Here is a 45,349-nt window from a genome sequence, read left to right as displayed (position 1 = left end):
GTTCGTCCCCCGGTTCCCCCCCCCCCCTCCCCCCCCCCCCGCCCCCCCCCGCCCCGCCCCCCCCCCCCCCCCCCCCCCCCCCCCCCCCGTCGGGTGGTACGCGTCAGTTCTGTCGTGCCGGTGGAGTGCTCGGTAGCAGCCCGCCGCCGCCACCGCCGCCGCCGGGACGTCCACCGCCGCCGGGGAGCCCGCCGCCGGGGTTGTTGCCACCGCCCGGGTTGCCGCCGCCGGGCGTGCCCCCGGGGCAGAACAGGCCCAGCGGGTCGCAGTTCTGGCCAGGCTGGCCGGGCTCGTTCGGGGGCGGCGCCGGGGCCTCGCCGTTGCCGGTGTCGTCTTCGCCGACGTTGGCCGCGGGCGGGAACTCTTCCTTGTCCTTGCCCTTGAGCGCGTCGTTCATGAAGCGCTGGAAGATGTCACCCGGCATCCGGGCACCGCTGATGTCCCGGCCGTCCTTGTATTTGATCGCCTTGCGGTCGGCCTTGTTGCCGACCCAGACGGCGGTGGCGAGCTGCGGTGTGTAGCCGATCATCCAGGCGTCGCCGTTGCTTGACGTCTTGTCGTTGAGTTCCCAGGTACCGGTCTTCTCGGCGACCTGCCGGCCCTCTTCGAGGCGCTTGTTGATCTGGCCCGGGTACTGCTTCAGCACGGACGTCACGTCGGCGACGACGTCCTTGTCGATCCGCTGTTGCCCCTTGAGCTTCTCCCCGCCGACCGTGTCCCACTTGCCGGTGACCGGATTCTGCTTCTCCACCTTGCGAATGAAGTGCGCCTTGTGGTAAACGCCCTGGTTGGCGAAGGTGGCCACGCCGTTGGCGTGGTCGAGCACGGTGATCGGGTACTGGCCGTAGCCGATAACGTGGAAGAACGGCGACGGCGCCAGGTCCTTCGGGTCCGCCTTGGTCAGGTCGTGCGCCTTGGCCGGGTTGGTGTCGGTCTGCCACATGGTGGTGACGCCGGCCTGCTTGGCCATGTCGAGCACCTTGTCCGGGCCGATCTTCTCGGTGATGTAGTAGAACGGCACGTTCAGCGACTTGAGCGTCGACAGTTCGAGCGTGCAGGAGTCACCACAGGAGACCTTGTCCGCGCCGGCGTTGCTGACCTTGAACTTGGTGTCCTTCGGGGTGAATGCCGAGCCCTTCCAGCGGGACTTGATCGAGATGCCTTCCTTCAGCGCCGCGGCGAGCGTGTAGATCTTGAAGCTCGAGCCCGGTGAGTGGCCACCGCTGACGACGCCGTTGTCCACGTTCTTCCCGGCGTAGTCGGTGCCGGTGCCGTTGTCGCCGCCGTAGTAGGCGAGCACACGCCCGGTCTTCGGGTCGATCGCCACCACGGCGGCCATCAGGTTCGACGGCTGGCCGGCGAGTTCGGAGCCCTTCTTGGCCCGCTGTGCCGCGGCGAGCGCCGCCTCCTGCATCTTCTTGTTGATCGTGGTGGTGATCTTGTAACCACCCCGGCTCAGCGCCTTGGCGCAGAGCGGCTTCTTCTCGGTCACCTCGGCCTCGTTGTCGGTGCAGAGCTTCATCTCGCGCAGTTCCTGCGAGACGTAGTTGACGACGTTGCCGTACGGGGTGTCGATGCCGAATCCGCCGCCGCTGTTCTTCGACGGCTTCGCGATGTTCTTCGGGTACTCGGTGGGGTGCGGCGGCATGTTCGGCGCATCGAGCCACTTCTCGGTGATCATGCCGTTGATCACGTAGTTCCACCGGTCCAGCGCGGCCGTCTGGTTGATCGCCGGGTCGTAGCCCTGGTGGGTGGCGCTCGGCTCCGGCTGCTTGATCAGGGCGGCCAGCACCGCGGCCTCGGCCACGTTCAGGTCCTTGGCGTTCTTCTTGAAGTACGTCTGCGACGCCGCCTGGATGCCGTACGCGCCGCGGCCGAAGTAGATGACGTTCAGGTAGTGCTGCATGATCACGCGCTTGTCGTACTTGTCGTTCAGCTTGGAGGCGAGGATCGCCTCCTTCACCTTGCGGCCGTACGTGTCCTGGTTCAGGTTCTCGAACGCGTTGCGCGCGTACTGCTGGGTGATGGTCGAGGCGCCCTGCTTGTCGCCGCCGGTGAGGTTGTTCCACGCGGCCCGGGCGATGCCCTTGTAGTCCACACCGGAGTGCCGGTAGAAGTTCCGGTCCTCCGCCGCGGCGACGGCGTGCTGGACGTGCTCCGGGATCTGGTCGATGGTGACGAGCTGCCGGTTCTGGTCGCCGATCCGGGCGATGGCCTCTTTGCCGCTCGAGTCGTAGATGGTGGTGGACAGCGGCGGGATGGTGTCCTCCGGGAGCACCACCTTGGTGGAGTACCAGGTGAAGCTCACCACGCCGATGCCGGCGAGCATGATGAACACGGCGAAGCCGGCGATCAGGATGTTGATCCGGCGGCGCTTCTTGGCGCGCGCCGGGTCCTCACCGCGGCCACCCCGGCCGGGGCCGGTCGGACCACCGGGACCACCGGGACCGCCACCGGAGGGGCCGGGCACCCGGGCACGGCCTCCGACCGCCGCGGCGCCGACGCTCGCGCGCCCGCCCACGCCTGCCCGCCCGCCGACGGCGGCCGCGCCCACGCTCGCCGCGCCCACCGAGGCACGCCCGGCCGGAGCGGCCGGTGAGACCGGCACAGACGCACGACCGGCGCCCGCGCGCCCGCCCGGTGCCGGCGACACCGGTACCGAGGCGCGGCCCGCGCCGGCCCGGCCGACCGAGGCCGATCCGGACGCTCCGCGTGGCGCCGGAGCGACGCCGCCGACCGGGGCCCGGCCGCCCGCGCCGTACGGTGTCACGGAGGCTCGCGCCGAGGCGCCGCCGTCCGCAGCGCCGGACCAACCGTTCCCGCCCCGGCTCCTGTCGGAACCGGGGTCGCCGTCCGGGCCCGGGATCTGGGCTCGCGCACGCGAAGAACTGGGATCGCCGTAGTTCATTCCTCACACCCTGCCGGTCGCGGTGGGACGCGGGGGCGCCGCCACCGGGTTGCCGTGAGCTGGAACACGGGACGCTACCCGCCGGTGATACCGGCGCGCGCCCGCCAAATCCGACCTATTCGGACCAATTACGCTTAAGGGCTGTCGCTCCTGCCGCCCGGGGAATGGGCCGGCAGCGATCGGGACAGCCGCGTTCACCGTTGCGCCTCTCGCCTTCGCCGAGGGGTGGAGCCGTTGGCCGCGACCGAGTCGTCCGCGTCCTCCGCCTCGCCCGTGAGACCGTCCCGTCCGAGCAGGAACTGCTCGACGAGATGGTTCCAGTCACAGCCGGGGCAGACCTCCACCACGAACACCTGGAACTCACGCAGCGTCATGGCCAGGACGGGCAACTCGGCCCGGGTACGCGCCTGGCCGGCCGACTGCTTGAGTTCGTCACCGTAAATGTAGTGGACGTGGATCAGGTTCTCGCTGCGGCAGATCGGGCAGCGGTGGTCGGTCGGCTCGCCGTGGAAACGAGCAGCGTTCTTCAGGTACGGCGAGGCGTCGCAGACGTCGTACGTGCCGACCCGCCCGGCGAGCAGTTCACGCAGCACAGCCCGCTTCTGAAGCGAGTAGTCGACGACCTGGCGCTGCGTACGCATGCGGCAAAGGGTACGCGCTCCGGCGAACCCAGGCGACCATGGTCACGAGGTGTGACGGCCGCGTCGCGTAAGCAGGGGGTTTGCCCCACCCTCACCTCTCCGCTAACGTGCGATGTATCGGTCCGATACATCGCGGTGGTTAGTGGTCCGCGCAGGGGGGAAAGAGGGGACGGCCCGTGCTCGAGCTCGCCATCCTCGGCCTCCTGCAGGAGGCGCCGATGCACGGCTACGAGCTGCGCAAGGAGCTGACCGCCAAACTCGGGGCCATCCGGGCGGCGATCAGCTACGGCTCGCTCTATCCGACCCTGCGCCGGCTACAGGCGGCCGGATGGATCACCGAGGCCGCTGAGGCACCCGCGACCGCCGAGGAGGTTCCCGCGCTGACCAGCCGACGCGGTCGGGTGGTCTACACCATTACCGCGGAGGGCAAGGAACGCTTCGCCCAGCTCATAGCGCAGGCTGGACCCGAGACGTACGACGACACGGGCTTCGGCGTGCACTTCGCGTTCTTCGCCCGGACCGACCAGGCCACCCGGCTCCGGATCCTGGAAGGTCGTCGCCGCAAGATCGAGGAGCGTCGCGAAGGCCTTCGTGACGTGCTCGGCCGGGCAGCCGAGCGGCTCGACGCGTACACCCTGGAACTGCAACGCCACGGGCTCGACGCCTGTGAGCGCGAGGTCCGCTGGCTGGAGGAGCTCATCGCCAACGAGCGCTCCGGCCGGGCCCCCGCCGACCCGCGACCCGGGACGGCCGGTGGCCGAGGAGACAACGACAGCCCGCCCACGCCTGGAACGTCCAGGAAAGAGCGGCCGTGATGAAGAAGAAGGAGGCAGACGCTATGGGCTCCGTCCGCGTCGCCATCGTCGGTGTGGGTAACTGCGCCTCGTCCCTCGTACAGGGCGTGGAGTACTACCGGAACGCCGACCCGAACGACCGCGTCCCGGGTCTCATGCACGTCACCTTCGGCGACTACCACGTCTCGGACGTGAAGTTCGTCGCGGCGTTCGACGTGGACGCCAAGAAGGTGGGCATGGACCTCGCGGAGGCGATCGTCGCCAGCGAGAACAACACGATCAAGCTCTGCGACGTGCCGCCGACCGGCGTCACCGTGCAGCGCGGCCCGACCTTCGACGGTCTCGGCCAGTACTACCGCGAAATCGTCGAGGAGTCGGACGCCAAGCCGGTCGACGTGGCGCAGGCGCTGCGCGACGCCCAGGTCGACGTGGTCGTCTCCTACCTCCCGGTGGGTTCCGAGGAGGCCGACAAGTTCTACGCCCAGGCCGCGATCGACGCCGGCTGCGCGTTCGTGAACGCCCTGCCGGTCTTCATCGCCTCCGACCCGGAGTGGGCGAAGAAGTTCACCGACGCCGGCCTGCCGATCGTCGGCGACGACATCAAGAGCCAGGTCGGTGCCACCATCGTGCACCGCGCCCTGGCGAAGCTCTTCGAGGACCGCGGGGTCGAGCTGCTGCGCACGTACCAGCTCAACTTCGGCGGCAACATGGACTTCATGAACATGCTGGAGCGCAACCGCCTGGTCTCGAAGAAGATCTCGAAGACCCAGTCGGTGACCTCGCAGATCCCGCACGAGATGCAGAAGAGCGACGTGCACATCGGCCCGTCCGACCACGTGCCGTGGCTGGACGACCGCAAGTGGGCGTACATCCGCCTGGAGGGGCGCTCCTTCGGTGACACCCCGCTCAACGCGGAGCTGAAGCTCGAGGTGTGGGACTCGCCGAACTCGGCCGGTGTCATCATCGACGCCGTCCGCGCCGCGAAGATCGCGCTGGACCGCAAGATCGGCGGCCCGATCCTCTCCGCCTCCTCGTACTTCATGAAGTCCCCGCCGGAGCAGTACGCCGACCACGACGCGCACGCCGCCGTCGAGGCGTTCATCGCCGGCGAGATCGAGCGCTGACGCGCCGAGAAGCAGAAGAAGGAAGGCCGGGTCCGCGCGGACCCGGCCTTCCTTCTTCTCGTACGTCAGGACCAGGCGCGCCGCAGCGCCACGGACGCCTCCAGCTCCAGCAGCGTCACCTTGCGCGGCAGTCCCCCGCCGAAGCCGACGAGCTTGCCGCCCGCGCCGACGATCCGGTGACAGGGCACGATCACCGGCACCGGATTGCGGTTGCAGGCCACCCCGACCGCCCGGGCGCCGCCGGGATCGCCGACCGCCTTCGCCACCTCGCCGTAGGTCTTCGTCTCGCCGTAGGGGATGCGGGTCATCTCCCGCCAGACCGCGCGCTCGAACTCCGAGCCGCGCGGGGCCGACACCGGCACTGTGAACCCGGTCAGCTCACCGGCGAAGTACGCCCGCAGCTCCGCCACCGCCAGCCGGGCCACCGCGTCGCCGGGGTCGTCGGCCGCCCCGTCCACCCGGCCGAAGTGCGCGCCGCGCACCGCGTCGCCGTCGGTGCCGACGGAGAACTCCCCGATCGGCGAGTCGAGCACGGTCCAGCGCATGCCACCCATTGTCCCGCCCACGCCGACATCCCCCGCGACCGGCTCTCCGGAGGCGGACCGGACGACCGCTGAGCGAAGTCGATGTTGCACGGCGTCGATACTGTGCAGGTCATGGCCACCGGGACGCTCATCTTCCTGATCATCGGCGGGATCGGGGTCGGCGTGCTGACCCTCGCCCTGCTCGGCTCGGGAGTGCTCCACCTCGGCCAGCCGGACGTCGACGGGCCGGTGTCGCTGGAGGCGGCCGCCGGGTTCACCGGGGCGTTCGGTTTCGGCGGCGCGATCGTCAACGAGCTGCTCGGCGGACGTACCCCCGGAATGATCGCGGCGGCGGTGGCCGGCGGCGCGCTGGCCGCCGTGCCCACCGCGTGGCTGGCGGCGCGGCTGAGCCGCGCGGCCCGCAACATGCGCACCGACGCCACCCCCACCCGCGACCACCTCGCCGGCGCGATCGGGCTGGTGGTGACGCCGATCCCCAGCGGCGGCTACGGGGAGGTGCGGGTACGCCTCGCCGGCCAGCCGGTGAAACTCAACGCCCGTGCCGACCAGGCGATCCCGGTCGGCGCCCAGATCTTCGTGGTCGAAGCACTGAGCGAGACCAGCGTGCACGTCGAGACCTACTGACACCACCACACAGACGGGATCATCCATGCCCCTGCTCGTCGCCATCGGCGGCGCGGTCCTCCTCGCCGTCGTCCTCGTCCTCTTCGTGTTGTCCCGGATCAAGGTGGCCGGGCCGAACCAGGCGTTCATCGTCACCGGCCGCAAGGGCCGCACCACCCAGACCGCCGACGGCGGCCGGGCCACCGACATGTCCGGGCAGAAGGTCGTGCTCGGCGCCTCGGTGTTCGTCCTGCCGGTGGTGCAGAAGCTCCAGTCGCTCGACCTGTCCAGCCGCCGGATCGACGTCAGCATCCGCGGCGCGGTGAGCAAGCAGGGCATCCGCACCGAGCTGCACGGCGTCGCGATCGTCAAGGTGGGTGGCACCGAGGACGCGATCCGTGCCGCCGCCCAGCGCTTCCTGAACCAGCAGGAGGAGATCGACAACTTCACCCGCGAGGTGCTCGCCGGCGCGCTCCGCTCGATCGTCGGGCGGCTCACCGTCGAGGAGATCATCCGGGACCGGGCGGCATTCGCCAGCGCGGTGGCCGAGGAGGCCGAGCACTCGATGACCAACCAGGGTCTGGTGCTCGACACGTTCCAGCTCCAGGACATCCTGGCCGAGGGCTCCTACCTCCAGGACCTGGGCCGGCCGGAGGCCGCCCGGGTGCTCAAGGACGCGGCCATCGCCGAGGCGCGGGCCCGCCAGCAGGCCGAGCAGGAGCGGCTGCTCGCCGAGGAGGCGATCGCCGAGGCGAACCGGAACCTGTCGCTCAAGCAGGCCGGCATCCAGGCCGAGATCGACGCGGCGAAGGCGAAGTCGGCCGCGGCCGGGCCGCTCGCGCAGGCCGAGCGGGACCAGGCGATCCTCTCCGAGCAGCAGAAGGTTGCCGAGCGCAACGCCGAGCTGAAGCAGCGCCAGCTCGACACCGAGGTCCGCAAGCCGGCCGACGCCGCCCGGTACAAGGTCGAGCAGGAGGCCGAGGCGGCCCGCAACGCGGCGGTGCTCAACGCCGACGCGCAGCGCCAGGCCACCATCGCCGCCGCGCAGGCCTCCGCCGAGCAGGCCCGCCTCACCGGTGAGGGCGAGCGGGCCCGCCGGGCCGCGCTGGCCGAGGCGAACGCGATCGAGGGCGCCAAGGAGGGCGAGGCGGAGCAGCGCCGTCGTTCCGCGATCGCCGAGGCGGTCGAGCGGGAGGGCCAGGCCGAGGCGGCCGCCATCCTGGCGAAGGGTCAGGCCGAGGCCGACGCGATGGCCCGCAAGGCCGAGGCGTTCGCCGCGTACGGCGAGGCAGCCGTGCTGGACCTGCTGGTCAAGGTGCTGCCCGAGGTGGTCGGCGCGGCCAGCGCCCCGATCGGCGCGATCGACAAGATGACAGTGATCTCCACCGACGGCGCGTCGTCGCTGACCAAGTCCGTGGCCGGCAACGTCGCCCAGGGTCTCCAGCTCGGCAGCGACCTGACCGGCATCGACCTGGCCGGTCTGCTGGCGCGGCTGGGCAGCAGCGCGCAGCCCAACGGCAAGGCCACCGTGGACGGCAGCACCGTCACCCAGTGACACGACGACGCCCGCCGGTTCCCCTCGGGGAGCCGGCGGGCGTCGTGCTGTGGTTCAGCCGGTGATGCCCTCGTCGCGCGCCCAGCGCAGCAGCTCCGCCTCGGCCTCGTCGCGGTCGAGCGGGCCGCGCTCCAGACGCAGCTCCTTGAGGTGCTGCCAGGCGCGGCCGACCACCGGCCCCGGCGGTACGCCGAGCAGCTCCATGATCGCGTTGCCGTCCAGGTCGGGCCGGACCCGGGCCAGGTCCTCCTCGGCGGCGATCCGGGCGATCCGCTCCTCCAGCGCGTCGTAGTCGGCCGCGAGCTGGGCGGCCTTGCGCCGGTTGCGGGTGGTGCAGTCGGACCGGGTCAGCTTGTGCAGCCGGGACAGCAGGTCGCCGGCGTCCGTGACGTACCGGCGCACCGCCGAGTCGGTCCACTCGCCCCGGCCGTACCCGTAGAAGCGCAGGTGCAGACCGACCAGCTTGACCACCTGGGAGGTGATCTCCTTGGAGTAGCGCAGCGCCTTCATCCGGTTCTTGGTCAGCCGGGCGCCGACCACCTCGTGGTGGTGGAAGCTGACCCGGCCGTCCGCGCCGACCGCCTTGGTGGCCGGCTTGCCGATGTCGTGCATCAGAGCGGCCATCCGCAGCACGAAGTCGCAGCCGTCGGTCTCCAGCGACATGGCGTTGCTGACCACCGTGAGCGTGTGCTCGTAGACGTCCTTGTGCTGGGCGTGCTCGTCGATGGTGAGCTTCAGGCCGGTCAGCTCCGGCAGGAAGCGCTCGGCCAGGCCGGTGTCGACGAGCAGGCGCAGCCCGGTGATCGGGTCGGCACCGCAGAGCAGCTTGGTGAACTCGTCCCGGATCCGCTCGGCGGTGATCCGGTCCAGGTCGCCGGCCATCTCGGCCATCGCCGCGCGGACGTCCGGGTGGACGGCGAAGCGGAGCTGGGCGGCGAACCGGGCCGCGCGCAGCATCCGCAGGGGGTCGTCGCGGAACGACTCCTGCGGCGTCCCGGGGGTACGAATGATCTTCGCGGCCAGGTCGGCGAGCCCGCCGTACGGGTCGGTGAACCGGTGATCGGGAAGGCTGACCGCCATCGCGTTGACAGTGAAGTCGCGACGCTTGAGGTCTTCGGTGAGGCTGGTGCCGTACTGCACCACCGGGTTGCGGCTGACCTGGTCGTAGACCTCCGCCCGGAACGTGGTGATCTCCAGGTTGAGGCCGTCGCGCTGGCAGGCGATGGTGCCGAACTCGCGTCCGGTCTCCCAGATCGACTCCGCCCAGCCGCGGATCACCTTGATCGTCTCGTCGGGGTGGGCGTCGGTGCAGAAGTCGAGGTCGTTGCCGAGGCGGCCGAGCAGCGCGTCGCGGACGGATCCGCCCACCAGGTGCAGTTCGTGACCGGCCCGGGCGAAGCGCCGGCCCAGCTCGTCGGCGACCGGTGAGACTCGGAGCAGTTCGGCGACGGCGTTGCGCTGCGCGGCGGTCAGCTCGCGGCGATCGGCGGCGTGGGAGGCGGAGGCTTCGGACATGGGATCGCCAGCCTATCGGGCCGGGGGTGGATCGACCGCGCCGGGCGCGGGTAACGGGCCCGGGTTGACTAAGGTTCCGGTTGGGCGGGGCCGGCCGGGCCCGGTCGCCACGTACCCCTTGGAGGCTGGCAGATGAGCGGCGGGCTCTACCGCAGCGCGAACGCGCACGGCGGCGGCCTGCCGCCGGACGACGGCGCCACCTTCATCTCGGCCGAGCCGCTGAACCAGCCCGGCGCCGAGGCCGTCGCGCCGCCACAGGAGGTGGTCGCCGAGACCAGTGCCGCGGCGAACAGCGCGGTGATGGCGATCGGCAGCCTGGTCAGCCGCGGCACCGGCTTCATCCGCAACCTGATGATCGGCGCGGCGCTCGGTGGCGCGCTGGTCGGTGACGCCTTCACCACCGCCATCTTCCTGCCGAACCAGGTCTACGAGTTCCTGCTCGGCGGCGTGCTCACCAGCGTGCTGATCCCGGTGCTGGTCCGGCGGCGCAAGTCGGACCCCGACCGGGGTGAGGCGTACTCCCAGCGGCTGCTCACGCTGGCCGTGCTGGCCCTCGCCGCCGTCGCGCTGATCGCGATGATCGGCGCACCGGTGCTGACCGCCATCTACGCGGGCGGCAAGGACGACAACTATCAGAACCTCGTCACCGGCCTGTCGTACCTGATGTTGCCGATGCTGTTCTTCACCGGCGTGAGCGCGCTGATCGCCGCGGTGCTGAACACGCGCGGGCACTTCGCCGCCCCGATGTGGGCACCGATCCTGAACAACCTCGTGGTGATCGGCGTCTGCGGGCTCTACATCGCGGTCTTCGGCGCCAAGATCATCGAGCCCGGCGAGATGGGCTGGGACCGGATCCTGCTCATCGGCGGTGGCACGCTGCTCGGCGTCGCGGTCCAGACCGCCGGCCTGCTGCCCGCGCTGCGCAAGGTCGGCTTCCGGTGGAAGTGGCGGTTCGACTTCCGCGCCCTCGGCCTGAGCGAGCTGGCCCGGCTCGGCGGCTGGATGTTCTGCTACGTCGGGGTCAACCAACTCGGCCTCTTCGTGGTGGTCAACCTGCTCACCCGGGCGGCCGGCGGCGACAACGCCGGCCTGCTGATCTACAACAACGTCTTCCTGCTGCTGATGATGGCGCACGGCATCATCGCGGTCTCGATCATCACCGCGCTGATGCCCCGGATGAGCGCCGCCGCCGCCGAGAACCGGTTCGGCGACGTCACCGCCGACCTGTCCCGCGGCACCCGGATGGTCAGCGCGGTGCTCGCACCCATCGCGGTCTGCTACGCGGTGCTGGCCGCCCCGATCTCGGTGGTGGTCTTCCGGTACGGCGCGTTCACCGGCGACAACGCGGTGGCCACCTCGACTGTGCTGCTGGTGGCGGCGCTCGGCCTGGTGCCGTTCGCGGTCAGTCAGCTCTTCACCTTCGCGTTCTACGCGCTGCCGGACACCCGCACCCCGGCTCTGGTCAACATCCCGGTGGTGATCCTGCGAGTTCTGCTCCAGGTTGGCCTGTTCCTGCTCTTCTCGAACACGTTCGCGGCGGCCGGGATGATGCTGGGCAACGCCGTGTCGTACCTGGCGGCGGCGATCATCTCGGCGATGCTGCTGCGGCCCCGGGTCGGCCGGATCGGGCTGGGCGGGATCATGCGGACGCTCGGCCGGGTGGTCGTGGCTGCCCTCGGCGCGGCGGTCGTCGGCCTGCTCGTGGTCGCGGTGCTCCCCGGCGACCCGGCGAACCTGAGCTGGCTCGCCGCCGCGGTGCAGTTGGTGATCGGCGGCGCGGCGATCGGCGCGACCTATCTCGGACTCGCCATGGTGCTGCGGATCGGCGAGATCACCGAGGTGGTCGGGATGGTCCGGCGCCGCCTCGGTCGTTGACGTCTCCGGTGACCGACGGTGAACGAGGATCACCAGCCTGGGGATACGGCTGTGGATAACTCGGAATTCCCCCGTCCACTGGGCCTCTCGGCCTGTGGACAACCAACCGTACGGACGAGGGAGCGCAGGCCGGGGCGGGGAAAACCAGTCCGCCGCCGCACCAGTACGCCCCTGTGCCGCCTCGTTGCCGTCAACCTCTAGATTGGCGGTGCGTGTCCGGCTCGCCCGCCGGGTGGGCGGGTGACCCGGCCGGGGCCCGTGGCGACTGGCCTTCCGGCCGGTCACAGCGGGAAGATGACATGTCGGAGAACCGGGCATCCCGGGTAAGGTCGCTCTCGACGGGTACGACCGGGATCGACGCGGCGTCGAGACCGCCGGCCGTTCCACCAAAGGCAGAGCGGGAAGCCACATGCCCAGCAGCACGGGTCCATCGATCGACGCGATCACCGAGGGAGGACGGGTGACCCAGGTCGGCGAGGGTCAGGAAGCGGAGGAGACCACTCCTGCGGACGTGACCCTCGGTGCTCCCACGGTCGGTGAGCTGCTCGCCGAGCGGTACGAGCTGGTCGAGCACATCAACAACGACAGCGCGGGCCGGCTGGTCTGGCGCGGTGTCGACGTGGTGTTGCGCCGTCCCGTCGCCGTGGTTCTCCGCTACCCGGGTGGCGACTCCGCCACCGAGATGCTCCAGGCCGCCGTCGCCGCGAGCCGCGTCATCCACCCCAACCTGGTCGGCGTCTACGACGCGATCGACGAGGACGACCGGGCCTACGTGGTCCGCGAGTGGGTCGACGGGCAGTCGCTGCGCGAGCTGGTCGCCGCCGACGGGCCGCTCGATCCGGCGCGGGCCACCGCGATCGGCAACGCCGTCGCCAGCGCCCTCGCCGCCGTGCACGCCACCGGGATGGTGCACGGCAACCTGCACCCCGGCACCGTGATGATCAGCGACGACGGCCGGGTGGTGCTCGCCGACGCGCGTACCGACGGGGCGGACAGCCAGGAGAACGACCTGCGCGCGGTCGGCGGGGTGCTCTACTTCGCCCTGACCGGGCACTGGCCGCACGGCGAGGCCCCGCTGCACGGCGCCACCGCCGGGCACGGCCGCGCCGCCCTGCCGGACGCCGTCCGGGACGCCGGCGGCTCCATCGCCGCGCCCCGGCAGATGCGCGCCGGGGTGCCGGCCTACCTCGACGACCTCACCATGGACCTGCTCGACCCGGAGATCCCCCCGCCGTCGTCGGACGTGCTGGCCGCCGAGCTGAGCCGGCTCGACATCCCTGCCGACGAGCAGTTCCTGGAGCAGGCCGGCCCGCTGCGCTTCACCGCCGAACCCGGCGAGGAGCCCTCCCCGCTGGCCGCCGCCGGCGGGCGCAAGGTCGCCATCGGCATCGCCGGTCTGCTGGCGGTGGCCCTGGTCGGGCTGCTCATCGGCATCAACGCGCTCGGTGGCGACGACGGCGACAAGGAGCCGGTCGCCCAGCCGTCGAACAGCGCGCCCGCCACCGGCGGCGGGGCCGAACCCGCCGCGCAGGTCCGCAAGCTCACCATCCAGGACGTACGGATCATCGACCCGGACGGCGACCGCGCCGAGGTGCGCAACGCCGAAAAGGTCATCGACGGGGACGACGACGAGGGCTGGGAGACCAACAGCTACCGCGACAGCGGCAAGTTCAGCGGGGTCAAGAAGGGCATGGGTGTCTGGATCGACCTGGGCGCCCCGCACTCGGTCAAGCAGCTGGAGGCCACGCTCTCGGCCACCGGAGCCACGGTCGAGCTGCGCACCGGCGCCCGCGGCGACTTCCCGTCCAGCTCCGCCGGCGACAAGCAGCTCATCAACGCCTACTCGACGCTGATCGGGCCGCCGAACGAGGACGGCGGCACGAAAATGATCTTCAACGCCTTCGAGCCGGACCAGAAGTACCAGTACCTGCTGTTCTGGATCACCAAGCTGCCGAAGAAGGAAGACGGCAACGGCTGGAAGCTCGGCGTCCAGGAGATCGTGGTCCAGGGCTCGTGACCCGGCCGCCGTCCCCGCCGCGCCACCACCGCCGGACGTGGTGATGGCGGAACGCGACGGCGCGCAGCCCGGCCGCTCCGACCTGGAGCTGCTGCGGGCGCACGCGGCCGGGGACCGGACCGCCTTCACCGAGCTGTTCCAGCGGCACCGGGACCGGCTCTGGGCGGTCGCGCTGCGGACCATCGGCGACCGCGAGGAGGCCGCCGACGCCCTCCAGGACGCCATGCTGTCGGCGCACCGCGCGGCGGCCCGGTTCCGGGGCGACTCGGCGGTCACCACCTGGCTGCACCGCATCGTGGTGAACGCCTGCCTGGACCGGATCCGGCGGCGTCAGACCCACGCCACCGTCCCGCTGCCCGACGGTGTGCACACCGACGGCGAGCCGGGCCGGCACACCGGCGGTCCGGAACCGGCCGCGCCGGCCCGCGACCACGACACCGCGCTCGTGGTCCGGCAGGCGCTCGCCGCACTGCCCGCGGAACAGCGGGCCGCGTTGGTCCTGGTCGACGTGCAGGGCTACCCGGTTGCCGAGGCCGCCGCCGTGCTCGGGGTCGCGGAGGGCACCGTCAAGAGCCGGTGCGCCAGGGGCCGGGCACGTCTCGCCGTGCTGCTCGGGCACCTGCGGACCGGCACCGACGCTCCGGCCGGTGACGTGCCGCGGCTCACTCCCGGGAACCGTCGGCGTCCCGAGGGCGTCGGATCCTCGTCGGGAGCTTCCCGTCAGGCCGTCAGCCAGGAGGAGCCGTGACTTCCCGGGAGTTCAGCGAGGTCGATCACGACCTGCTCGCCGACTACCTCGGCGGGGCGCTGGACGGCACCCCCGAGCAGGCCACCGTGGCGCGGCTGGTCGAGCAGGACCCGGCCTGGCGGGCCGCGTACGAGAATCTCGCCGACGCGGTCGACCTGGTCCGCGCCGACCTGGCCGGCTGGGCCGCGGCCCCCGCGCCGGAGATGCCACAGGCGGTGACCGACCGGATCACGGCGGCGCTCTCCGGGGCCGGACCGGCGCTGCGTGAGGGTACGCCGGTCGTGCCGGCGCAGTCCGGCGGCGCGAGCCGGCCACCCGGCACGGCCCCGCGTACCGGCCGGCCCGGCGGTCCCGGCCGTCGTCCCCGGCGCTGGGCCCGCATCGCCGGTCCGGTGGCCCTGGCGGCGGCCTCGGTCGCGGCGGTGGGACTCGGTGTCGGCCGGCTGGCGGGCCCGGGCGACGGCGGTGCGGCCGACCGGGCCGGCGGGGAGGCAGCGCCGATGGCTGCCGCGCCGTACCGGACCACCGGGCCGGCAGTGCGCAGCGACACCGACTGGACGCCGGAACGCCTCGCCGCCGGCCGTGTGCCCGCCCTGGCGAAGTCGATGCCGGGGGACATGGCCGGGCCGTCCGGCGCGGCGAAGGACGGCGCGGAGACGCCCCTGTCCCGCGACGATCAGCGCCTCAGCGTCCTCGGCGGGCTGGACCGGCTGGTCCGGCCCGAGACACTGGCCGCGTGCCTCACCGCGATCGGGACCGAGCACGGCGCCACGCCGCTGAGCGTGGACATGGTCGACTACGCCCGGTTCGGTGGCGCTCCGGCGCTCGTGGTGACGTTCGCGGACGCGAGTGGTGCCCGCTGGGGCTGGGTGAGCGGGCCGGAGTGCGGGGTACCCGGGTCCGGCGCGGACACCCGGTTCCGGACGCGGGTAGGGTGAGGACGCGGTCACGACGCTTGTCCCGCCACGTGACCTGACCCACCGGATGACCGGCTCGGGAATCCCCGCTTCGTACGATGACGTTCTGCAAGTCAGGCGCCGGCGCCCCTGAGCGGTCGGCATCCGGGATCGACATCGGTGCGGCCGGTGACGAACACACACATCGGGAGACGGCAGTGGACGAGGTCCGCAACCTGATCATCATCGGCTCCGGTCCGGCCGGCTACACCGCGGCGGTCTACGCCGCGCGTGCGAACCTGAAGCCGCTGGTGATCGAAGGCGTGCAGTCGGGTGGCGCGCTGATGACCACCACCGAGGTGGAGAACTTCCCCGGTTTCGCCGACGGCATCCTCGGCCCCGAGCTGATGGACAACATGCGCAAGCAGGCCGAGCGTTTCGGCGCCGAGTTCCTCACCGACGACGTGACCCGGGTCGAGCTGAAGGACACCGGCGAGATCGGCTCCGACGCGGTGAGCACCGTCTGGGTGGGCGAGACCGCCTACCGGGCCCGCGCCGTGATCCTCTCCACCGGCTCGGCCTGGCGTCCGCTGGGCGTGCCGGGCGAGCAGGAATACCTGGGCCACGGCGTGTCGTCCTGCGCCACCTGTGACGGCTTCTTCTTCCGCAACCAGCACATCGTGGTGGTCGGCGGCGGCGACTCGGCGATGGAGGAGGCGAGCTTCCTCACCCGGTTCGCCGAGTCGGTGACGATCATCCACCGCCGTGACTCGTTCCGCGCCAGCAAGATCATGGCCGACCGGGCGCTGGGCAACGAGAAGATCAAGGTCGAGTGGAACTCCGTGGTCGAGGAGATCCTCGGCGACGACGGCAAGGTCAACGGCGTACGGGTGCGCAACGTGCACACCGGCGAGAGCAAGGTGCTCGACGTCACGGGTGTGTTCGTGGCGATCGGGCACGACCCGCGCAGCGAGCTGTTCCGCGACCAGGTGGAGCTGGACGACGAGGGATACGTGAAGGTGCAGGCCCCCAGCACCCGTACCAGCGTGCCCGGCGTGTTCGCGGCGGGCGACGTGGTCGACCACACCTACCGGCAGGCCATCACGGCGGCCGGCACCGGCTGCGCCGCCGCGCTGGACGCCGAGCGGTTCATCGCCACCGTCCAGGGCTGAGGGTTCAAGGTTCGGAGGAGGAGAGTTCATAGTGGGAGCAACCAAGGCGGTCACGGACGCCAGCTTCGTCAGCGACGTGCTGCAGTCCGAGAAGCCGGTCCTGGTCGACTTCTGGGCGGAGTGGTGCGGCCCCTGCCGCAAGGTCTCGCCGCTGCTGGAGGAGATCGCGGGTGAGATGAAGGACCAGGTCACCATCGTCAAGCTGAACATCGACGAGAACCCGGAGACGGCCCGCGCCTACCGGGTGATGTCGGTGCCGACGCTGACCATCTTCAAGAACGGCCAGCCGGTGCAGTCGATCGCCGGCGCCAAGCCGAAGGGCGAGCTGGTCAAGCTCATCGAGTCGGCGCTCTGAGCCGTACCGACCCCTCCGGAACCCCCGTCACCCCACCCGGTGACGGGGGTTCCGGCGCTTCTGACCTGCATGAACACGAACCCGTCGGGTATCGGCCACGGTACGCTCCGTAAGCATCCGTCGGAGTTCCGGTCCGCCAACGTCCGTGCAGAGGGGGTCGTCGTGCGTCCGATCCGACCCGGTGACCAGGGACCGGCGGTGGCCGAGATCCGTACCGTCCTCGCCGGCCTGGAGCTGCTTCCCGCCGAGGCGGCGGGCGACGACTACGACGCCCAGACCGAACGCGCGGTACGGGCCTTCCAGCAGTCCCGGGGCCTCAGCGTCGACGGGCGGGTCGGCGCCGAGACCTGGCGGGCGCTCGACGCGGCCCGCTGGCGGTTCGGTGCCCGTGCCCTGTATCACGCCGTGCCCGAGCCGCTGACCGGCGAGGACGTCCGCTCGCTCCAGGAACGCCTGCTGGAGATGGGGTACGACGTGGGCCGCGCCGACGCCATCTACGGCATCCGCACCTCCCGCGCGGTGGCGCAGTTCCAGCGGGAGATGGGCCTGAAACCGGACGGCTCGTGCGGGCCGCACACCGTCAACGCGTTGCGCCGCCTCGGCCGCAAGGTGGTCGGCGGACGCCCGCAGTGGCTGCGCGAGTCCGACGCCATCCGGCAGGCCGGGCCGGCGCTCGTCGGGCGGACCGTGGTGATCGACCCGGGGCACGGGGGCACCGACCCGGGTGTGGTGGTGCCCGACGGCACGCTGCGCTGGACCGAGGCGGACCTCGTCCACGACCTGGCCAGCCGGCTGGAGGGGCGGCTCGCCGCCGCCGGCGTACGCGTGCAGCTCACCCGGGGCCCGTCGCCCGGCGACTGCCTGCCGGACGCGGACCGGGCCCAGCTCGCCAACTCCCTCGGTGCCGACGTGTTCATCTCCCTGCACACCGACGGGCACGCCAACCCGGAGGCCGAGGGGGTGGCCACCTACCACTACGGCACCGACAACGGCGTCACCTCGGCGACCGGTGAACGCCTGGCCGGGCTCGTGCAGCGGGAGATCGTGGCCCGCACCGGGCTGCGTGACTGCCGTACCCACGCCAAGGCATGGGAGCTGCTCCGGCTCACCCGGATGCCAGCGGTACGCGTCGAGGTCGGCTACCTCACCTCACCTGACGACCGGGCACGGCTCGTCGAACCGCGCTTCCGGGACCGGGTGGTCGAAGCCATCGTGGCCGGCGTGCAGCGGATGTACCTGCCAATCGAGCGGGACGTGCCGACCGGCTCGATCGACGTGAGCGAACTGCGGGCGATCGTCGCCGCCGGCAACATCGTCGACTGACCCGCGGCTCAGCCGGTGGAGCGGGTGGCGGGTGCCGGGCGCACCGGCCGCAGCAGCGTCTCCGGGCTCATCGAGCCGAGCAGCTTCTCCAGCGCGTACTCGACGTCCGACTTCCAGCTCAGCGCCGTACGCAACTCCAGCCGCAGGCGGGGGTAGCGCGGGTGCGGCCGGACCGTCTTGAAGCCCACCGAGAGGAAGAAGTCGGCGGGTGCCACACAGGCGCGGGCCGGGTCGTCCGCGTCGTCGCCGAACTTGGCGTCGCCGAACGCCTCGATCGCCTTGATGCCGCGCTTGGTCAGGTCGCGGGCCACGCCCTGCACCAGCATCCGGCCCAGGCCGCCGTCGGCGAAGGCGGGCACCACGTGCGCCGTCATCAGCAGCGCCGCGTCCGCCGAGACCGGCGAGGTGGGAAACGCCATCGAGCGCGGAACGTACGCGGGCGGGGCGTACATGACGAAACCGGCCGGCATGCCGTCGACGTAGACGAGCTTGCCGCAGGAGCCCCACTCCAGCAGCGTCTGGGAGACCCACGCCTCCTTCTCCAGGCCCGGGTCGCCCGCGGCGCAGGCCCGCTCGGCGGAGACCGGATCCAGCTCCCAGTAGACGCACTGCCGGCAGGATCGAGGCAGGTCCTCCAGCGTGTCCAGGGTCAGGCTGACCAGACGTCGCGACATGAGCGCACCCCACCACTAGGCTCGGAGCGCCGGTGAGTCCCGCGCCCTCCTACTCCCGACGAGCGATCGTACGCGTCTGTCCGGCGGGACGGGAGGGAACGCGCGAACGCCCACCCGGACGGCCGATCGACGGTCCGGGATGTGGACGTGTCCACACGGCCGGTGCCGCTGCCGTCACCGGGGACTACGATCGACAAACGGCCCCCGCCGCCAATGGATGTCGGCATCGCGGGTACCACACCGGGCGGCAGCCCCGCCGACACCCGATCGAGGTGATGTCCATGACCGGCACGACGCTCGACGACTACACCGACCGGTACGCCCGGCGTGTCCGTGGGATGACCGCCTCGGAGATCCGGGCACTCTTCGCGGTGGCCAGCCGGCCGGAGGTCGTCTCGCTCGCCGGTGGGGCCCCCTACATCGCGGCGCTGCCGCTGGACGCGGTCGGCGAGATGCTCGGCCGGCTCGGCTCCGAGCACGGCTCCACCACCCTCCAGTACGGCATCGGCCAGGGCACCCTCGAACTGCGCGAGCGGATCTGCGAGGTGATGTCGCTGTCCGGGATCGACGCCTCCTGCGGCGCCTCACCGGAGGACGTGGTGGTCACTGTCGGCGGCCAGCAGGCCCTCGACCTGGTGGCCCGCCTCTTCCTGGACCCGGGTGACGTGGTGCTCGCCGAGGGCCCGACGTACGTCGGCGCGCTCGGGGTGTTCCAGGCCGCCCAGGCCCAGGTGGCCCACGTGCCGATGGACGACGAGGGGCTCATCCCGGAGGCGCTGGAGACGGCCATCGCCGACCTGGCCCGCGCCGGGCGGCGGGTGAAGTTCCTCTACACGATCCCCACCTACCAGAACCCCGCCGGTGTAACGCTGAGCGAGGAACGGCGCGAACGGGTGCTCGACATCTGCGAACGCGCCGGACTGCTCGTGGTGGAGGACGACCCGTACGGTCAGCTCGGTTTCGAGGGTGAGGCGCCCGCCCCGCTGCGGGCCCGCCGCCGCGACGGCGTCTTCTACCTGAGCACGTTCTCCAAGACGTTCGCGCCGGGCCTGCGGGTGGGCTGGATCCTGGCGCCGCACGCGGTCCGCGACAAGCTGGTCATCGCCAGCGAGGCGCAGATCCTCTGCCCGAGTGCCTACGCGCAGGCGGCCGTCTCGACGTACCTCGGCACCATGCCCTGGCGGCAGCAGCTCAAGGTCTACCGCGAGGTCTACCGCGAGCGCCGGGACGCGCTGCTCGACGCGATGGCCGACCTCATGCCGGAGGGCACCACCTGGACCAGGCCGCAGGGCGGCCTGTTCGTCTGGGCGACGCTGCCCGACGGCCTCGACGCCAAGGCGATGATGCCGCGCGCCGTGGCCGCCCGCGTCGCCTACGTGCCGGGGACCGGCTTCTACGCCGACGGCACCGGCACCGGCAACATGCGGCTCAACTTCTCCTTCCCGACGCCGGAGCGGATCCGCGAGGGCGTCCGACGGCTCGCCGGGGTGATGGAGCAGGAGATCGCCATGCGCAAGGTCTTCGGCGCGGTCGGCACCGCCGGCCCCCGCCGTCGCCAGGGCGGCTCGGACGCGCCCGGCCCCGACTTGGCATGATGCCCGCATGTCCGACAGCACCGCCGCACCCTCTCCCGTGACCGGATCCGCCGTCGACGAGCTGCACGTGCTCGTGCTCGCGGGTGGCCTCTCCTACGAGCGGGACGTCTCGCTGCGCTCCGGCCGCCGGGTCCTCGACGCGCTGCGCGCGGTGGGCGTGCAGGCGGAACTGCGCGACGCCGACGTGGCGCTGCTGCCCGCCCTGACCGCCGACCCGCCGGACGCGGTGGTGATCGCCCTGCACGGCGCCACCGGCGAGGACGGCTCCCTGCGCGGCGTACTCGACCTCTTTGACGCGCCCTACGTCGGCTGCGACGCCCGCTCGTCCCGGCTCGCCTGGGACAAGCCGTCGGCGAAGGCGGTGCTGCGCGAGGCGGGCATCCCCACCCCCGACTGGGTGGCGCTGCCGCACGACCGCTTCTCCGAGCTGGGCGCGGTGGCCGTCCTGGACCGGATCGTCGAGCGACTCGGGCTGCCGCTGATGGTCAAGCCCGCGCAGGGCGGTTCCGGACTGGGCGCCGCCGTGGTCCGGGAGGCGGCGTCGCTGCCGGCCGCGATGGTGGGTTGTTTCGCGTACGACCAGACGGCGCTCGTGGAGCGCTACGTCCCCGGAATGGACGTGGCCGTCTCCGTGCTCGACCTCGGCGAGGGCCCGCAGGCCCTGCCCCCGGTCGAGATCGTGCCGCGCAACGGCGTCTACGACTACGCGGCCCGCTACACCGCCGGGCGCACGACCTGGCACGCGCCCGCCCGGCTCGACGCCGCGACCACCGCCCGGGTGACCGAGGTGGCGCTCGCCGCACACACCGCGCTCGGCCTGCGCGACCTGTCCCGGGTCGACCTGATCGTCGATGCCGAGGGCGAGCCGCACGTGCTGGAGGTGAACGTCTCGCCGGGCATGACCGAGACGTCGCTCCTGCCGCTGGCGATCCAGGCGGCCGGGCTGGACTTCGGCCGGGTCCTGGGCACGCTCGTGACCCGGGCCGCCGCCCGCCGGCGCTGAGCTCAGCTCTCCGGGGTACGCGCCCGGCCCGGCCGGTCGTCCGGCGTGTTCTCCCGGTCGTCCGCGTCTTCGCCGTCCGGGGCGGTGTTCGGCTTGGCATCCTGGGCGGCGTCCGGCTCCGGACCGTCCTGCGACTCCGGGTCGGGCTCCGACGGGCCCGCCGAGGGGTCTGAGAGGTCCGCTGCCGCGTCGGACTCCGGAATCTCGTCCGCTGCCTCGATCACCGACACGGTCTCCTCCTCGGGCTCCTCAGGAGTGTTGGCTGGGGAGGTCGGGGAGAGAGTCGACGGTGCCTGCCAATGGATGCGCGGCGGCTCGGCCAACGGACGGCCACCGAACTCGGCGAGCCACGCGGCCACCATCGCCAGGTTCTCCCGCCACTGCTCCTCGGAGATCGGCGGCAGGATCGAGTCCCACAGCGACAGGAACGTGCCCCGCAGTTGCAGTCGCCCGTACGGCCGGGCCAGGAACCACAGGTGCAGGTGCGCCGACCCGTCGCCCCACCGGTTCACGTGAACCCGGGCCACCCCGTCGAGCGAGCGCACGGCCCGCTCCAGGCGCACGGTCATCACGCCCAGCTCGGCGGCGAGCAAATTCGGCAGGTCGCCCAGATCCAGGTGGGAGCGGGACTCCAGGATCAGGACCATCGGCAGGCCGGTGGGCCGGTCCATGGCGCGTACGCGCCACCGCTCACCGACCCAGATGTACGCCTCGTCGGGCGCGTTGCAGGCGGTGCACTCCCGGTCCGCCTCGCCACGGCGGGGAGGTTCGAACGGTACGGGCTCGTCGAGCTGCTTGACGCGGAGATCGCCCTCGAAGGGGAACGACGGCCACTGGGTGAAGTCGGGAACTGAGGGAGGGGTGTCCGGCACGACGCTGACCCTAACCGAGTTGGCGACGCCTGTCCCTACCCGTTCCGCTGGCCGCACACAGGTTGTCCACCGCGTTGTCCACAGGCTGCCGAGATCACCAGCACAGCGCGTCATGCACTGCTCAGCAAGGGTTTCATCGCTTCGTTTCACGTGAAACGAAGCGGGCCTGTGGACAACGGCTGTGGATAACCGGGGATGACTCCGGGCCCGTTCTTCAAACGATCCGGCGACGGATCCGCACCGGGTCGCGGTGGCTCCTCGTGTTCGTTTCACGTGAAACGCGCGGTGGCCGTGATTCGCCTCTTGCTCGGCGGCTGTCGGCTGTCGGCTGTCCCAGACTCGGCCGTGCCCGGGCTGCTTCCTTCTCGTCGAGGGCCGGGCTACCGAGCTATCGCGAGGCGGCTCCTGAAGCGGCCGAGACGGTCACTCGTCGACCGGGGCCACATCGGCGTCGGCGGGATGGAGGCTTGGGCTGATACGGCTTGCAGCCATGCCGCCAGCCCGCGTGTCATCGTTGGCCGGCCTCACCGAAGCCGACGCGGCTGCTGTTTCACGTGAAACGGCTCGCCCTCGTCAGCCACTGCCCTGAGCGGATGAGCCTCGGGCCGGATGTCGTTTCGGCAGCGCGACGACCCGGTGCCGAATCTTCAGCCGTCTCATCCACGCCGGCTCGATCGCTCGGACCGTCGGACACTGCTCTGATGTACGTCCGCGCATGGCGAAGGCGGCGACGCGCCGCCGGATCCGCACCGGCGCGGACCGGCCTTGCGGCCTCGGCTCTCCTGGGCCGAACCCCGAAGTGTCCGCCCTCCGTCCACCGGGTGGCACCGGCGCATGGGGCGGCCAGGCCGGCGGTGTCGGTTCACCAGGATGCCGGTGGGCTCGTTTTCGCCGCCACGCTCCCGGTGGTCCGGCTCGCCACGGCCTGTCGAGCGTCGCTCGTACGAGGGCGGCATGTGTGAGATCGGGCTGCCCCACGCGAGCGCACTGATCCGGACTACAGCCGTCGGACCTTCTCACGCCAGGGCCGGGCACTCCGGTTGAGGAGTCCACGGCCACGGTTCGCGCCTCAAGGCTCGCCCTTCAAGCCTCGTACTTCATGATCTGGCGCTCTCGTGGCTCATGCTTCAGGGCTCCGCTCGCCGCGCCCCATCGTTCGACGCGCCACGGACGCTCCGCCCCTCAGGCTCTGGCCCGCCGATCTCCGCCGCTGGACTGGCCGCTCCTCGCTCGGTACTTCGCCTTTGCCTAGAGGCCAAATCGTCCGCCCGCCTGACATCTGACACCTGACGCTTGCCAGCTGCCAGCTGCCGCCTGACGCCCCCGCCGCCGCCATCGCCTGACGCCAGTCGCCAGTCGCCAGTCGCCAGAACTCAGGGCTGGCGACCGAAGCATCGCTCGACCACGGCTCCCCGTTTCACGTGAAACGGCGGCAGGGGCGGGAGACTCGGCGACCGCTCACGGGCTGGCGAGAGCCCAAACTTCGACGCCTCGGCCAGCAGAGCAAGCAGGCCCCGTAACAGATCCGGCCGCACCGCCTCGTCGGGCGGTGCGGCCGGATCAACAGTCGGAGAAGTCGGGCTACGCCTCGGGCTGCCCCTCCTCGCCCATGCCGATGATCCCGACGATCCGCTCCAGGTCGTCAACGGTGGCGAACTCTATCGTGATCTTGCCCTTGCTGCGGCCGATGTCGACCTTCACCCGGGTGTCGAACCGGTCGGAGAGCCGGTCCGCCAGATCGGTAAGGGCTGGGGCGTGCGGCTTCGGCCGGCGCTTGGCCGCGGCCGACTTCGCCGGTTCCTCGGCGAGCGCCAGGTGCACGAGTTCCTCGGCGCCGCGTACGGTGATGCCCTCGCGGACGATCCGCTCCGCCAGCGCCTCCTGTGCCTCCGCGTTGTCCAGGCTGAGCAAGGCCCGGGCGTGGCCGGCGGAGAGAACGCCAGCGGCGACCCGGCGCTGCACGGCGGGCGGCAGGTTCATCAGCCGGATGGTGTTGGAGATCTGCGGGCGGCTACGGCCGATCCGCCGGGCCAGTTCCTCGTGCGTGGCGCCGAACTCCTCCAGCAGTTGCTGGTACGCCGCCGCCTCTTCGAGCGGGTTGAGGTTCGCGCGGTGGATGTTCTCCAGCAGCGCGTCGCGGAGCATCGCGTCGTCCTTGGTGTCCCGGACGATGGCGGGGATGGTCTCCCGGCCTACCGCCTGGGCGGCACGCCAGCGCCGCTCACCCATCACGAGTTCGAACTTCTCGGGGTCGAGCTGGCGAACCACGATCGGCTGGAGGAAGCCGACCTCCTGGATCGAGGTCTTCAGCTCCTCCAGTGCCTCCTCGTCGAAGACGTGCCGGGGCTGCTTCGGGTTCGGCACGATCGAGTCGACCGGGATCTCCGCGAAGCGGGCGCCGGGTACCGGGCTCAGATGAGACTCGGGCTCGGCCGGCGGAGGCGGGGCGCTTCCGACGCCACCGGTGATGGCAGCGGTCGCGCCGGCAACCGGGGCCGACGGAGACGCGGCGCCGGCCGGCGGCTCCGGCTCGACGGCAGCCGGTTCGGTGCCCGGTACCGGGCCGGTGGGGATGAGGGCGCCGAGCCCTCGGCCCAGCCCGCCGCGGGGACGGTTCTTCATACGATGCCTCCCAGCGACATCTCCGCACTACGCATTCCGGCTCACCGGCTCCTTGACGCCTCGCTCCGCGATCTCCTGGGCGGCCTCGAAGTAACTCGTGGCCCCCCGCGAACCGGGATCGTAGGTCATCACCGACTGGCCGTAGCTCGGTGCCTCGGAGACACGCACGTTGCGGGGGATGACGGCCTGGAGCACCTTGTCCCCGAAGTGGTTCCGGACGTCCTGCTCCACCGCGTCGGCCAGCCGCGTACGCCTGTCGTACATGGTGAGCAGGATCGTGGAGACCTCGAGCTGCGGGTTGAGGTGCTGGCGTACCAGGTTGATGTTGTTGATCAGCTGGTTGAGGCCCTCCAGCGCGTAGTACTCGCACTGGATCGGAATCAGCACCTCCTGCGCGGCCACGAGGGCGTTGACAGTGAGCAGGCCGAGCGACGGCGGACAGTCTATGAAGACGTAGTCGAAGTGCCCCGGGTATGCGGCGATGGCCCGCGCCAGACGCGACTCCCGGGCCACCACCGAGACCAGCTCGATCTCGGCACCGGCCAGGTCGATGGTGGCCGGCACGCACCACAGGTTGGGGATGCCCTCGACAGCCTGCGCCACCTCTTCGAGCGGCACGCTGTCGATCAGGCAGTCGTACACGTCGGGCACGCCTGTGTGGTGCGGCACGTTCAGACCGGTGGAGGCGTTGCCCTGCGGGTCAAGGTCGACCACGAGCACCCGGTTGCCGTGCAGCGCGAGCGCCACTGCGAGGTTCACTGTGGTGGTCGTCTTACCGACGCCGCCCTTCTGGTTGGCGACGCACATCACCCGGGTCCGGTCGGGGCGCGGCATGGTGACCTCGCCACTGGGATTCAGGATCTGCACGGCGCGCATCGCCTCCATAGCCAACGGTGGATCATCCTCTTCGCGCGTCGGGGTTTCACGTGAAACGTACGTGCTGGCGTCTACCTGGTCCCCGTACCCGTCCGCCTGTGGAGTGTCGGACGGTGCCACGGTGGCCTCGGGGGCGGCCTGGTGCGGCACGGCCGAGACAGGCGGCTGGGGTTCGTAGCGGGTGGGTACCGCGACGTTCGCCCGCACTGCGGGCGGACGCGGGGCCGGCGCGTTCACCGGGCCGTCGGCCGGGTCGAGCGGGTCGCGGGCCGGCGGCACGTTGGCAGGCGCGGACGAGACCGGGCGCACGCCGCCGACCGGTGACTCCCGTCGCTTCGACGGCTGGACCGGATGCGGGGAGGGCGGCTCGCCGGACTCGTTCACCGTCCACTCCTGGTAGTTGGTTTCACGTGAAACGGGGTCGGCGGAGGGCTGGCCTCCTGGTCCGGTCAACCGTGGATCGTCGTACCTGCTGTCGTCATGCACCTGTCATCCCTACCCGCTCCGGATGGTCGGTCCGCACCCGTCGAATCGCGTCCGCGCCGCGCGCGGCGCCATCGGCTCGGCGGGAACCGTCGGGCTCGGGTGCCGCCCGGCACCGCCGTTTCCACGCTATCGACGCGCGGTCAGCCTACGGCCGACGGGCGTGGTGGGTCCATGTCGGGTTGTGATCGATCACGTCACGCCCACCGGTCCAACGACCGGACCGGGCGTGCGGAATGGCGTACCGATCAGCGGTCGCCGCGACGGCGGCCGCCCCGGGACCGCTTCGGCTTCTTGGGACGGCGCGGGTTGACCACGCGCTCCCGGACCACCTCGACCACAGTCGCCGGGGGTTCGATCACGCCGGCACCGCACCTGTGCAGTTCCGGCGTTCCGCCGCCGAGACGGGTCACGGCCTCGGCGTGCTCGGTGATCTCGTCGGCTGCCGAGGCGCCCTTGAGCGCCACGAGCCGGCCTCCGGGCGCCAGGAGCGGCAGGCACCACGAGGCGAGCCGGTCCAGCGGCGCCACCGCGCGGGCCGTCACGATGTCGGCGCTCAACGGTTCCCGGTCACGCGAGCCGGCCGCCGCCTCCTCGGCCCGCCCACGGAACACACGCACGTCCCGGGTCAGGCCGAGACGCTGTACCGCCTCGATCAGGAAGGCGGTGCGCCGGGCCAGCGGCTCCACAAGCGTCACGGTGAGGTCGGGACGCGCGATCGCCAGCACCAGGCCGGGCAGCCCGGCTCCGGAGCCGACGTCGATCACTGTGGCTCCCTCCGGGATCCGTTCCGCCACCACCGCGCAGTTGAGCAGGTGCCGTTCCCAGAGCCGGGGCGTCTCGCGGGGACCGATCAGGCCGCGGACCACGCCGTCGGTGGCGAGCAGTTCGGCATACGAGGCGGCCAGGTCGAGCCGGTCACCGAACAGCGCGCGGGCGGCCTCCGCCAGTTCCGGCGGGAGCATCGCCGACGCCGGGTCGGGTGGCAGCGCGCTCGGCTCCGGGTCGGGTGCGCCTGAACCGTCCATTAAGGACGGCGGCTCCTCCGGCGGTTCCGCGAAGACCGGGTCGGCCTCCGTGACCGGAGCGGCGGGCGTGGCCTCCACCGGCTGCTCGCCGGAGAAGGCGGGCGTCACGTCCACCGCCGGATCGGCGGGCTCGATCCCCGCCACCACCGCCGGCTCGCCGGAGAAGGCGGGCTCGCCGGGGTCGGTCGCGGCCTTACCGGGGTACGCCGGGTCGGCCGGCCCGTCGTCGTCGGAGAAGATCGGGTCGACAGTGGGGTCAGGGCGCACAGCCGACGGCCCGGGCGGCGTACCGCCCGGGCCGGTCGCGGCTCCTGCCGTCGTCTCGTCGGAGATCACTGACCTCAGTCCGCCACCGGCCGGACGATGATGCGGCGGTTGGGCTCGACGCCCTCGGACTCGCTCTCCACCCCGCTCATCGCGTTCACCACGTCGTGCACGCACTTGCGCTCGAACGCGGACATCGGCTCCAGGCGCACCGGCTCACCGTGCTCCTTGACCTTCTCCACCGCGTTCTTCGCCACGGCGGCCAGCTCCTTGCGCCGGGCGGCCCGGTAGCCGCCGACGTCGAGCAGCAGCCGGCTCGGCGTGCCGGTCTGGCGGAACACGGCCAGCCGGGCCAGTTCCTGAAGCGCCTCAAGGGTCGCGCCGCGCTGGCCGACCAGGTTCTGCAGCCGGCCGCCGACCACCTCGACGACCGGGCGGCCACCGGACACCAGCTCGTCGATGTCGCCGTCGTAGTCGAGGATGTCCAGCAGACCCTCGACGTAGTCGGCGGCGATCTCGCTCTGCCGGAACAGGTCGCTCTCGGCCGGGGCCTTCTTCTCCCGGGCCTCGCCCGCGGTGTCGTCGGCCTCGGTGACAGCGGTAACGGGGGTCTCCTCGTCCAGGGACTGGTCGGCGCTGGGGGTGCTGGTCTCGGTCACGGGTCTCATCTCCGTACTCGCTCGGCCGGACCGTCGGGGGTCCGCTGGTCTCCCGGGGCCGGCGGGAGGTTCGCCGGGTGCCCTCGGGCACGTCTGTACGGGCCAGTTTCGCCCGTGTCCGCGCTCCGCGCGGCGATTCCGGCCCGGCGCCGACTCCTCGGATGGCAGCACGCGGCCGGAACGGGCCACCGTCGGCGTCGCGACGGTGGCCCTGTGGGCTCAGCCCTGTCGCTTGGCGGGCCGGTTGCCGCCCTTCTTCGGGTTGGTCGGCTTGGCGCCCGGCTTCGGGCCGGCGACCTTCGGCGCCGCGGCCGGAGCCTTCGCCGGCGGCTGCGCCGCCTTGCGGCCGAACAGGCCACCGGTCTTGGCCGGCTGCCCCGGGCCCTTGCCGGCGCCGGTGCCCTTGGCGGCGCTGGTGCTCTTGGCGGTCACCGGCGGCGGGAACTTCCGCAGCACCCACTGCTGCTGGCCGAGCGTGAAGAGGTTGTTCGTGACCCAGTAGATGATCACACCGATCGGGAAGATCGCGCCCGAGATCAGCAGCGACAGCGGGATGCCGTAGAGCATCAGCCGCTGCACCATGCGCTGCTGCGGGTCCTCGGCCCACCCGGTCTTGAGGATCATCTGCCGGCTGGTCAGGTAGGTGGTGGCGATCATGATCAGCACCAGGATGCCGGCGACCACCTTGACCGTGCCGGTGCTCGCGCCCAGCCGGCTCAGCTCCTCGGCGGTGGAGCCGAACTTGCCGGAGATCGGCGCGGTGAACAGCGTCGCGTTGGAGGCGCTGTTGAACTGGTCGACGGTCCAGCCGTACAGCGTCTTGCCCTGGTTGTCGGGCGTGAGGCGGCGCAGCGTGTGGAACAGGCCCAGGAAGACCGGGATCTGGAGGAACATCGGAAGGCAGCCCATGAGCGGGTTGGCCTTTTCCTTCCGGTAGAGCTCCATCATCTCCTTCTGGAGCGTCTCCCGGTCCCCCTTGTGCTTCTCCTGGAGCTCCTTCACCTTCGGCTGGAGCGCCTGCATGGCACGCTGCGACTTGATCTGCTTGACGAAGACCGGGAACAGGATCACCCGGACCGTCACCACGAGGAACACGATGGCGAGGATCCAGGCCCAGTTCGTACCGATCACGGTTCCGACCGGCACTCCGATGGCGTCCCAAGCCGAGTGCCAGGCCAGCAGGATCCACGAGATCGCGTAGTAGATCCAGTCGAGACTAAACACTCAGGCTCCAGTCACGTCGGAACGGCGGCGGTCGCCCGGCTCGGGGACCGGGTCGTGTCCACCTGGGTGGAAGGGATGGCAGCGCGACAGCCGACGGACCGTCAGCCAGGCGCCCCGCAGCGCACCGTGCCGAGACACCGCCTCCACGGCGTAGGCACTGCACGACGGGTAGAACCGGCAGCGGGCCGGCAGAGCCGGACTTATCCACCGACGGTACGCGATGATGGGCGCCAACAGGATGCGGGCACCGGTTGTGGGGGACGGCGTCGCCGTCGTCGGGCCGTTCACCGCGACCGCCGTCCCCGGGGGGACCGCGCGGCGGCGAGGGCTGCGTCCAGGTCGGCCCCGAGCCGGGCGTACGTCGTGTCGGCGGAAGCGGGCAGCGCGCGTACCACCAGGGTGGTGCCGGCGGGCAGCTCGGCCAGCCGCTCGCGGACCAGGTGCCGCAGGCGACGGCGGACCTTGTTACGGACCACCGCGCCGCCGACGGCCTTGGACACGACGAAGCCGGCGCGGCTGGGTGCGGAGGTCTCCGCACCGTTGCTCCGCGCCGGCTCCGGCGAGAGTGTCGCTGTGGTGCCGATCGGCTCGGGGATGGTCAGGTGGACCACGACGGCGCCACGGCCGACTCGTCGGCCACCGCGAACCGCTGCGGCGAAGTCGCTACTGCGCCGCAGTCGTTGCGCGGCGGCCAGCACGACTGCCCACGTCCCCGGACCGGACCTGTCGGCGTCAGGCCGACAGGCGCGCGCGGCCCTTGGAGCGACGGGTCGAGATGATGGCGCGGCCGGCACGGGTGCGCATGCGCAGCCGGAAGCCGTGGGTCTTCGCGCGCCGACGGGTGTTCGGCTGGTAGGTGCGCTTGCTCACGTCAGGCTCTCCGTTGTCGTACGCCCCGCGCGGCGGATCGCCCGGGGTCGTGTGCTGGTCCAGATCACCTGTCGGTGACCTCCGATCGGCGCTGCCGTGACACGCGCCCCGGCGATGCGGGGTGACAGCCACGGACAGCAAGCATCAATCACCCTAGCAGAGGGCGAGAGAGCAGCCGCTCCAGCCTACGCAGGGGCGCAATGACCGTCAAACGTCACACTCGGGCGTCCGACCTGCGCGCAACCGCGGCCGAAGGGGCGGTTTTCACTGATGTTGCCAAGGTCGTCAGGGTGTCGCCGGTTGATGCTGTGGGGTCCGCGCTGTTAGCGTGCGCGATTGCGGTCGGCGTCGGGGTCCGGGGTTTGTCGCCGATCGGCAAGACCGGACACGCTGTTGAATCGTTCGGCACGGTGAACCCGCTTCAACGCCTCCCTGGATCGAGGGGGGGCAGGTCCGACCCGCGTCCGGTGGGCGGCCACAATCGGTCGGTACACAGGCTGTGGATAACTTGTGGATGACGACCGGTCAGCCGTCCGGGCGGGCGTGAGAAGGAGCAGGCGAGGGGGTGGCACGACGGTGACCGGAGCGACCGACCTTGCCGCGGTGTGGACGGCGACCACCGACGAACTCGCCGACGAGATCATCTCCGCGCAACAACGGGCGTACCTCCGGCTCACCCGGCTACGGGCGATCGTCGAGGACACCGCGCTGCTCTCGGTGCCCGACGCCTTCACCCGGGACGTGATCGAGTCCCGGCTCCGCCCGGCCATCACCGAGGCGTTGAGCCGGCGGCTCGGCCGGCCGATCCAGGTGGCCGTCACCGTACGGGTCGCCGACGACGCCGGTGCCCGCCCGGCCGGCACGGTCTACCGCAGCAACCCGGAGCCGCTGCCCGAGCACGACGGCGCCGCCCCGCTGCCCGGTTTCGACCAGCCCGGCCCGCCGGCGTCCGGCCCGCCCTTCCCGTCTCGGCGCCCGGAATCCGGGTACGGCGAGCCGGGGTACTCCGATTCCGGGTACGGCGAGCCGCGGCCGGAGCAGCCGATGGACGAGCCGGCACCCCGCCAGCGGACCGCCGACGGTTCCCGCCCGCACCTGATCCCGGCCGGCCGCGACGCGCAGGACACGCTTTTCGGCGCCGCGTTCGGCGAACCGGTGCGTAACGCGCCCGACCGCCGCGCCTTCGACGAACGCACCCGGGTCGAGCCGCACGTGCCCGACGCCGGGGGATACGAGCCCCGGTACCGGGAGAGCCCGGCCGCCGACCCCGCGCCGATGCGCGGCCTGCCCCGCGACGGCGCCACCGACAACGGCCCCGGCCGGGGCGGCGCCGACCACCGCCGCCCGGGTGGCGGCCAGGCCGACCGCAGGCTCCCCGGCGGTACGGAGAGCGGCGGCAACCGGCTCAACCCGAAGTACATGTTCGAGACGTTCGTCATCGGCTCGTCCAACCGGTTCGCGCACGCCGCGAGCGTGGCGGTGGCCGAGTCACCGGCCAAGGCGTACAACCCGCTGTTCATCTACGGCAGCTCCGGGCTGGGCAAGACCCATCTGCTGCACGCCATCGGGCACTACGCCACGACGCTCGGCAACGCGCGCTCGGTCCGGTACGTCTCGACCGAGGAGTTCACGAACGACTTCATCAACTCGCTGCGCGACGACAAGACGAGCGCGTTCCAGCGCCGCTACCGGGACGTGGACATCCTCCTGATCGACGACATCCAGTTCCTGGAGAACCGGGAGCGGACGCAGGAGGAGTTCTTCCACACCTTCAACACGCTGCACAACGCCAACAAGCAGATCGTGATCACGTCCGACCGCTCGCCGAAGCAACTGGCGACGCTGGAGGACCGGCTGCGTACCCGGTTCGAGTGGGGCCTGCTCGCCGACATCCAGCCGCCGGACCTGGAGACGCGGATCGCGATCCTGCAGAAGAAGGCGGCGCAGGAGCGGCTGTACGCCCCGCCGGACGTACTGGAGTTCATCGCGTCCCGGGTGTCGAACTCGATCCGCGAACTGGAGGGGGCGCTGATCCGGGTCACCGCCTTCGCCAGCCTCACCCGATCCTCGGTCGAGCTGTCGCTGGCCGAGGAGGTGCTGCGGGACTTCATCCCGGACGGCGCCGGCCCGGAGATCACCGCCGACCAGATCATGGTGTCGACGGCCGACTACTTCGGGGTGAGCCTGGAGGACCTGCGCGGCCACTCCCGCTCCCGGGTGCTGGTCAACGCGCGTCAGGTGGCCATGTACCTGTGCCGCGAGTTGACCGACCTGTCGCTGCCCCGGATCGGGCAGGCGTTCGGCGGCCGCGACCACACCACTGTGATGCACGCGGACCGCAAGATCCGTCAGCAGATGGCGGAGCGGCGCTCGCTCTACAACCAGATCGCCGAGCTGACCAACCGCATCAAGCAGAACACCTAACCCTGCCCGCCTCTCGCCTCTCGCCCTCACCGCCCGGCCACTTCGGCGGTGATCAAGGAGTTTGTGTAGGCCGGGCACGTGTTTTCCGACCAAAACTCCTTGGTCAACAGGAGAAGCCGGGCGCGGGGGCGTAGCTGGGGTTGGGTTGGTCCCGCCTGGGGCGCCAATACCGTGATCGACGCGCCGCTTGGTCGCTCGACACGCTTCGTCCGGAGCGAAGGGTGGGCTCCGTCGCAGATCTTGGAAGTTCTACGCCCCTGTGGCGGCCGTTTCATACCAAGATCGCGCAGAGCCAGCCGAAGCAGGCCGGAGTGGAAGGCCAGTGCGGAGCCGGAGCGGAGCGAGAAGCCGGAGCTGAACCGACAGCCGGGCCTTGGGAACAAGGTCGGAGACGGGCAGCCGTAGTTGGCCGCGCGGGGCGACCAAGAGTCGGCGCCGCGGTGAGTCCGCCTCGTCCAGCCATTCCCTGGTCCGCGAGTCCGCCCGTCTACCAGGGCTGACGGGCTGACGGGCTGACGGGCTGACGGGCTGACGGGCTGACGGGCTGACGATGAGGCTACCGGCGACAAATCGGACGCCCGAGGCCGTCAACCTCATGATCGACGCGAGCACGCGCATAAGCGGGAGCGGGAGCGGGAGCATCGGCCGGAAGCCGGGGCGGCGAGCCGGCTCACGTGAGTGAGGCGACGTCGTTGGAGGGCGCCACGGGCCGGGTCGGGCGAGTGGCGGCAAGCCGACAACGGAACTTGTTGACCCTCGACCCGGTGGAGGGCCGAGGATCGGTCCCGTGCTTGTCCACAGCTCGTACCCGTTGTCCACAGCCCCTGTGTCACAGGCGGTGGACAACCACGCTTCGCACTCGGCCGGTTACCCACAGACTGTGGACAACTCCTGGGGACGAGCCTGTGGACGCCTGGGGACGACTGTCACGTTGTCCCCAGACGGTGGCCGGCCTGTGGGCGGGCTGTTGAAGGTTCTGGGGATAGCGGTCGTCGGCGCTGCCACGGTTGTCCACAGAGCTGGGGAGAAAACCGGTGGATTACCGGTGGACAACCGGTGGACAGCCGTGGAAAACCCGGCGGCTGGCGAGGGCTGTGGACCGGGACACGAGTTTTACCCCTGGTTCTCCACAGCCAAACCACCTGTAGATAACGTGTCTGAGCTGCGCGGACGCGGGTTCTCCACAGTTTGCACAGGTGCGATGAAGACGATGAGTTATCTCTTCTAAACAACAAAAACCAATCATCACCGTTGGACTTCCTGTGGATCGGGCCGAAGCACTGCCGTCGGCAGTCGCCCGGGCACCTGGATCCACGGGGTCGGGCGCACAGCCGATGCCCGCGCGCCCTAAGGTGCGATGGGTACCCGCACGGTCGGGCGGGACGGGTGGCAGCGGTCGGCATGAGAGAGTTGTCGCTGACGTCGACGCGGAGGCATTGATGAAGTTCCGAGTGGAGCGCGACGCGCTCGCCGAGGCGGTCGCGTGGACCGCCAAGAGCCTGCCCAACCGACCCTCCGTACCGGTGCTGGCCGGGGTGATGCTCCGGGTGACCGACGGCAACCTCCAGGTCTCCGGCTTCGACTACGAGGTCTCCAGCCAGGTGACCGTCGAGGTGCAGGGTGACGCGGACGGCGCCGCCCTGGTCTCCGGCCGTCTGCTCGCCGAGATCACCAAGGCCCTGCCGGCCAAGCCGGTGGACATCGCCGCCGTCGGCGCCCACCTGGAGCTGGTCTGCGGCAGCGCCCGGTTTACGCTGCCCACCATGCCGGTGGAGGACTACCCCACGCTGCCGGAGATGCCGGAGAGCGCCGGCACCGTGGACGCCGCCGCCTTCGCCGCCGCCGTGGCCCAGGTGGCGGTGGCCGCCGGCCGCGACGAGACGCTGCCGATGATGACCGGCGTACGCATCGAGCTGAGCGGCGGCACGATGGCCATGCTCGCGACCGACCGCTACCGCCTCGCGCTGCGCGAGATGGAGTGGAACCCGGACGACCCGGAGATCAGCCTCAACGCGCTGGTGCCAGCCCGCACGCTGCACGACACCGCGAAGGCGCTCGGCCCGCTCGGCGGCCACGTCACCATGGCGCTGTCCTCCGGCGGTGCCGGTGAAGGCATGATCGGCTTCTCCGGCGGCACCCGCCGGACCACCAGCCGGCTGCTCGACGGCGCCAACTACCCGCCGGTGCGGTCGCTGTTCCCGGCCGACCACAACGCCGAGGCCCGTGTCGCCGTCTCCTCGCTCATCGAGGTGGTCAAGCGCGTCGCGCTGGTCGCCGAGCGCACCACACCGGTCCTGCTCAGCTTCAGCGCCGACGGTCTGGTGGTCGAGGCGGGCGGCACCGAGGAGGCCCGGGCCAGCGAGGCCATGGACGCCACCTTCAGCGGTGAGCCGCTGACCATCGGGTTCAACCCGCAGTACCTCATCGACGGTCTGACCAACCTGGGCGCGCAGCACGCGCTGCTCCGGTTCGTCGACGCGTTCAAGCCCGCGGTCATCTCCCCGGCCGGCGAGGATGGCGAGGTCATCCCGGGGTACCGGTACCTCATCATGCCGATCCGCGTGTCCCGCTGATCGCAGGCAGCACGACCCTGACGTACGGAGGTAGGAGCAGATGCAGCTCGGCCTGGTAGGACTCGGCCGGATGGGCGGCAACATGCGGGAGCGGTTGCGCGACGCCGGGCACGAGGTGGTCGGCTACGACCACAACCCGGAGATCAGCGACGCCGCGAGCCTGGCCGAGCTGGCCGAGAAGCTCCAGTCGCCCCGCGCGATCTGGGTGATGGTCCCCGCCGGCGTCACCGACGCCACCATCGACGAGCTCGCCGGTGTGCTCGGCGAGGGCGACATCATCATCGACGGCGGCAACTCCCGGTTCAGCGACGACGCACCGCGTGCCGAGCGGCTGAACGAGCAGGGCATCGGCTACCTCGACGTCGGCGTCTCCGGCGGCGTCTGGGGCCGGCAGAACGGGTACGCGCTGATGGTCGGCGGCGCGCAGGAGCACGTCGAGCGCCTCATGCCGATCTTCGAGTCGCTCAAGCCCGAGGGCGAGTTCGGTTTCGTGCACGCCGGCCCGGTCGGCGCCGGCCACTACGCCAAGATGGTGCACAACGGCATCGAGTACGGCCTGATGCACGCCTACGCCGAGGGCTACGAGCTGATGGCCGCCTCCGAGCTGGTGACGAATGTGCCCGGCGTGTTCAAATCGTGGCGCGAGGGCACCGTGGTCCGGTCCTGGCTGCTCGACCTGCTGGACCGGGCTCTCGACGAGGACCCGGAGCTGGCCGAGCTGAGCGGCTACACCGAGGACACCGGCGAGGGCCGCTGGACCGTGGACGAGGCGGTCCGGCTCGCCGTGCCGCTCAACGTCATCACCGCGTCGCTCTTCGCCCGGTTCGCCTCCCGGCAGGACGACTCGCCCGCCATGAAGGCCGTCGCCGCGCTGCGCCAGCAGTTCGGCGGACACGCCGTCCACAAGCGCTGACCGGTATCCACAGGCTGTGTACGTTCGCCGGCTCGAACTGGTCGACTTCCGCTCCTACGAGCGGGTCGGCGTCGACCTGGAGCCGGGCCCGAACGTGCTCGTCGGCGCCAACGGCGTCGGCAAGACCAACCTGGTCGAGGCGCTCGGCTACGTGGCGACCCTGGACTCGCACCGGGTCGCCACCGACGCCCCGCTGGTGCGGATGGGCGCCGCCTCGGCGGTGATCCGCTGCGCCGTGGTGCACGAGGGCCGGGAGCTGCTGGTCGAGCTGGAAATCGTCCCGGGCAAGGCCAACCGGGCCCGGCTCGGCCGGTCCCCGGCCCGCCGCGCCCGGGACGTCCTCGGCGCGCTGCGCCTGGTGCTGTTCGCGCCGGAGGACCTGGAACTGGTCCGAGGCGACCCGGCCGAACGCCGCCGCTACCTGGACGACCTGCTGGTCACCCGCCAGCCCCGCTACGCCGGGGTACGCGCCGACTACGAGCGCGTGGTCAAGCAACGCAACGCGCTGCTGCGTACCTCGTACCTCGCTCGCAAGACCGGGGGAACCCGCGGCGGCGACCTGTCGACGCTGGCCGTGTGGGACGCGCATCTGGCCCGGCACGGCGCGGACCTGCTCGCCGGCCGCCTGGAGCTGGTCGCCGCGCTGACCCCGCACGTGGCGAAGGCGTACGACGCGGTGGCGGCCGGCCGCGGCGCGGCGGGCATCGCGTACCGGCCTTCGGTGGAGCTGCCCGAACCCGGCGCCGACCGCGCGGCGCTGGCGGAGGCGCTCACCGCCGCGCTCACCGCGAACCGCGCCGCCGAGATCGAGCGCGGCACCACGCTCGTCGGCCCGCACCGCGACGACCTGGCGCTGTCGCTCGGCCCGCTGCCCGCCAAGGGGTACGCGAGCCACGGCGAGTCCTGGTCGTACGCGCTGGCGCTGCGGCTGGCCGGGTACGACCTGCTGCGCGCCGACGGGATCGAGCCGGTGCTGGTGCTCGACGACGTCTTCGCCGAGTTGGACACCGGCCGCCGGGAGCGGCTGGCCGAGCTGGTCGGCGGCGCCAGTCAGCTTCTGGTCACCTGTGCTGTGGACGACGACGTGCCGGCGACCCTGCGCGGCACCCGGTACACGGTGGGCGACGGGACGGTGCGGCGTGTCTGACGACGAGGTGCGGCTCCCGCCCGCGCGGCTCGGGCCGGGGCGCGACGCGCGTACCCCGGGAAATCCGGCGGGCGGTGAGCCGGCCGCGAACCCGCCGGAGGGCGCGAGCGGGCCGGAACTGGCGCGGGCCGTGCTCGACGCGGCGAAGGCCCGGCGGCAGGCGGCGGCCCCGCGACGGCGCGGCGCGGTCCGCGGCGACGGCGAGAAGCGGCTGCGCGGCTACTCGGGCCCCGGGCCGGACCCGCGCGACCCGCAGCCGCTCGGCGCGGTGCTGGACAAGCTGATGAAGGCGCGCGGCTGGCAGCAGCCGGCGGCCGAGGCGACTGTGTTCGGCGCGTGGGAGAAGGTGGTCGGCGCGGAGGTCGCGCAGCACAGCCGCCCGGTCAAGCTGGAGGACGGCGAGCTGACAGTTGAGGCCCGCTCGACGGCGTGGGCGACGCAGTTGCGCCTGCTGGCGGGCTCGCTGCTCAAACAGATCGCCAGCGAGGTGGGCCACAACGTGGTGCGCAAGCTGCACATCCACGGGCCGGCGGCGCCGTCGTGGTCGCGCGGCCCTCGACGGGTACGCGGGCGCGGCCCCCGCGACACCTACGGCTGATCGACACCGCCCGAACGCCGTGCCTCCCGCCGGGCGCGCTTGAGTTCGCGTTGCTCGCGGCTCCACTGCTTGCGGCGTTCCAGGTCCTGCTTCCACGCCTCGCGGGCCAGCTTCGAGCCGCCCTGCACCGCGCCCTGCACCTGGGAGGGGCCGGCGAGGTTCTGGAAGACCCAGCCCAGCAGGCGGCCACCCTTGCCGGAGGCGTCGCCCACCTGCTCGTCGTCGCTCATCGGCCGCCCTCTCCGTCGCGGGGTTCGTGCACCACAATTGGTACACCACCCGGCTGTGGCGGGTGCGGTCAGGCGTCGGCGTAGACCGCGAAGCCCCGCTCCGCGCAGCGCCGGTAGAAGGCGGCCAGCACACTCAGCTCGGCGCAGGTGAAGTTCCACTGCGGCGGATCGCCGTTCTCGTCCCGTAGCCGGTCCAGCCGGCTGTCCAGCCAGCGGAGCTGCTGCTCGGCCAGCCGGCCGTCGCCGAGCAGCGCGCGCAGCACCTCGCTCACCGACTCGAACGTGACCGGCTCGCCGTACGGCCGGTGCCGGGCGACGAACTTCTCCACGCCCTCGGCGATCCAGGAACAGCCGTCCGGGTCGATCACCGGGTCCTCGTCCTCGACCGCGTTCTCCGTGGCGTAGAGCACATTCTCCAGGCCGAGGATCAGGTCGACCAACTCGGTGTACGCGGTCGCGCGTACCGTGCCGGTCTTGGCGATCAGCTCGGCGAGCGCCGCGGTCGGCGCGGAGATCCGGGGCATGTCCACGATCTCGCCGAAGTCCACGAACTCAGCCGGCGCGACCGGGTCGTAGAAGCGGCCGGTCCGCGGCCAGTGCACCGCGACGTTGTCCAGCCCCATCTGGCGTCACCTCTCACGAAGCGTTTTCGGACCATCTCCGACGATCGTCCCGGTTCCGGGCGCAAAAGATCAAGACCGCAACGGCGGCGCCGCAAAAGCTACGGCACGCCGGGCCCGGCCGCGACCCCCGGGCGGGTGTGTCCGCCGACCCCGGCCGGAAGACCGTCCCGGCTCACGGTGGCCGGTGGCGCGGTAACGGCCCGTTGGCGTGTGGGGGGAGTCGTGGGCGGCGCGGTTCGTCCGGCTACGGCATTCTCAGCCGCCCCGGAGAGGGTGCCGAGTGGCGGTTTGGTCGGCTCCGCACAGTAAGATTGAGGGCGAGACGAAAGACCCGAGACGGAGCGACGGACAGGGGCCCGCATGAGCCCTCGATCATAGTCCCGCATCGGGTCCGAGCCGATCGCGATCCGCGGGCAACCGCGGCGCCCGGCGCACGTGATCCGAGCCTGGCGACCCCAGGGGCGGACCATGCGCGCCGACGTCGTGTCCTGTCCGCCGAACCCGCGCCTCCGCGCCCACGCGCGGCCGGTGCGAGAAAGTGGCCGAGCGTGGCAGCGGAGGACAACAAGAAGTACGGTGCCGAGTCCATCACCGTGCTCGAGGGCCTGGAAGCGGTCCGGAAGCGGCCCGGTATGTACATCGGGTCCACCGGCGAGCGCGGTCTGCACCACCTGGTGTGGGAGGTCGTCGACAACGCGGTGGACGAGGCGCTGGCCGGGCACTGCGACACCATCGACGTGGTGCTGCTGGCCGACGGTGGTGTCCGGGTCACCGACAACGGCCGTGGCTTCCCGGTCGACCTGCACCCCAAGCTGAAGAAGCCGGGGGTCGAGGTCGCCCTGACCGTGCTGCACGCGGGCGGCAAGTTCGACGGCAAGGCGTACGCCGTCTCCGGCGGCCTGCACGGCGTCGGCGTCTCCGTGGTCAACGCGCTGTCCACCCGGATGGCCGTGGAGATCCACAAGGACGGCTTCGTCTGGCGGCAGGAATACCACCACTCCAAGCCGACGCCGTTGGAGAAGGGCGAGGAGACCGACCGCACCGGTTCGGCCGTCTCCTTCTGGCCCGACCCGGACGTCTTCGAGACGGTCGACTTCGACTTCCACACCATCTACCGCCGCCTCCAGGAGATGGCCTTCCTCACCCGGGGTCTCACCATCCACCTGCTCGACGAGCGGGTGCCGGAGGACGAGGACGGCAAGACCCGCGAGGTCACCTTCCACTACGAGGGCGGCATCGCCGACTTCGTCCGGCACCTCAACGCCTCCAAGAGCCCGATCCACAAGACGGTGGTCGAGTTCGGCGCCGAGGAGACGGGCATGTCGGTCGAGATCGCCATGCAGTGGAACGAGTCGTACGGCGAGTCGGTCTACACCTTCGCCAACAACATCAACACCCACGAGGGCGGCACCCACGAGGAAGGCTTCCGGGCCGCGCTGACCAGCGTCGTCAACCGCTACGGCGCCGAGAAGAAGCTGCTCAAGGGCGACGAGCGCCTTTCGGGTGAGGACATCCGCGAGGGCCTGGCCGCGATCATCTCGGTCAAGCTCACCGACCCGCAGTTCGAGGGCCAGACCAAGACCAAGCTGGGCAACACCCCGGTCAAGGGCTTCGTGCAGCGGGTCTGCAACGAGTCGCTCGTCGACTGGTTCGACCGCAACCCGGCCGAAGCGAAGATCATCATCCAGAAGGCGTCCCAGGCGGCGCGCGCCCGGATCGCCGCCCAGCAGGCGCGCAAGCTCGCCCGGCGCAAGTCGCTGCTGGAGTCCGGCTCGATGCCCGGCAAGCTGGCCGACTGCCAGTCCACCGACCCGCGTGAGTCCGAGGTCTTCATCGTCGAGGGCGACTCGGCCGGCGGCTCGGCCAAGCAGGGCCGCGACCCGCGCGTCCAGGCGATCCTGCCGATCCGCGGCAAGATCCTCAACGTCGAGAAGGCCCGCATCGACCGGGTGCTGAAGAACAACGAGGTGCAGGCGCTGATCACCGCGCTCGGCACCGGCATCCACGACGACTTCGACATCGAGAAGCTGCGCTACCACAAGATCGTGCTGATGGCCGACGCCGACGTGGACGGCCAGCACATCCAGACGCTGCTGCTCACCCTGCTGTTCCGCTTCATGCGGCCGCTGGTCGAGCTGGGCCACGTCTACCTGGCCGCCCCGCCGCTCTACAAGATCAAGTGGAACAAGAAGGGCGACGACGCCCAGTACGCGTACTCGGACCGCGAGCGCGACGGGCTGATCGCCCTGCGCCAGCAGAAGAAGCCAAACGCCCGCCCGGACGACATCCAGCGGTTCAAGGGTCTCGGCGAGATGAACTACCCCGAGCTGTGGGAGACCACGATGAACCCGGGGACGCGTACGTTGCGGCGGGTCACGCTCGACGACGCCGCCACGGCGGACGAGCTGTTCAGCGTCCTGATGGGCGAGGACGTCGAGGCTCGCCGGTCGTTCATCCAGCGCAACGCCAAGGACGTGCGGTTCCTGGACATCTGACGGACGCGCCCGGGCCGGCCGGACATCCACCGGCCGGCCCGGAAGTCCACAGAGTTATCCACAGTCTGAACGCTTTCCACAGCCGTTATCCACAGCGAGACCACGACTGAAGAGTCTGATAAGGGTTAACAGTGACCGATACTCCCGAGTCCACCCCGAACGAGCCGGAGACCCCGGAGGCACTGGCCGCGGTTGTCCAGCACGACCGGATCGAGCCGGTCGGCCTCGAGGTCGAGATGCAGCGCTCGTACCTCGACTACGCGATGAGCGTCATCGTCGGGCGGGCCCTGCCGGACGTCCGGGACGGGCTCAAGCCGGTCCACCGCAAGATCCTCTACGCCATGTTCGACTCCGGCTACCGGCCGGACCGCGGGTACGTGAAGTGCTCCCGCGTCGTCGGCGACGTGATGGGCCAGTTCCACCCGCACGGTGACTCGGCCATCTACGACGCGCTGGTCCGGATGGCGCAGCCGTGGTCGCTGCGCTACCCGCTCGTCGACGGCAACGGCAACTTCGGCTCGCCGGGCAATGATCCGGCTGCCGCCATGAGATATACGGAGTGCAAGCTCGACCCGCTGGCGATGGAGATGCTGCGGGACATCGACGAGGACACCGTCGACCTGCAGGACAACTACGACGGCCGGGCCAAGGAGCCCACCATCCTGCCGTCGCGGATCCCGAACCTGCTGATCAACGGTTCCGAGGGCATCGCGGTCGGCATGGCCACCAAGATCCCGCCGCACAACCTGCGCGAGATCGGCGCGGCCGTGCAGTGGTGCCTGGAGCACCCGGAGGCCGACGAGGCCACCACGCTGGAAGCCCTGCTGGAGATCGTCAAGGGCCCGGACTTCCCGACCCACGGCCTGATCGTCGGCCAGGCGGCCATCCAGGACGCGTACCGGACCGGGCGTGGCTCGATCCGGATGCGCGCCGTGGTCGAGGTGGAGGAGGACAAGCGGGGTCGGCCGGCGCTCGTGGTCAGCGAGCTGCCCTACCAGGTCAACCCGGACAACCTCGCCGAGCGCATCGCCGAGCTGATTAAGGAGGGCAAGCTCGCCGGCATCGCCGACATCCGCGACGAGTCCTCCGGGCGTACCGGTATGCGGATCGTGCTCGTGCTCAAGCGCGACGCGGTCGCCAAGGTGGTGCTGAACAACCTCTACAAGCACACCCAGCTCCAGGAGACGTTCGGCGCCAACATGCTGGCGCTGGTCGACGGCGTGCCGCGCACGCTCAACCTGGCCCAGTTCATCCGCTACTACGTCGAGCACCAGATCGAGGTGATCCGGCGGCGGACCGCGTTCCGGCTGCGCAAGGCCGAGGAGCGGGCGCACATCCTGCGCGGTCTGTCCAAGGCGCTGGACGCCCTGGACGAGGTGATCGCCCTGATCCGTCGCTCGCCCACTGTGGAGGACGCCCGGCAGGGCCTGATCCGGCTGCTGGACATCGACGAGGTCCAGGCGACCGCGATCCTGGACATGCAGCTGCGCCGGCTCGCCGCCCTGGAGCGGCAGCGGATCCTGGACGACCTGGCGAAGCTCGAACTGGAGATCGCCGACCTCAAGGACATCCTGGCCAAGCCGGAGCGGCAGCGGCAGATCGTCTCGGAGGAGCTGGGCGAGATCGTCGCGAAGTGGGGCGACGAGCGGCGCACGAAGATCGTGCCGTTCGACGGCGAGGTCTCGATGGAGGACCTCATCGCCCGCGAGGACGTGGTGGTGACGATCACGCGCACCGGGTACGCGAAGCGGACGAAGGTCGATCTCTACCGGTCACAGCGCCGCGGCGGGAAGGGCGTCAGCGGGGCGACGCTCCGCCAGGACGACATCGTCAGCCACTTCTTCGTATGCTCTACCCACGACTGGATCCTGTTCTTCACGAACAAGGGTCGGGTCTACCGGGCGAAGGCTTACGAGCTTCCCGAGGCCAGTAGGGTGGCCAAGGGCCAGCACGTGGCCAACCTGCTCGCGTTCCAGCCCGACGAGCAGATCGCGCAGATCATTGAAATCCCGAACTACCAGGTGGCGCCCTACCTGGTACTGGCCACGAAGAACGGCCTGGTGAAGAAGACGCGGCTCGAGGAGTTCGACTCCAACCGTTCCGGCGGCATCATCGCGATCAACCTGCGCGATGAGGACGAGCTGGTCGGTGCGGTGCTGGCCGCACCGGAGGACGACCTGTTGCTGGTGTCGAAGAACGCCCAGGCGATCCGCTTCAACGCCACCGACGACGCGCTGCGTCCGATGGGCCGGGCCACCTCCGGCGTGATCGGCATGCGCTTCAGCGGCGAGGACGAGTTGCTCGCCGTCGAGGTGGTGCGAGAGGGTCTTGACGTTCTGGTCGCGACGAACGGGGGTTACGCGAAACGTACCCCGATCGAGGAATACCCGGTCCAGGGCCGGGGAGGTAAGGGCGTGCTGACCGCGAAGATCACCGAGCGACGCGGTGGCCTGGTCGGCGCGGTCGTGATCGATCCGGAGGACGAGCTGTTCGCCATCACGAGCAACGGCGGCGTCATTCGGACTCCGGTGAAGCCTGTACGCCGTACGCGTGACCGGAACACAATGGGGGTCAAGCTGATGGACCTCCCGGACGGCGTGACTATCGTGGCGATTGCTCGCAATGCCGACGAGCCTGACGAACAGGACTAGTTGATGACGGAGACACAGGCGAAGTCGGGGAACAAGGGGACCTCGGCCAATCCGGTCGAGGAGGAGGCCGCGCAGGGCGGCACACCAGCGACCGGCCGCGCGGCCGTGGGCCGGGCCACGGTTCCCGCCGACGCGCCTGCCCCGAAGTTCACCCGGGCTCCCGGCATGACCCCGCCTCCGGACAAGCCGGGCGAGGACTCCGGTTCCCGGGACTCGACCGAGACCAAGGTCGACGCGCCGACGTCGGCCGACGGTCTGGCCGCTCCGGCCGCCAATTCCGCGAACGCCACGAACACCCAGGCGATCAAGATGCCGTCGGCGTCCGGCCGGGCCTCCACGGGCACGACCGGCACGCAGCCCCGGATCGGCGCCGGCCTGGGCACCGCCCCGAAGACGTCACCGGACGGCTCGCGTCCGGCCGGCGCCGGGAACGCCCAGAACCGGCCCGCAAACGGCGGCGGCCTGCCGCCGGGCATCAGCGGCGCGGCAGCCGTCGGCGCCGCGCGCGTGGGTGAGGCGGTACGCGCCGCGCGTACCTCGGTCGGCTCGGCCGCGTCGCGCGGACCGCGACGGGCCCGGCTGAACCTGAAGCGGATCGACCCGTGGTCGGTGATGAAGTTCGCCTTCGCGGTGTCCGTGGTTCTCTTCATCGTGGTCGTCGTGGCGACGTCGGTGCTCTACCTGGCGCTGGACGCGATGGGTGTGTTCAAGAGCGTCAACGACAGCCTGACCGACCTGGTGAACGCCGGGGGCGGCCAGGGTGGCGGCGGCTTCCGGATCACCGCCAAGGGCGTGATCCTGACGTCGGCGCTGATCGGCCTGGTGAACGTCGTGCTGTTCACCGCGCTGGCCACGCTCAGCGCGTTCGTCTACAACGTCTGCGCCGACCTGGTCGGCGGCATCGAGCTGACGCTCGCCGAGCGGGACTGATCGGCCGACGCCGGGGCACCGCGTAAAGCGGTCGCCCCGGCGTCGTGCGTCCGGGTAGGTTCGAGATGGCGCGGGTGCTTCCGCCGCGGACCCCGATTTGGGCGCGGTGGAGGCGATGGGTTAACCTAGCTCGTCGCTACGCGGGGCTATAGCTCAGTCGGTTAGAGCGCAGAGCTGATAACTCTGAGGTCGCTGGTTCGATTCCAGCTAGCCCCACCGCACATCGTCCGACGGCAGTCGAGCGCGAGGGGTCAAGCAACATGTTCAAGAAGCTCCTGATCCTGGCCGGCATCGTCGGTGTGGCCGCCGTCGTGGCCAAGAAGGTCAAGGCCTCGAACGACGAGCGCGCCCTGTGGCACGAGGCGACCACGGCACCCGACCTGCGCTGAGCACCGTCACGGGGCCCTAGCTCAACTGGCAGAGCACTGCCTTTGCAAGGCAGGGGTTAGGGGTTCGAGTCCCCTGGGCTCCACCAGCACTTTCCCCGGTTGATCTCGGGTCCGAGTACAGCCATTCGTACAGCC

The 45,349-nt window shown here is 71.1% G+C and carries 38 protein-coding genes and 2 tRNA genes; 24 read left to right on the top strand and 16 right to left on the bottom strand.

Annotation, left to right across the window (positions count from 1 at the left end; all coding sequences use genetic code 11):
* Nucleotides 1–103: 103 nt before the first annotated feature.
* Both ACGFIA_RS28085 and ACGFIA_RS28080 read right to left on the bottom strand, forming a co-directional pair.
* Nucleotides 104–2,608, bottom strand: a complete 2,505-nt coding sequence (locus ACGFIA_RS28085; RefSeq protein ID WP_393262928.1) for a transglycosylase domain-containing protein — start codon at nt 2,606–2,608, stop codon at nt 104–106.
* A 494-nt stretch (nt 2,609–3,102) separates the two neighbouring features.
* Nucleotides 3,103–3,549 carry a DUF5318 domain-containing protein gene (locus tag ACGFIA_RS28080; RefSeq protein ID WP_357382116.1) on the bottom strand — a complete coding sequence of 149 codons (447 nt, stop codon included), beginning with the start codon at nt 3,547–3,549 and terminating at the stop codon, nt 3,103–3,105.
* A 176-nt stretch (nt 3,550–3,725) separates the two neighbouring features.
* Here ACGFIA_RS28080 and ACGFIA_RS28075 point away from each other — a divergent pair, with 176 nt between their 5' ends.
* Nucleotides 3,726–4,364, top strand: a complete 639-nt coding sequence (locus ACGFIA_RS28075) for a PadR family transcriptional regulator (RefSeq protein ID WP_357382118.1) — start codon at nt 3,726–3,728, stop codon at nt 4,362–4,364.
* A 23-nt stretch (nt 4,365–4,387) separates the two neighbouring features.
* Nucleotides 4,388–5,467 (top strand): inositol-3-phosphate synthase, encoded by a 1,080-nt coding sequence (locus tag ACGFIA_RS28070; RefSeq protein WP_030499482.1) that lies wholly within the window; start codon nt 4,388–4,390, stop codon nt 5,465–5,467.
* A gap of 65 nt (nt 5,468–5,532) precedes the next feature.
* Here the strand turns inward: ACGFIA_RS28070 and ACGFIA_RS28065 are convergent, their stop codons facing one another.
* The gene (locus tag ACGFIA_RS28065; protein WP_357382121.1) at nt 5,533–6,012 is read right to left on the bottom strand and encodes a methylated-DNA--[protein]-cysteine S-methyltransferase; all 480 of its coding nucleotides are present in this window, start codon (nt 6,010–6,012) and stop codon (nt 5,533–5,535) included.
* Nucleotides 6,013–6,093: 81 nt separating this feature from the next.
* Here ACGFIA_RS28065 and ACGFIA_RS28060 point away from each other — a divergent pair, with 81 nt between their 5' ends.
* Together ACGFIA_RS28060 and ACGFIA_RS28055 are read left to right on the top strand one after the other, a co-directional pair.
* On the top strand, nt 6,094–6,636 hold the full coding sequence (locus tag ACGFIA_RS28060; RefSeq protein ID WP_357382123.1) for a hypothetical protein: 543 nt from the start codon (nt 6,094–6,096) through the stop codon (nt 6,634–6,636).
* A gap of 25 nt (nt 6,637–6,661) precedes the next feature.
* A complete protein-coding gene (locus ACGFIA_RS28055) occupies nt 6,662–8,170 on the top strand; it encodes an SPFH domain-containing protein (RefSeq protein ID WP_357382125.1) in 1,509 nt (502 codons plus the stop codon).
* Between the two features lie 54 nt (nt 8,171–8,224).
* On the opposite strand, the gene ACGFIA_RS28050 is transcribed toward ACGFIA_RS28055, so the two are convergent.
* On the bottom strand, nt 8,225–9,685 hold the full coding sequence (locus tag ACGFIA_RS28050) for a CCA tRNA nucleotidyltransferase (RefSeq protein ID WP_357382127.1): 1,461 nt from the start codon (nt 9,683–9,685) through the stop codon (nt 8,225–8,227).
* A gap of 132 nt (nt 9,686–9,817) precedes the next feature.
* Here ACGFIA_RS28050 and murJ point away from each other — a divergent pair, with 132 nt between their 5' ends.
* The 7 genes from murJ (at nt 9,818) to ACGFIA_RS28015 (ending at nt 18,071) form a co-directional block, all read left to right on the top strand.
* Complete coding sequence (gene murJ / locus ACGFIA_RS28045) at nt 9,818–11,560, top strand: murein biosynthesis integral membrane protein MurJ (RefSeq protein WP_357382129.1); 1,743 nt, start codon at nt 9,818–9,820, stop codon at nt 11,558–11,560.
* A gap of 409 nt (nt 11,561–11,969) precedes the next feature.
* Complete coding sequence (locus tag ACGFIA_RS28040; protein ID WP_355509490.1) at nt 11,970–13,577, top strand: protein kinase family protein; 1,608 nt, start codon at nt 11,970–11,972, stop codon at nt 13,575–13,577.
* 43 nt (nt 13,578–13,620) lie between these two features.
* Nucleotides 13,621–14,325 carry an RNA polymerase sigma factor SigM gene (gene sigM / locus ACGFIA_RS28035; RefSeq protein WP_357470680.1) on the top strand — a complete coding sequence of 235 codons (705 nt, stop codon included), beginning with the start codon at nt 13,621–13,623 and terminating at the stop codon, nt 14,323–14,325.
* A complete protein-coding gene (locus tag ACGFIA_RS28030; RefSeq protein WP_393262922.1) occupies nt 14,322–15,263 on the top strand; it encodes a hypothetical protein in 942 nt (313 codons plus the stop codon). Before sigM ends, ACGFIA_RS28030 begins: the two co-directional genes overlap by 4 nt.
* 176 nt (nt 15,264–15,439) lie before the next feature.
* Nucleotides 15,440–16,393: a thioredoxin-disulfide reductase gene (gene trxB, locus ACGFIA_RS28025; RefSeq protein WP_393262919.1), complete on the top strand. Its 954-nt coding sequence runs from the start codon at nt 15,440–15,442 to the stop codon at nt 16,391–16,393.
* 31 nt (nt 16,394–16,424) lie between these two features.
* Nucleotides 16,425–16,748, top strand: coding sequence for a thioredoxin (gene trxA, locus ACGFIA_RS28020; protein WP_357382137.1), 324 nt, complete (start codon nt 16,425–16,427; stop codon nt 16,746–16,748).
* 162 nt (nt 16,749–16,910) lie between these two features.
* Nucleotides 16,911–18,071, top strand: a complete 1,161-nt coding sequence (locus ACGFIA_RS28015; RefSeq protein ID WP_357382139.1) for an N-acetylmuramoyl-L-alanine amidase — start codon at nt 16,911–16,913, stop codon at nt 18,069–18,071.
* Nucleotides 18,072–18,079: 8 nt separating this feature from the next.
* On the opposite strand, the gene ACGFIA_RS28010 is transcribed toward ACGFIA_RS28015, so the two are convergent.
* The gene (locus tag ACGFIA_RS28010) at nt 18,080–18,745 is read right to left on the bottom strand and encodes a GNAT family N-acetyltransferase (RefSeq protein ID WP_357382141.1); all 666 of its coding nucleotides are present in this window, start codon (nt 18,743–18,745) and stop codon (nt 18,080–18,082) included.
* Between the two features lie 281 nt (nt 18,746–19,026).
* Between ACGFIA_RS28010 and ACGFIA_RS28005 the strand changes: the two genes are divergently transcribed.
* Together ACGFIA_RS28005 and ACGFIA_RS28000 are read left to right on the top strand one after the other, a co-directional pair.
* Nucleotides 19,027–20,340, top strand: a complete 1,314-nt coding sequence (locus ACGFIA_RS28005; protein WP_357382143.1) for a PLP-dependent aminotransferase family protein — start codon at nt 19,027–19,029, stop codon at nt 20,338–20,340.
* Nucleotides 20,341–20,347: 7 nt separating this feature from the next.
* Nucleotides 20,348–21,343, top strand: coding sequence for a D-alanine--D-alanine ligase (locus tag ACGFIA_RS28000; RefSeq protein ID WP_357382145.1), 996 nt, complete (start codon nt 20,348–20,350; stop codon nt 21,341–21,343).
* Nucleotides 21,344–21,345: 2 nt separating this feature from the next.
* On the opposite strand, the gene ACGFIA_RS27995 is transcribed toward ACGFIA_RS28000, so the two are convergent.
* The 9 genes from ACGFIA_RS27995 to rpmH all read right to left on the bottom strand — a co-directional run bounded on the left by ACGFIA_RS27995 (nt 21,346) and on the right by rpmH (nt 30,241).
* The gene (locus ACGFIA_RS27995) at nt 21,346–22,215 is read right to left on the bottom strand and encodes a hypothetical protein (RefSeq protein ID WP_357382147.1); all 870 of its coding nucleotides are present in this window, start codon (nt 22,213–22,215) and stop codon (nt 21,346–21,348) included.
* Nucleotides 22,216–23,796: 1,581 nt separating this feature from the next.
* Entirely contained in the window at nt 23,797–24,837 is a 1,041-nt protein-coding gene (locus tag ACGFIA_RS27990; protein WP_357382149.1) for a ParB/RepB/Spo0J family partition protein, read from the bottom strand.
* A gap of 27 nt (nt 24,838–24,864) precedes the next feature.
* Complete coding sequence (locus ACGFIA_RS27985) at nt 24,865–26,199, bottom strand: AAA family ATPase (RefSeq protein ID WP_393262914.1); 1,335 nt, start codon at nt 26,197–26,199, stop codon at nt 24,865–24,867.
* 245 nt (nt 26,200–26,444) lie between these two features.
* Nucleotides 26,445–27,224: a 16S rRNA (guanine(527)-N(7))-methyltransferase RsmG gene (gene rsmG, locus ACGFIA_RS27980; protein WP_393262930.1), complete on the bottom strand. Its 780-nt coding sequence runs from the start codon at nt 27,222–27,224 to the stop codon at nt 26,445–26,447.
* A gap of 341 nt (nt 27,225–27,565) precedes the next feature.
* A complete protein-coding gene (locus ACGFIA_RS27975) occupies nt 27,566–28,156 on the bottom strand; it encodes a R3H domain-containing nucleic acid-binding protein (protein WP_357382151.1) in 591 nt (196 codons plus the stop codon).
* A 210-nt stretch (nt 28,157–28,366) separates the two neighbouring features.
* Nucleotides 28,367–29,371, bottom strand: coding sequence for a membrane protein insertase YidC (gene yidC, locus ACGFIA_RS27970; protein ID WP_357382153.1), 1,005 nt, complete (start codon nt 29,369–29,371; stop codon nt 28,367–28,369).
* Complete coding sequence (gene yidD, locus ACGFIA_RS27965) at nt 29,372–29,611, bottom strand: membrane protein insertion efficiency factor YidD (RefSeq protein WP_013477538.1); 240 nt, start codon at nt 29,609–29,611, stop codon at nt 29,372–29,374.
* Nucleotides 29,612–29,655: 44 nt separating this feature from the next.
* Nucleotides 29,656–30,069 (bottom strand): ribonuclease P protein component, encoded by a 414-nt coding sequence (gene rnpA, locus ACGFIA_RS27960; RefSeq protein WP_357382155.1) that lies wholly within the window; start codon nt 30,067–30,069, stop codon nt 29,656–29,658.
* 34 nt (nt 30,070–30,103) lie between these two features.
* On the bottom strand, nt 30,104–30,241 hold the full coding sequence (rpmH, locus tag ACGFIA_RS27955; RefSeq protein WP_091100492.1) for a 50S ribosomal protein L34: 138 nt from the start codon (nt 30,239–30,241) through the stop codon (nt 30,104–30,106).
* A 576-nt stretch (nt 30,242–30,817) separates the two neighbouring features.
* On the opposite strand from rpmH, the gene dnaA reads away from it, so the two are divergent.
* From dnaA to ACGFIA_RS27930, 5 genes are all read left to right on the top strand, one after another.
* Nucleotides 30,818–32,665, top strand: a complete 1,848-nt coding sequence (gene dnaA, locus ACGFIA_RS27950) for a chromosomal replication initiator protein DnaA (protein WP_357382158.1) — start codon at nt 30,818–30,820, stop codon at nt 32,663–32,665.
* A 1,439-nt stretch (nt 32,666–34,104) separates the two neighbouring features.
* Nucleotides 34,105–35,238, top strand: coding sequence for a DNA polymerase III subunit beta (dnaN, locus tag ACGFIA_RS27945; RefSeq protein WP_357382160.1), 1,134 nt, complete (start codon nt 34,105–34,107; stop codon nt 35,236–35,238).
* Between the two features lie 40 nt (nt 35,239–35,278).
* On the top strand, nt 35,279–36,151 hold the full coding sequence (gene gnd, locus ACGFIA_RS27940) for a phosphogluconate dehydrogenase (NAD(+)-dependent, decarboxylating) (protein ID WP_357382162.1): 873 nt from the start codon (nt 35,279–35,281) through the stop codon (nt 36,149–36,151).
* Between the two features lie 16 nt (nt 36,152–36,167).
* On the top strand, nt 36,168–37,298 hold the full coding sequence (gene recF, locus ACGFIA_RS27935) for a DNA replication/repair protein RecF (protein WP_357382164.1): 1,131 nt from the start codon (nt 36,168–36,170) through the stop codon (nt 37,296–37,298).
* Complete coding sequence (locus tag ACGFIA_RS27930) at nt 37,291–37,896, top strand: DciA family protein (RefSeq protein ID WP_357382166.1); 606 nt, start codon at nt 37,291–37,293, stop codon at nt 37,894–37,896. The genes recF and ACGFIA_RS27930 overlap by 8 nt, the downstream gene beginning before the upstream one ends.
* On the opposite strand, the gene ACGFIA_RS27925 is transcribed toward ACGFIA_RS27930, so the two are convergent.
* Nucleotides 37,887–38,126 carry a hypothetical protein gene (locus ACGFIA_RS27925; RefSeq protein ID WP_357382168.1) on the bottom strand — a complete coding sequence of 80 codons (240 nt, stop codon included), beginning with the start codon at nt 38,124–38,126 and terminating at the stop codon, nt 37,887–37,889. The genes ACGFIA_RS27930 and ACGFIA_RS27925 overlap by 10 nt on opposite strands.
* A gap of 68 nt (nt 38,127–38,194) precedes the next feature.
* Nucleotides 38,195–38,749, bottom strand: coding sequence for a hypothetical protein (locus tag ACGFIA_RS27920; protein WP_120572509.1), 555 nt, complete (start codon nt 38,747–38,749; stop codon nt 38,195–38,197).
* Between the two features lie 548 nt (nt 38,750–39,297).
* Here ACGFIA_RS27920 and gyrB point away from each other — a divergent pair.
* The 6 genes from gyrB (at nt 39,298) to ACGFIA_RS27890 (ending at nt 45,300) form a co-directional block, all read left to right on the top strand.
* Nucleotides 39,298–41,244 (top strand): DNA topoisomerase (ATP-hydrolyzing) subunit B, encoded by a 1,947-nt coding sequence (gene gyrB, locus ACGFIA_RS27915; RefSeq protein WP_357478246.1) that lies wholly within the window; start codon nt 39,298–39,300, stop codon nt 41,242–41,244.
* Nucleotides 41,245–41,375: 131 nt separating this feature from the next.
* A complete protein-coding gene (gene gyrA / locus ACGFIA_RS27910) occupies nt 41,376–43,895 on the top strand; it encodes a DNA gyrase subunit A (protein WP_357382172.1) in 2,520 nt (839 codons plus the stop codon).
* 3 nt (nt 43,896–43,898) lie between these two features.
* Nucleotides 43,899–44,825: a DUF3566 domain-containing protein gene (locus ACGFIA_RS27905; protein WP_357382174.1), complete on the top strand. Its 927-nt coding sequence runs from the start codon at nt 43,899–43,901 to the stop codon at nt 44,823–44,825.
* A gap of 142 nt (nt 44,826–44,967) precedes the next feature.
* A tRNA-Ile gene (locus tag ACGFIA_RS27900) sits at nt 44,968–45,041 on the top strand.
* A gap of 44 nt (nt 45,042–45,085) precedes the next feature.
* Nucleotides 45,086–45,214: a DLW-39 family protein gene (locus ACGFIA_RS27895; protein WP_013283222.1), complete on the top strand. Its 129-nt coding sequence runs from the start codon at nt 45,086–45,088 to the stop codon at nt 45,212–45,214.
* A 10-nt stretch (nt 45,215–45,224) separates the two neighbouring features.
* Nucleotides 45,225–45,300, top strand: a tRNA-Ala gene (locus ACGFIA_RS27890).
* The last annotated feature ends 49 nt before the right edge of the window (nt 45,301–45,349 follow it).

The sequence above is a fragment of the Micromonospora sp. NPDC049203 genome (assembly GCF_043197215.1).
Classification (GTDB): domain Bacteria; phylum Actinomycetota; class Actinomycetes; order Mycobacteriales; family Micromonosporaceae; genus Micromonospora.
Note: the sequence above shows the minus strand (reverse complement) of the source record. Positions and strands in the feature narration are given on the sequence as shown.

Bases quoted from the DNA above. Each gene is read 5' to 3' on its own strand.
- ACGFIA_RS28080 (WP_357382116.1), bottom strand. From the start codon at position 3,549: ATGCGTACGCAGCGCCAGGTCGTCGACTACTCGCTTCAGAAGCGGGCT.
- ACGFIA_RS28070 (WP_030499482.1), top strand. From the start codon at position 4,388: ATGGGCTCCGTCCGCGTCGCCATCGTCGGTGTGGGTAACTGCGCCTCG.
- ACGFIA_RS28065 (WP_357382121.1), bottom strand. From the start codon at position 6,012: ATGCGCTGGACCGTGCTCGACTCGCCGATCGGGGAGTTCTCCGTCGGC.
- ACGFIA_RS28060 (WP_357382123.1), top strand. From the start codon at position 6,094: ATGTTGCACGGCGTCGATACTGTGCAGGTCATGGCCACCGGGACGCTC.
- ACGFIA_RS28055 (WP_357382125.1), top strand. From the start codon at position 6,662: ATGCCCCTGCTCGTCGCCATCGGCGGCGCGGTCCTCCTCGCCGTCGTC.
- ACGFIA_RS28050 (WP_357382127.1), bottom strand. From the start codon at position 9,685: ATGTCCGAAGCCTCCGCCTCCCACGCCGCCGATCGCCGCGAGCTGACC.
- murJ (WP_357382129.1), top strand. From the start codon at position 9,818: ATGAGCGGCGGGCTCTACCGCAGCGCGAACGCGCACGGCGGCGGCCTG.
- ACGFIA_RS28040 (WP_355509490.1), top strand. From the start codon at position 11,970: ATGCCCAGCAGCACGGGTCCATCGATCGACGCGATCACCGAGGGAGGA.
- sigM (WP_357470680.1), top strand. From the start codon at position 13,621: ATGGCGGAACGCGACGGCGCGCAGCCCGGCCGCTCCGACCTGGAGCTG.
- ACGFIA_RS28010 (WP_357382141.1), bottom strand. From the start codon at position 18,745: ATGTCGCGACGTCTGGTCAGCCTGACCCTGGACACGCTGGAGGACCTG.
- ACGFIA_RS28005 (WP_357382143.1), top strand. From the start codon at position 19,027: ATGACCGGCACGACGCTCGACGACTACACCGACCGGTACGCCCGGCGT.
- ACGFIA_RS28000 (WP_357382145.1), top strand. From the start codon at position 20,348: ATGTCCGACAGCACCGCCGCACCCTCTCCCGTGACCGGATCCGCCGTC.
- ACGFIA_RS27990 (WP_357382149.1), bottom strand. From the start codon at position 24,837: ATGAAGAACCGTCCCCGCGGCGGGCTGGGCCGAGGGCTCGGCGCCCTC.
- rsmG (WP_393262930.1), bottom strand. From the start codon at position 27,224: ATGGACGGTTCAGGCGCACCCGACCCGGAGCCGAGCGCGCTGCCACCC.
- ACGFIA_RS27975 (WP_357382151.1), bottom strand. From the start codon at position 28,156: ATGAGACCCGTGACCGAGACCAGCACCCCCAGCGCCGACCAGTCCCTG.
- dnaN (WP_357382160.1), top strand. From the start codon at position 34,105: ATGAAGTTCCGAGTGGAGCGCGACGCGCTCGCCGAGGCGGTCGCGTGG.
- gnd (WP_357382162.1), top strand. From the start codon at position 35,279: ATGCAGCTCGGCCTGGTAGGACTCGGCCGGATGGGCGGCAACATGCGG.
- ACGFIA_RS27925 (WP_357382168.1), bottom strand. From the start codon at position 38,126: ATGAGCGACGACGAGCAGGTGGGCGACGCCTCCGGCAAGGGTGGCCGC.
- ACGFIA_RS27920 (WP_120572509.1), bottom strand. From the start codon at position 38,749: ATGGGGCTGGACAACGTCGCGGTGCACTGGCCGCGGACCGGCCGCTTC.
- ACGFIA_RS27905 (WP_357382174.1), top strand. From the start codon at position 43,899: ATGACGGAGACACAGGCGAAGTCGGGGAACAAGGGGACCTCGGCCAAT.
- ACGFIA_RS27895 (WP_013283222.1), top strand. From the start codon at position 45,086: ATGTTCAAGAAGCTCCTGATCCTGGCCGGCATCGTCGGTGTGGCCGCC.